Annotated in this window: 58 protein-coding genes, 1 tRNA gene and 1 riboswitch (2 of these 60 cut by a window edge); of the genes, 33 read left to right on the top strand and 26 right to left on the bottom strand. The window is 63.2% G+C overall.

All coding sequences use genetic code 11. The features are described from left to right. The 3 genes in view from IEW63_RS02635 to IEW63_RS02625 are tightly spaced (at most 10 nt apart) and all read left to right on the top strand, a layout consistent with a single transcriptional unit that may run on beyond the window. Positions 1-1,625, top strand: partial view of a proline--tRNA ligase gene (locus IEW63_RS02635; RefSeq protein ID WP_188635032.1) — the 3' portion only. It extends 109 nt beyond the left edge of the window; 1,625 of the gene's 1,734 nt are visible here — the last part of the coding sequence; its start codon lies off the left edge, out of view; its stop codon occupies positions 1,623-1,625. Positions 1,626-1,635: 10 nt separating this feature from the next. Next, complete coding sequence (locus tag IEW63_RS02630; protein WP_188635031.1) at positions 1,636-2,322, top strand: hypothetical protein; 687 nt, start codon at positions 1,636-1,638, stop codon at positions 2,320-2,322. Between the two features lies 1 nt (position 2,323). Beyond that, complete coding sequence (locus IEW63_RS02625) at positions 2,324-2,905, top strand: lytic transglycosylase domain-containing protein (protein ID WP_188635030.1); 582 nt, start codon at positions 2,324-2,326, stop codon at positions 2,903-2,905. Here the strand turns inward: IEW63_RS02625 and IEW63_RS02620 are convergent, their stop codons facing one another. Then, positions 2,906-3,346, bottom strand: a complete 441-nt coding sequence (locus tag IEW63_RS02620) for a TlpA family protein disulfide reductase (protein WP_229710294.1) — start codon at positions 3,344-3,346, stop codon at positions 2,906-2,908. Then, entirely contained in the window at positions 3,343-4,599 is a 1,257-nt protein-coding gene (locus tag IEW63_RS02615) for a YihY family inner membrane protein (RefSeq protein ID WP_188635029.1), read from the bottom strand. The genes IEW63_RS02620 and IEW63_RS02615 overlap by 4 nt, the downstream gene beginning before the upstream one ends. Before the next feature lie 111 nt (positions 4,600-4,710). On the opposite strand from IEW63_RS02615, the gene arsC reads away from it, so the two are divergent. From arsC to IEW63_RS02600, 3 genes are read left to right on the top strand one after another with little or no spacing between them, the layout of a single operon-like run. Next, on the top strand, positions 4,711-5,064 hold the full coding sequence (arsC, locus tag IEW63_RS02610) for an arsenate reductase (glutaredoxin) (RefSeq protein ID WP_188635028.1): 354 nt from the start codon (positions 4,711-4,713) through the stop codon (positions 5,062-5,064). Then, positions 5,061-5,678 (top strand): NAD(P)H:quinone oxidoreductase, encoded by a 618-nt coding sequence (wrbA, locus tag IEW63_RS02605; protein ID WP_188635027.1) that lies wholly within the window; start codon positions 5,061-5,063, stop codon positions 5,676-5,678. The genes arsC and wrbA overlap by 4 nt, the downstream gene beginning before the upstream one ends. After that, positions 5,665-6,075 carry a DUF2069 domain-containing protein gene (locus IEW63_RS02600; protein WP_188635026.1) on the top strand — a complete coding sequence of 137 codons (411 nt, stop codon included), beginning with the start codon at positions 5,665-5,667 and terminating at the stop codon, positions 6,073-6,075. The genes wrbA and IEW63_RS02600 overlap by 14 nt, the downstream gene beginning before the upstream one ends. Here the strand turns inward: IEW63_RS02600 and hda are convergent. Next, positions 6,062-6,757, bottom strand: a complete 696-nt coding sequence (hda, locus tag IEW63_RS02595; RefSeq protein ID WP_229710293.1) for a DnaA regulatory inactivator Hda — start codon at positions 6,755-6,757, stop codon at positions 6,062-6,064. The two genes, IEW63_RS02600 and hda, sit on opposite strands and share 14 nt — an antisense overlap. 62 nt (positions 6,758-6,819) lie before the next feature. Next, positions 6,820-8,034 (bottom strand): DUF2066 domain-containing protein, encoded by a 1,215-nt coding sequence (locus IEW63_RS02590; RefSeq protein WP_188635024.1) that lies wholly within the window; start codon positions 8,032-8,034, stop codon positions 6,820-6,822. A 177-nt stretch (positions 8,035-8,211) separates the two neighbouring features. Between IEW63_RS02590 and purM the strand changes: the two genes are divergently transcribed. From purM to IEW63_RS02575, 3 genes are read left to right on the top strand one after another with little or no spacing between them, the layout of a single operon-like run. Beyond that, positions 8,212-9,276 carry a phosphoribosylformylglycinamidine cyclo-ligase gene (gene purM, locus IEW63_RS02585; RefSeq protein ID WP_188635023.1) on the top strand — a complete coding sequence of 355 codons (1,065 nt, stop codon included), beginning with the start codon at positions 8,212-8,214 and terminating at the stop codon, positions 9,274-9,276. 3 nt (positions 9,277-9,279) lie between these two features. Continuing rightward, positions 9,280-9,951 (top strand): phosphoribosylglycinamide formyltransferase, encoded by a 672-nt coding sequence (gene purN, locus IEW63_RS02580; RefSeq protein WP_188635022.1) that lies wholly within the window; start codon positions 9,280-9,282, stop codon positions 9,949-9,951. Next, positions 9,944-10,687, top strand: coding sequence for a DUF3108 domain-containing protein (locus IEW63_RS02575; protein WP_373288199.1), 744 nt, complete (start codon positions 9,944-9,946; stop codon positions 10,685-10,687). The genes purN and IEW63_RS02575 overlap by 8 nt, the downstream gene beginning before the upstream one ends. Before the next feature lie 516 nt (positions 10,688-11,203). On the opposite strand, the gene IEW63_RS02570 is transcribed toward IEW63_RS02575, so the two are convergent. From IEW63_RS02570 to IEW63_RS02550, 5 genes are all read right to left on the bottom strand, one after another. Next, on the bottom strand, positions 11,204-11,929 hold the full coding sequence (locus IEW63_RS02570) for an adenosylcobinamide-GDP ribazoletransferase (protein ID WP_188635021.1): 726 nt from the start codon (positions 11,927-11,929) through the stop codon (positions 11,204-11,206). After that, the gene (locus IEW63_RS02565) at positions 11,917-12,492 is read right to left on the bottom strand and encodes a histidine phosphatase family protein (RefSeq protein ID WP_188635020.1); all 576 of its coding nucleotides are present in this window, start codon (positions 12,490-12,492) and stop codon (positions 11,917-11,919) included. The genes IEW63_RS02570 and IEW63_RS02565 overlap by 13 nt, the downstream gene beginning before the upstream one ends. Further along, the gene (cobT, locus tag IEW63_RS02560; protein WP_188635537.1) at positions 12,486-13,547 is read right to left on the bottom strand and encodes a nicotinate-nucleotide--dimethylbenzimidazole phosphoribosyltransferase; all 1,062 of its coding nucleotides are present in this window, start codon (positions 13,545-13,547) and stop codon (positions 12,486-12,488) included. The genes IEW63_RS02565 and cobT overlap by 7 nt, the downstream gene beginning before the upstream one ends. 12 nt (positions 13,548-13,559) lie before the next feature. After that, positions 13,560-14,075 (bottom strand): bifunctional adenosylcobinamide kinase/adenosylcobinamide-phosphate guanylyltransferase, encoded by a 516-nt coding sequence (cobU, locus tag IEW63_RS02555; RefSeq protein ID WP_188635019.1) that lies wholly within the window; start codon positions 14,073-14,075, stop codon positions 13,560-13,562. Positions 14,076-14,226: 151 nt separating this feature from the next. Next, complete coding sequence (locus tag IEW63_RS02550) at positions 14,227-15,447, bottom strand: 3-hydroxyacyl-CoA dehydrogenase (protein ID WP_188635018.1); 1,221 nt, start codon at positions 15,445-15,447, stop codon at positions 14,227-14,229. Between the two features lie 186 nt (positions 15,448-15,633). Here IEW63_RS02550 and IEW63_RS02545 point away from each other — a divergent pair, with 186 nt between their 5' ends. Further along, positions 15,634-16,578 (top strand): endonuclease, encoded by a 945-nt coding sequence (locus IEW63_RS02545; protein WP_188635017.1) that lies wholly within the window; start codon positions 15,634-15,636, stop codon positions 16,576-16,578. 6 nt (positions 16,579-16,584) lie between these two features. Here the strand turns inward: IEW63_RS02545 and IEW63_RS02540 are convergent, their stop codons facing one another. Next, on the bottom strand, positions 16,585-17,460 hold the full coding sequence (locus IEW63_RS02540) for a YihY/virulence factor BrkB family protein (protein ID WP_188635016.1): 876 nt from the start codon (positions 17,458-17,460) through the stop codon (positions 16,585-16,587). 154 nt (positions 17,461-17,614) lie between these two features. On the opposite strand from IEW63_RS02540, the gene IEW63_RS02535 reads away from it, so the two are divergent. Continuing rightward, a complete protein-coding gene (locus IEW63_RS02535) occupies positions 17,615-18,667 on the top strand; it encodes an NAD(P)-dependent alcohol dehydrogenase (protein ID WP_188635015.1) in 1,053 nt (350 codons plus the stop codon). A gap of 33 nt (positions 18,668-18,700) precedes the next feature. Here IEW63_RS02535 and IEW63_RS02530 read toward each other — a convergent pair whose 3' ends face one another. Together IEW63_RS02530 and IEW63_RS02525 are read right to left on the bottom strand one after the other, a co-directional pair. Continuing rightward, positions 18,701-19,138 carry a CBS domain-containing protein gene (locus tag IEW63_RS02530; RefSeq protein WP_188635014.1) on the bottom strand — a complete coding sequence of 146 codons (438 nt, stop codon included), beginning with the start codon at positions 19,136-19,138 and terminating at the stop codon, positions 18,701-18,703. Positions 19,139-19,242: 104 nt separating this feature from the next. Beyond that, the gene (locus IEW63_RS02525) at positions 19,243-19,920 is read right to left on the bottom strand and encodes a 2'-5' RNA ligase family protein (protein WP_188635013.1); all 678 of its coding nucleotides are present in this window, start codon (positions 19,918-19,920) and stop codon (positions 19,243-19,245) included. 115 nt (positions 19,921-20,035) lie between these two features. Then, positions 20,036-20,254: riboswitch (cobalamin riboswitch) on the top strand. 119 nt (positions 20,255-20,373) lie between these two features. On the opposite strand from IEW63_RS02525, the gene IEW63_RS02520 reads away from it, so the two are divergent. The 6 genes from IEW63_RS02520 to IEW63_RS02495 all read left to right on the top strand — a co-directional run bounded on the left by IEW63_RS02520 (position 20,374) and on the right by IEW63_RS02495 (position 26,136). Continuing rightward, positions 20,374-22,281: a TonB-dependent receptor domain-containing protein gene (locus IEW63_RS02520; RefSeq protein WP_188635012.1), complete on the top strand. Its 1,908-nt coding sequence runs from the start codon at positions 20,374-20,376 to the stop codon at positions 22,279-22,281. Positions 22,282-22,364: 83 nt separating this feature from the next. Beyond that, complete coding sequence (locus IEW63_RS02515) at positions 22,365-23,138, top strand: substrate-binding domain-containing protein (RefSeq protein ID WP_188635011.1); 774 nt, start codon at positions 22,365-22,367, stop codon at positions 23,136-23,138. Then, positions 23,126-24,112, top strand: coding sequence for a FecCD family ABC transporter permease (locus IEW63_RS02510; RefSeq protein ID WP_188635010.1), 987 nt, complete (start codon positions 23,126-23,128; stop codon positions 24,110-24,112). Before IEW63_RS02515 ends, IEW63_RS02510 begins: the two co-directional genes overlap by 13 nt. Then, positions 24,103-24,831, top strand: a complete 729-nt coding sequence (locus IEW63_RS02505; RefSeq protein ID WP_188635009.1) for an ABC transporter ATP-binding protein — start codon at positions 24,103-24,105, stop codon at positions 24,829-24,831. The genes IEW63_RS02510 and IEW63_RS02505 overlap by 10 nt, the downstream gene beginning before the upstream one ends. A 5-nt stretch (positions 24,832-24,836) precedes the next feature. Then, positions 24,837-25,376: an ATP:cob(I)alamin adenosyltransferase gene (locus IEW63_RS02500; RefSeq protein WP_188635008.1), complete on the top strand. Its 540-nt coding sequence runs from the start codon at positions 24,837-24,839 to the stop codon at positions 25,374-25,376. A gap of 112 nt (positions 25,377-25,488) precedes the next feature. Then, the gene (locus IEW63_RS02495) at positions 25,489-26,136 is read left to right on the top strand and encodes a lysoplasmalogenase (RefSeq protein ID WP_188635007.1); all 648 of its coding nucleotides are present in this window, start codon (positions 25,489-25,491) and stop codon (positions 26,134-26,136) included. A 171-nt stretch (positions 26,137-26,307) separates the two neighbouring features. Here IEW63_RS02495 and IEW63_RS02490 read toward each other — a convergent pair whose 3' ends face one another. The 5 genes from IEW63_RS02490 to IEW63_RS02470 form a co-directional block, all read right to left on the bottom strand. Next, positions 26,308-27,156 (bottom strand): restriction endonuclease, encoded by an 849-nt coding sequence (locus IEW63_RS02490; RefSeq protein WP_188635006.1) that lies wholly within the window; start codon positions 27,154-27,156, stop codon positions 26,308-26,310. A 101-nt stretch (positions 27,157-27,257) separates the two neighbouring features. After that, positions 27,258-27,590, bottom strand: a complete 333-nt coding sequence (locus IEW63_RS02485; RefSeq protein ID WP_188635005.1) for a hypothetical protein — start codon at positions 27,588-27,590, stop codon at positions 27,258-27,260. Between the two features lie 136 nt (positions 27,591-27,726). Then, positions 27,727-29,193 carry a spinster family MFS transporter gene (locus tag IEW63_RS02480; RefSeq protein WP_188635004.1) on the bottom strand — a complete coding sequence of 489 codons (1,467 nt, stop codon included), beginning with the start codon at positions 29,191-29,193 and terminating at the stop codon, positions 27,727-27,729. Between the two features lie 228 nt (positions 29,194-29,421). After that, complete coding sequence (locus IEW63_RS02475; RefSeq protein WP_188635003.1) at positions 29,422-30,459, bottom strand: CNNM domain-containing protein; 1,038 nt, start codon at positions 30,457-30,459, stop codon at positions 29,422-29,424. Continuing rightward, positions 30,456-31,838 (bottom strand): hemolysin family protein, encoded by a 1,383-nt coding sequence (locus IEW63_RS02470; protein ID WP_188635002.1) that lies wholly within the window; start codon positions 31,836-31,838, stop codon positions 30,456-30,458. The genes IEW63_RS02475 and IEW63_RS02470 overlap by 4 nt, the downstream gene beginning before the upstream one ends. Positions 31,839-32,030: 192 nt before the next feature. On the opposite strand from IEW63_RS02470, the gene IEW63_RS02465 reads away from it, so the two are divergent. From IEW63_RS02465 to IEW63_RS02445, 5 genes are all read left to right on the top strand, one after another. Then, positions 32,031-32,423 carry a septal ring lytic transglycosylase RlpA family protein gene (locus IEW63_RS02465; RefSeq protein ID WP_188635001.1) on the top strand — a complete coding sequence of 131 codons (393 nt, stop codon included), beginning with the start codon at positions 32,031-32,033 and terminating at the stop codon, positions 32,421-32,423. Between the two features lie 48 nt (positions 32,424-32,471). Then, positions 32,472-32,951, top strand: coding sequence for a nucleoside deaminase (locus IEW63_RS02460; protein WP_188635000.1), 480 nt, complete (start codon positions 32,472-32,474; stop codon positions 32,949-32,951). Positions 32,952-32,965: 14 nt separating this feature from the next. Then, positions 32,966-33,397, top strand: coding sequence for a DUF3010 family protein (locus tag IEW63_RS02455; RefSeq protein ID WP_188634999.1), 432 nt, complete (start codon positions 32,966-32,968; stop codon positions 33,395-33,397). Between the two features lie 199 nt (positions 33,398-33,596). After that, positions 33,597-34,589, top strand: coding sequence for a DUF1852 domain-containing protein (locus tag IEW63_RS02450; protein WP_188634998.1), 993 nt, complete (start codon positions 33,597-33,599; stop codon positions 34,587-34,589). Between the two features lie 13 nt (positions 34,590-34,602). Next, complete coding sequence (locus tag IEW63_RS02445; protein WP_188634997.1) at positions 34,603-35,631, top strand: methionine synthase; 1,029 nt, start codon at positions 34,603-34,605, stop codon at positions 35,629-35,631. Positions 35,632-35,876: 245 nt separating this feature from the next. Here IEW63_RS02445 and IEW63_RS02440 read toward each other — a convergent pair. Continuing rightward, positions 35,877-35,967, bottom strand: a tRNA-Ser gene (locus IEW63_RS02440). 165 nt (positions 35,968-36,132) lie between these two features. On the opposite strand from IEW63_RS02440, the gene IEW63_RS02435 reads away from it, so the two are divergent. Further along, positions 36,133-36,822, top strand: coding sequence for a crotonase/enoyl-CoA hydratase family protein (locus tag IEW63_RS02435; protein ID WP_188634996.1), 690 nt, complete (start codon positions 36,133-36,135; stop codon positions 36,820-36,822). Further along, positions 36,822-37,883, top strand: coding sequence for a metal-dependent hydrolase (locus IEW63_RS02430; RefSeq protein ID WP_188634995.1), 1,062 nt, complete (start codon positions 36,822-36,824; stop codon positions 37,881-37,883). The genes IEW63_RS02435 and IEW63_RS02430 overlap by 1 nt, the downstream gene beginning before the upstream one ends. Here IEW63_RS02430 and IEW63_RS02425 read toward each other — a convergent pair. Beyond that, complete coding sequence (locus IEW63_RS02425; protein WP_188634994.1) at positions 37,823-38,995, bottom strand: AI-2E family transporter; 1,173 nt, start codon at positions 38,993-38,995, stop codon at positions 37,823-37,825. The genes IEW63_RS02430 and IEW63_RS02425 overlap by 61 nt on opposite strands. Before the next feature lie 204 nt (positions 38,996-39,199). On the opposite strand from IEW63_RS02425, the gene IEW63_RS02420 reads away from it, so the two are divergent. Beyond that, complete coding sequence (locus tag IEW63_RS02420; protein ID WP_188634993.1) at positions 39,200-40,387, top strand: MFS transporter; 1,188 nt, start codon at positions 39,200-39,202, stop codon at positions 40,385-40,387. Here the strand turns inward: IEW63_RS02420 and IEW63_RS02415 are convergent. The 4 genes from IEW63_RS02415 to IEW63_RS02400 all read right to left on the bottom strand — a co-directional run bounded on the left by IEW63_RS02415 (position 40,378) and on the right by IEW63_RS02400 (position 45,694). Beyond that, the gene (locus IEW63_RS02415) at positions 40,378-40,704 is read right to left on the bottom strand and encodes an AzlD domain-containing protein (RefSeq protein WP_188634992.1); all 327 of its coding nucleotides are present in this window, start codon (positions 40,702-40,704) and stop codon (positions 40,378-40,380) included. The genes IEW63_RS02420 and IEW63_RS02415 overlap by 10 nt on opposite strands. Then, positions 40,701-41,423, bottom strand: coding sequence for an AzlC family ABC transporter permease (locus IEW63_RS02410; protein ID WP_188634991.1), 723 nt, complete (start codon positions 41,421-41,423; stop codon positions 40,701-40,703). Before IEW63_RS02410 ends, IEW63_RS02415 begins: the two co-directional genes overlap by 4 nt. Positions 41,424-41,448: 25 nt before the next feature. Then, a complete protein-coding gene (locus tag IEW63_RS02405) occupies positions 41,449-44,922 on the bottom strand; it encodes a hybrid sensor histidine kinase/response regulator (RefSeq protein ID WP_188634990.1) in 3,474 nt (1,157 codons plus the stop codon). A 115-nt stretch (positions 44,923-45,037) separates the two neighbouring features. Beyond that, positions 45,038-45,694 (bottom strand): response regulator, encoded by a 657-nt coding sequence (locus IEW63_RS02400; RefSeq protein ID WP_188634989.1) that lies wholly within the window; start codon positions 45,692-45,694, stop codon positions 45,038-45,040. A gap of 172 nt (positions 45,695-45,866) precedes the next feature. Between IEW63_RS02400 and IEW63_RS02395 the strand changes: the two genes are divergently transcribed. The 3 genes from IEW63_RS02395 (at position 45,867) to IEW63_RS02385 (ending at position 48,382) form a co-directional block, all read left to right on the top strand. Then, positions 45,867-46,787 carry a DMT family transporter gene (locus IEW63_RS02395; RefSeq protein ID WP_188634988.1) on the top strand — a complete coding sequence of 307 codons (921 nt, stop codon included), beginning with the start codon at positions 45,867-45,869 and terminating at the stop codon, positions 46,785-46,787. A gap of 98 nt (positions 46,788-46,885) precedes the next feature. Then, positions 46,886-47,284 (top strand): PA3611 family quorum-sensing-regulated virulence factor, encoded by a 399-nt coding sequence (locus tag IEW63_RS02390; protein WP_188634987.1) that lies wholly within the window; start codon positions 46,886-46,888, stop codon positions 47,282-47,284. A gap of 24 nt (positions 47,285-47,308) precedes the next feature. Further along, positions 47,309-48,382 (top strand): LOG family protein, encoded by a 1,074-nt coding sequence (locus IEW63_RS02385; RefSeq protein WP_188634986.1) that lies wholly within the window; start codon positions 47,309-47,311, stop codon positions 48,380-48,382. Between the two features lie 5 nt (positions 48,383-48,387). Here IEW63_RS02385 and IEW63_RS02380 read toward each other — a convergent pair whose 3' ends face one another. The 3 genes from IEW63_RS02380 to IEW63_RS02370 all read right to left on the bottom strand — a co-directional run bounded on the left by IEW63_RS02380 (position 48,388) and on the right by IEW63_RS02370 (position 50,443). Then, complete coding sequence (locus tag IEW63_RS02380; RefSeq protein ID WP_188634985.1) at positions 48,388-48,831, bottom strand: regulatory protein RecX; 444 nt, start codon at positions 48,829-48,831, stop codon at positions 48,388-48,390. Positions 48,832-48,847: 16 nt separating this feature from the next. Then, positions 48,848-49,795 (bottom strand): recombinase RecA, encoded by a 948-nt coding sequence (gene recA / locus IEW63_RS02375; protein ID WP_188634984.1) that lies wholly within the window; start codon positions 49,793-49,795, stop codon positions 48,848-48,850. Between the two features lie 129 nt (positions 49,796-49,924). Then, the gene (locus IEW63_RS02370; RefSeq protein WP_188634983.1) at positions 49,925-50,443 is read right to left on the bottom strand and encodes a CinA family protein; all 519 of its coding nucleotides are present in this window, start codon (positions 50,441-50,443) and stop codon (positions 49,925-49,927) included. A gap of 115 nt (positions 50,444-50,558) precedes the next feature. On the opposite strand from IEW63_RS02370, the gene mutS reads away from it, so the two are divergent. From mutS to actP, 5 genes are all read left to right on the top strand, one after another. Continuing rightward, on the top strand, positions 50,559-53,129 hold the full coding sequence (mutS, locus tag IEW63_RS02365; protein ID WP_229710292.1) for a DNA mismatch repair protein MutS: 2,571 nt from the start codon (positions 50,559-50,561) through the stop codon (positions 53,127-53,129). Between the two features lie 168 nt (positions 53,130-53,297). Further along, the gene (gene fdxA / locus IEW63_RS02360) at positions 53,298-53,621 is read left to right on the top strand and encodes a ferredoxin FdxA (protein ID WP_188634982.1); all 324 of its coding nucleotides are present in this window, start codon (positions 53,298-53,300) and stop codon (positions 53,619-53,621) included. Between the two features lie 835 nt (positions 53,622-54,456). Further along, complete coding sequence (locus IEW63_RS02355) at positions 54,457-54,798, top strand: hypothetical protein (RefSeq protein WP_188634981.1); 342 nt, start codon at positions 54,457-54,459, stop codon at positions 54,796-54,798. 39 nt (positions 54,799-54,837) lie between these two features. Beyond that, on the top strand, positions 54,838-55,146 hold the full coding sequence (locus IEW63_RS02350; RefSeq protein ID WP_188634980.1) for a DUF485 domain-containing protein: 309 nt from the start codon (positions 54,838-54,840) through the stop codon (positions 55,144-55,146). Beyond that, positions 55,143-55,469, top strand: partial view of a cation/acetate symporter ActP gene (actP, locus tag IEW63_RS02345; RefSeq protein WP_188634979.1) — the 5' portion only. 1,344 nt of this gene lie beyond the right edge of the window; the window shows 327 of its 1,671 coding nt (coding positions 1-327); the start codon lies at positions 55,143-55,145; its stop codon lies off the right edge, out of view. Before IEW63_RS02350 ends, actP begins: the two co-directional genes overlap by 4 nt.

Raw genomic sequence — 55,469 nt, 5'->3', positions numbered from 1 at the left:
CGGGACTCTATACCTGGCTGCCGATGGGGCTGCGCGTGCTGCGCAAGGCGGAAAGCATAGTCCGCGAGGAAATGAACAACGCCGGCGCACTCGAGGTGCTGATGCCGGCCATCCAGCCGGCCGAGCTGTGGCAGGAATCCGGCCGCTGGGAAGAGTACGGCCCCGAGCTGCTGCGTCTGAAGGATCGGCACGACCGGGAGTTCTGCGTCGGCCCGACCCATGAGGAGGTCATCACCGAACTGGCCCGCAACGAGATCACCAGTTACAAGCAGCTGCCGCTGAACATGTACCAGATCCAGACCAAGTTCCGCGACGAGATCCGCCCGCGCTTCGGGCTGATGCGCGCCCGTGAATTCCTGATGAAGGACGCCTACTCCTTTCACCTCAGCCAGGATTCCCTGCAGCAGACCTACGACGCCATGTATCAGGCCTACTGCAACATCTTCTCCCGGCTGGGGCTGGAATACCGCCCGGTCGTGGCGGATAACGGCTCCATCGGTGGAGAAGGGTCCCATGAATTCCACGTGCTGGCTGCGTCAGGCGAAGACGCCATCGTGTTTTCCGACTCGGGCAGCTATGCCGCCAACATCGAAAAGGCCACTGCGCTGCTGCCCCAGGGTGAGCGCCCCGCGCCGGCCGAGCAGATGACCCTGGTGGACACCCCGAACCAGACCACCATCGAGGCGGTGTGTGCCTTCCTCGACCTGCCCGCCACCCGCACCGTGAAGTCGCTGGTCGTGCTGGGCACCGCCGAAGAGGGTAAAGAGCAGCCGCTGGTGGCGCTGATCCTGCGCGGCGATCACGAGCTGAACGAGATCAAGGCCGAGAACCACCCCGCCATCCATGCCCCGCTGACCTTCGCCAGCGAAGCTCAGATCCAGCAGGCGCTGGGCTGCAAGCCCGGCTCGATCGGCCCTGTGGGCATGAACATCAAGGTGATCGCCGACCACAGCGCGGCCCATCTGGCGGACTTTGTCTGCGGCGCCAACGAAGACGGCAGGCACCTCACCGGTGTCAACTGGGAACGGGACGCGCGCTTCGATGAGGTCGCCGATCTGCGCAATGTGGTGGAAGGCGATGCCAGCCCCGACGGCAACGGCAGACTGGTGATCAAGCGCGGCATCGAGGTGGGCCACATCTTCCAGCTCGGCCGCAAATACAGCGAAGCCATGAACTGCACCGTGCTCAACGAACAGGGCAAGACCGCCACTCTCCTGATGGGCTGCTACGGCATCGGCGTCTCCCGCGTGGTGGCTGCCGCCATCGAGCAGAACTACGATGACCGCGGCATCCTCTGGCCGGATGCGCTGGCTCCGTTCCAGGTCGCGCTGGTGCCGATGAAGATGGAAAGCTCCGAAGCGGTACGCGAAGCTACCGAAGAGCTGTACACCGCACTGCAGCAGGCCGGTGTCGAGGTGCTGCTGGACGACCGCGACAAGAAGACCAGCCCCGGCGTCAAGTTCGCCGACATGGACCTGATCGGCATCCCCCACCGGGTGGTGATCAGCGACCGCGGCCTGGCTGACGGTCAGCTGGAATACAAATACCGTCGTGATCAGGACGCGCAAGGCGTGGCGGCAGCAGAAATGCTGGGCTTCCTGCTTGAGCGACTGGGCAAGAACTGAGAGCCACCGCATGCAACGTGTTCTGTCATCCTGGACCATATGGTTATGTGCCGGCCTGCTGCTGAGCGGCTGCAGCAGCCAGCCGTCGAACCCGGCGCCAAATCGGGAAGAGCTCCGCCTGATCAGCCACACCCTGAGCATCGACGCAGGCGAGCCCCGCGTGATGACGTCACCGCAGCGCACTATCCGGGTCACCGAGCAGAAGCGCTATCAGGTGACCGAGTTCGGCCCTGACGACAGACCGGTCCACACCCGCGAGAGCTATCAGCGCCTGCCCTGGGCCAACCAGACGCTGACGCTGATCGCCCAGGGCAGGCAATTCCCGCTGACCACCGATCCTCAGGGTGAGGTGCGCCTGCATCTGCTGCAGGAACAGTTTCTCGATCTGGATTTCGGCACCCTGCGCGTCATCGAGCTGGTAGCACGGGACGGCGGCAGCATGACCGCCGAGCTGAGCCTGCTCATCAGCCGGGAGTTGCGCGGCCTGATGCAGGAAGCAGTACCCCTGATCTACGGCAGCCTGGAGGAGGACGATGTCGATCAGTGGGTGCAGCGGGTCAGACGGCTTGATGAGATCGGTCTTCCGGAAGAGTCGGCGCAGCTGGAGAACATGCTTATCCTGCTGACCCTCGGCGATCCCGAACTGAGGTATGAGTTCCTCCGCGCCCTGGACCAGGAATCTGACGGAAATCCGTGACATGCCCCACTACACATGGATTGTGTTCTTGCTGGCGCTGTTGCTGTCGCCGAATGCCGCCGGCGTGAATCAGCACCCCCAGCAGGTGGATCCGCAACTGCGAGCCCTGTTGATGCAGGCGGTGTCCGAGGCGGACAGTTTCGCCGACGCCTTCGATGCTCAGGTCTGGCTGCTGGACATGTCCACCCGCATGCGCCGCTATATTCCCGACGAGGCGGAGCGGCTGCGGTTCCTGCGGCTGGTCCACCGCGAAGCCACCCGGGCCGGACTCAAGCCCGACCTGGTACTGGCAGTGATTCATGTGGAAAGCCTGTTCGACCGCTATGCGCTGTCCCGCGCCGGTGCCCAGGGCATCATGCAGGTGATGCCATTCTGGAAAGCCGAGCTGGGCCGACCGGATGACAACCTTATCGATCTGGCGACCAACCTGCGCTACGGCTGCACCATTCTCAAGTACTACCTGGACCTGGAAAAAGGCAATCTGCGCCGGGCCCTGGCCCGCTACAATGGCAGCCTCGGCAGCCACCGTTATCCGGACAAGGTACAGGACTACTGGTACCGTTTCTGGTACGTGAAGGACTGACTACTCCAGCACCGCCAGCAGGGTTTCCTCGGTCTGCGGGCCGGCCAGGCTGTGGCGCAGCGCGCCCTGCGGGTCGAACACGTAGGTGGTCGGCAGCACCTGCGGCCGCTCCAGCTTCATGCTCTGCTCGAAATCCTCACCCATTACCTGGAAACGGATGTCCATGCGCTCGGACAGCTCGCGCAGCTCCTCTCCCGCCACGCCGTCGAAATTGACCCCCAGCACCAGTACGTCGGGTCTGGTCTCGGCCAGCCGGTTGAACTCCGGCAGCTCATGCAGACAGGGCGCGCACCACTCCGCCCAGTAGTTCACCACTACCCAGCGGTCTTCAAGATCAGCCGGGGCCAGCGCTTCCCCGTGCTGATCCCGCCACTCCTCCGAGGTACAGCCACCCAGCATCAGGGCACCCGCCAGCAGCAACATCGAACCGAACTCTTTCATCCAACCTCCTCATTGACCGGCACTGCCCTGCCGTTACCTTTCAGCCAGCTGGCGAGACTGCCGGCCATCACATCACGCCGGCAATGCTCCAGGCGGGCCAGCGCCTCGCGCAGCGGCGGATACCACAGGTCGCTTTCACCCAGGGACACCGGCAGCGTGGACACCGGGGGCATGGCCTCGGGCAGCGCCTCCAGCACCTCAGCCAGCTCCATCTCCGCCGGGTCGCGGGTCAGCACGTAGCCGCCCTGCTGGGCACGGGCGATGATGCGCTGCGCCTCAAGCCACTCGGTCAGGTCCAGCCACAAATCCTCCGGCATGGCCCAGCCGGTGGCATTGACCATGGGCAGATCGACCACCCGCCCGTCCTTCTGCGCGTGCATGAATATCCGCAGCAGCGCCAGCAAACTGACCGGCCAGGGGTAGACGGAACGCTGCCAGGCCGCGCTGCTGCCCAGATTGCACACCAGCTCGGCACCGAACAGGATGATCATCCAGCTGACATAGATCCACAGCAGAAACAGCGGGAAGGTGGCGAAGGCGCCATAGATCAGCTGGAAACTCGGAAACAGCGCCACGTACAGCGCAAAGGACGCCTTGGCCCCCTCGAACAGCAGCGCCACCAGCACGCCGCCCGCCAGCCCGTGCTTCAGCCGCACCCGGGTATTGGGCACGGCAACATAGATCAGCGTGAACGCAGCGACGCTGAGCAGCAGCGGCAACCAGCGGAGCAGCTCGCGCCAGGCGGTGGCCAGCGCGGCGTCACCGGTAAGAAAGGACAGCGAAGCCAGATAGGTACTGACCACAAAGCCGGCGCCCAGCAACAGCGGCCCCAGGCTCAGCACGGCCCAGTACAGCAGAAAGCTCGACAGGCCGCGCCGCGGCTGGCGGATGCGCCAGATGGCGTTGAAGGATTTCTCGATATTCACCAGCATCAGGAAGGCGGTGACCATCAGCAACGCGACGCCGACACCGGTCAGCTGGCGCGCCTGCTCGGAAAACTCGCTGAGATAGTTGCGCAGCGCCGCACCGGTGGAGGGCACGAAGTTGTCGAAGATGAACGCCTCGATCTGGCCACCCACCTGGTTGAAGGCGGGAATGGCCGCCAGCATGGCGTAGGTCACCGTCATCACCGGCACCACGGCGAACAGGGTGGTGTAGGTCAGAGCCGCAGCGTTCTTCGGGCAATTGTCCTCACCGAAGCGGCGGAGCAGGTAACGGCAGAAATGAACCAGCCGTTGAAGTCGAGGTGGCATTCGGATCTGTTCCCGGTTCCCTGACAGCAGATGCTTTAGGGCTTAGAATAGCGGGCATACCCCGCATAAGCCACCGGCTTGGCGGCCCCGAGGATCTGATTGGAGATTGCCGTGTCCAGGGTCTGCATCTATCACAACCCCCGTTGTTCCAAATCCCGCCAGGCGCTGGCCCTGCTCGAACAGCAGGGTGATGAGCTTGAAGTGGTCGAATACATAGACAACCCGCCCGACAGCGCCACCCTCAGCGCCCTGCTCCAGCAACTGGGCATGTCCGCCCGGGATCTGATGCGCAAGGGTGAGGAGACCTACCGGGAGCTGAAGCTGGACAATCCGGACCTCAGTGAGGCCGAACTGGTACAGGCGATGGTCGACTATCCGCGCCTGATCGAACGCCCGATCGTCATCCGCGATGGCAAGGCCATCGTCGCCCGTCCGCCGGAGAAGGTCCTGGAGTTATACGCATGAGCGAACCCTACGCACTGGTGCTCTATTACAGCCACAACGGCGCCACCGCAAAAATGGCACGACTGATTGCCGAGGGCGTGGAGCAGGCCGGACTCGAGGCGCGGGTGCGCACCGTGCCCAAGGTCTCGACCGAAACCCGCGCCACCGCACCGGAAATCCCCGCCAGCGGTGCGGTGTACTGCACGGAAGACGACCTGAAGAACTGCTCGGCGCTGATCCTGGGCAGCCCGACCCGCTTCGGCAACATGGCGGCGCCATTGAAGTACTTCATTGATGGCACCAGCAGCCTGTGGCTGTCCGGCAGCCTGGCCGGCAAGCCGGCCGCCGTTTTCACCACCACCGCGAGCATGCATGGCGGTCAGGAGAGTACCCTGCTGTCGATGCAGCTGCCGCTGCTGCATCACGGCATGCTGCTGGTCGGCCTGCCCTACAGCGAAAGCGCACTGACCGAGACCCGGGGCGGCGGCACGCCCTACGGTGCCAGCCACCTGGCCGGCAGCGATGGCGCGCGCCCGCTGGATCAACATGAAAGCCTGCTGTGCCGTGCACTGGGCAAGCGGGTGGGCCTGATCACCCGTCAGCTGATGGCCGGAGCTGCGCATGTCCAGAGCTGACAAACCACTGCCGCCGCTGGACTTCCTGCTGCCGCGCATCCGCGTCAGCCGGGCGCTGGCCGCACTGGGTTATTTCGTGCTGCTGACCTGTCTGTTCATCTACAACGCCTTCATCGCCGACCTGCACGGGGCCAACCCGGTGGTGATCGTCAGCGTGCTGCTGATACCGCTGCTGATCTTCCTGCCCGGCATCCTCACCGGGCACGTGCGCACCCATGCCTGGCTGTGCTTTGCCATCAACCTGTACTTCATCTATGGGGTGCAAACCACCTTCGTGCCCGGCAAGCTGCTCTACGGCAGCGTTCTGGTAGGCAGCACGGTGCTGTATTTCATTGCGGCACTGGTGTACGTGCGCTGGAGCTATCAGGCGCAGCGGGTACGGGCTACCAGCCCATGACCCGCTTGACGAAGGGAATGGTCAGCCGGTGCTGGGCCTGCAGCGATGCCTGGTCCAGCTGCTCCAGCGCGGCGAACAGCTCGCCCATGCCCCGTGCACCCCGGCTGAGAATGTAGCGTGCCACCTCGTCGGGCAGCTGCAGACCGCGCTGCTCGGCACGCATCTTGAGCATCTGCTGCTTGCCCTCATCGTCCAGCGCCTGCAGCTGGAACACCAGCCCCCACCCCAACCGAGACACCAGATCCGGCAGCTGGAAACCCGCCACCCGGGGCGTCGCGGTGGCCGCCATCAGCAGGCGCCCCTCCCGCTGCTGGATGCGGTTGTAGACGTGGAACAGCGCCTCCTCCCACTCGGCATGGCCGGCGAGCACCTCAAGATCATCCAGACACAGCAGGTCGACCTCTTCCATGCCGTCCAGCAACTGCGCGCCGTGATCCATCAGTTCCGACAGCGGCAGGTACATCGCCAGGGCGCCGGCTTCGGCCATTCGGTGGCAGGCGGCCTGCAACAGGTGCGAACGGCCGCTGCCCGCAGCGCCCCAGAGGTAGACGCAGCGCTCCTCGGGGGTACGGGCCGGATCGGCAAGCTCCTGCAGCGCCGCCACCAGCGCGCCGTTTGGGCCGCCATAGTAATTGTCGAAGGTGGCTTCGTCCCTGAGCTTGATGCCCAGGGGCAGTTGCATGGGTTGGCCGCCGGACATCAGCTGCGTCCCGCCGGGACTGCCGCATTGCGCATCAGGCGTCCTTATCCGCGCCAGCGGAAATAGAGGGTGGGCATGGGCGGCTCTTCCGGCGCGGCGGGCTGTGCCTGTTCGGGCTCTTCCTGCAGCGTGGGCTCGGGACCGGCCTGCAACGGCACCTCGGCCGGCGCATCGACCGGCTCGTCGGAGGCGCTGAGTACCGGCGTTTCCGGCTCGGTTGCTGCCGACACCGGCTGTGCATCGACGTCCATCTGCGGTAGCGGTTCCGGCTCGACCACCGGCTCGGGAATGCGCTGCAATCGCATGTCCAGCGCCAGCATGCGCTCAAGCTGCTCTTCGGTACCGGGGAAGCTCACCTGCAGAAGCACGCGATCGCCATCGATCTCCAGCATCTGTGGCTGCTGCTGGGTGCCGAGCCTGCGCAGCATGCCGAGCAGGCCGGAGTAGGCAGCAACGCCATCCACGCCTTCCACATGCAACCGCCATTCGGTGTGCTCGCCGCCTGAAGCGGCAGGGATCGCGTACTGGTTGAAAATCCGCCCGGCCAATTCCTTCATCAGTTCATCCGCCGCCTGGGCAGCACTGCCACTGACCTTTCCGGAGCTGTGATCATCATTCAGCCACAGGTTCCACTGCAGTTCGGTGCTGTCATCGGAGCCGCTGGCAATCAGCGCCAGGGTGCCTTCGGCGGGGTAACGTTCGCTGGCTTCGAGCAGTTCCTCGGCGCTGGCCTGACGGATCACCTGTTCGTTGACCAGAGCCATGTCCTGCAGATCGCCCAGCGGGAAGCTCAGCGCCACGCCGCGATGCTGCGCGGCCTGTTTCAGCAGTAACGACTGGGGAGCGACAGGGCTGAGGGCTCTATCGCCCAGCTCGCCCGCCTCGATACCCCAGAGCACGATGCCGGGGCGGTTGGGGCCCAGCAGAGGTTGTCCGGACTGCTTGAGCACACGGGTAAGCGCATCCGGGTCGAACTGGATCCGCAGCTGGCCAGCTTCGGAGCTGCCGATGCGGCTCATGAAATCCTGCGGGGTCTGGAGTGCCCGGGCGACCGGCTCGCGCTTCAGGTCCACCTCGCTGCCGGCCAGGCGCTGCAGCATGACGACCATGGCGTCGCGCATTGCGTCGTCACGGCTCTGGCCCTCCTGCGGGGTCACCTGTACCTGATAGAGGTTATCCAGCACGGCAGCTGGGGCATGGGACGATGCCAGTATGGCGGTGCCCAACATAAGCGCGCGAAAGCCTTGCTTGAAGCCCATCAGAATTCCATTTGGTACGGTCATGAAGCGCATACATTAAACAAGCACCGCAGTGCCGGCAACCGCAGCCGCTCGAAGTGGTGGTCTGGGTGATGAGTTTGCTACACTAGCGCGCATTATCGCGATGCCGATTCTGCGTCCCATCGCCTCCTCTTCCTGATCATTCGAGACCCACGCATGAGTAGCCAAACGCCCTCCAAGCCCTCCATCAGTTACAAGGACGCCGGTGTCGATATCGATGCGGGCAACGCGCTTGTAGATCGTATCAAGCACGTCGCCAAGCGCACTGCGCGCCCTGAAGTCATGGGCGGTCTGGGCGGCTTCGGCGCCCTGTGCGAGATTCCGGCGGGTTACCGTCAGCCGGTGCTGGTGTCCGGAACCGACGGCGTCGGCACCAAGCTGCGACTGGCGATGGATCTGAACAAGCACGACCAGATCGGCATCGACCTCGTGGCCATGTGCGTCAACGACCTGGTGGTCTGCGGCGCCGAGCCGCTGTTTTTCCTTGATTACTACGCCACGGGCAAGCTGAATGTCGACGTCGCCGCCCAGGTGGTCACCGGCATCGGCGCAGGCTGCGAGCTGGCCGGCTGTGCGCTGGTCGGTGGTGAAACCGCCGAGATGCCCGGCATGTATGAAGGCGACGACTATGACCTGGCCGGCTTCTGCGTCGGCGTAGTGGAGAAATCCGAGATCATCGATGGCAGCAAGGTACAGCCCGGCGACGTGCTGCTGGCCCTGCCCTCCTCCGGCCCCCACTCCAACGGTTATTCGCTGATCCGCAAGATCATCGAGGTGGCCGGGGCCGACATCCAGAACGTCCAGCTCGACGGCCAGCCGCTGACCGACCTGCTGATGGCACCGACCCGCATCTACGTCAAGGCGCTGCTGCAGCTGATCCGCGAGACCGGTGCCGTCAAGGCCATGGCCCACATCACCGGCGGTGGCCTGCTGGAAAACATTCCGCGCGTGCTGCCCGAAGGCGCCAGCGCCAGCATCGACCTGGCCAGCTGGCAGCGTCCGGCTGTATTCGACTGGCTGCAGGAACAGGGCAACGTTGACGAAACCGAGATGCACCGGGTACTCAACTGCGGTGTAGGCATGGTCATCTGCGTCGGTGCCGACCAGGCCGAGCGCGCCATGAACGTGCTGCAACAGGCGGGCGAACAGCCCTGGGTCATCGGCAGCATCGAGCAGGGCGCAGCCAACGGCGAGGCCGTCGTACTGCGCAACGGCCGCTGATAGGTGGGCTGCCGCACCGTCATCCTGATCTCCGGATCAGGCAGTAACCTGCAGTCGTTCATTGATCGGCTGCATCCGGACCAGGCGAATATCGTTGCGGTGATCTCCAACCGCGCCGACGCGTTCGGGCTGCAGCGCGCAGCCCGGGCCGACATTGCCACTGCCATCCTCAGCCACCGGGACTTTCCGGACCGCGTCAGTTATGACCAGGCTCTGGCCGAGCTGATAGACAGCTATCAGCCGGAGCTGGTCATTCTCGCCGGCTTCATGCGCATCCTCACACCCGGGTTTGTCGCCCGTTACGAGGGGCGGCTGCTGAACATCCATCCGTCGCTGCTGCCCAAATACACCGGCCTGCACACCCATCAGCGGGCGCTGGAAGCCGGGGACAGTGAACATGGCGCCACGGTGCACTTCGTTACCGAAGAGCTCGATGGTGGCCCCGCCATCATGCAATCCCATGTTCCGGTATTGCCCGATGACAGCGTCGAGGCCCTCGCCGAACGGGTGCGTCAGACGGAACATTCCCTTTACCCGTTGGCGGCAAGCCTGTATATCAAAGGTCGACTGCGTCTGATTGATGGACGGGCATGCCTGGATGGCGCCCCGCTAGCGCCCAGCGGCTTACGGCTGGACCAATTCGAAACAGACATGCGAGGACACCGCAATGACTGACAAGCTCAACCCCCTTCGCTGGCTCATGGCCGCGGCCCTGGCCGTGGGCAGCAGCCTTGCCCTGGCGCAGCCGCTCACCCCCTTCACTGCCAGCTACGCGGCAGACATGAAGAGCGTTCCGGTCAATGGCGAAGCGGTCCACAGCCTGGAGCAGAACAGCGACGGGACCTGGGAACTGAAATTCCGCGCCAGCATGTTCGTGGCCCGGCTTACCGAAGAAAGCACCCTGACACTGGAAAGCGATCAGGTGGTACCGCTGAGATACCGTTACGAACGCAAGGGCCTGGGGCGCGGCCGCGAAACCGTACAGAACTTCGACTGGGCCGCCGGCGAGGTTCGTGGCGTACACAAGAAGGAAGAATTCACCCTGCCGACCCAGCCGGGTCTGCTGGACAAGACCACCTATCAGCTGGCCCTGCAGCGTGACCTCATGGCCGGCAAGACCGAGATGAGCTATCTGGTGGTCGATGGGGATGAGGTGGAGCAGTACCAGTTCCGCGTTACCGGCAACGAGCGGGTGACCACCCGCAACGGCCAGTTCGATGCGGTGGAGGTGGAACGGATACGCGAGCCCGATGCCAAGCGCGAAACCACCCTGTGGTTCGCCAGGGACTGGAACTACCTGCTGGTGCGCCTGAGCCAGATCGAAACCGACGGCCAGCATTACCAGATAGTCCTCAAGGAAGCGACGATGGATGGCGAACCGGTAGTAGGCACGCCGGTCGGCACCAACTAGGACCCCGGGCGCGCTTTGCGCGCCAATCGCGGCGAGGTCGCCGCTCCTACGGATGCGAGTTCTATGCACGGACGAGGCGCTCCTACGAATGCGTGGTCTATGCACGGACGAGGCGCTTGCGGATACGGGGTCTATGCACGGACGAGGCGCTCCTGCGGATACGGGGTCTATGCACGGACGAGGCGCTCCTGCGGATGCGTGGTCTATGCACAGATGGAGGCGCCTGCGGATGCGTGGTCTATGCACGGATGGAGGCGCCTGCGGAAAATGGGCTGTGCGTGCCCTTCGGAAGACGGCGCTGCTGTCTGATCTATGGGCGTTCCGTCCTCGGGGCGGTGGTCGGGGCTTCGGGCTGGCTGCGCACGCCATCGCGCCAGGGCCCTGCGGATGCGAGATCCTGGGGCCGTTGGGGCGGCGCTTCTGTGAAGCCGTTTGGCCGGGCCTGGTTTTTTTGTAGGAGCCCCGACCTCGGGGCGATAACGCGGCCAGGTCCGGGCACCATTCTCCCGGTACAGCTCATAGCAACGCCCAGCCCAGCAGCACCCCCACCTCCACCAGCTCGACCAGCGCACCGGCGGTATCACCGGTGGTACCACCCAGCCGCTCGCGCAGACAGTGCCGCACCACCCCCCATATCATCAGCGCCACCAGCAGCCCGATCAGTCCGGCCCAGCCGCACAGCAGCATCGCCAGCGCATGTGCCGCCAGCAGCGCCGGCAGACTGCGCCTGGGCATATATTCGCTCAGCACCTGCCCCATACCACCTGGCCGCACATAGGGCGTGGTAAGCAACAATAACGGCAATACCCAGCGGCCAAGCCAGGGGGCCAGCAACAGCACAAGCCATTGCTCCGCCTCCAGCAATGCCACGAGCGCGGCCCATTTCAGCAGCAACAGCAACACCAGGCTGATCACGCCGATCGGCCCGCAGGCCGGGTCCTTCATGATCGCCAGGGTGCGCTCACGGTCACCATAGCCCCCAACCCAGGCATCGGCGGTATCCGCCAGGCCATCCAGGTGCAGGCCGCCGCTGAGCCAGACCCAGAGCGCCAGCAACAGGGCCGCCTGCAGCGACACGGCGACGTCGCTGGTCACCGCATACCCGAGCAGCAGCAGACCGCCGATCAATAATCCGACAAGAGGGTACCAGAGCAGCGAGCGGCCGTTCTCATCCGCGGTTGGTACGCCCGGCAGGCGAACCGGCAGGCGTGTCAGAAACTGCAAGGCAATCAGCAGGGGCATTCGTGCAGCGCTCCCTTGGCATCCCGCTGCAGACGCAGCCGCTGGCCGTGCCCGACCTCAACCTGCAACAACTGCTCCCGGGGCAGCCCCCGGGCCCGGGCTGCGAGCAACCGCATCACTCCGCCGTGGGTTACCAGCAGCAGGTGCTGTCCGGCGTGGCGCTGATACAGCCCATCGATGGCAGCCATTACCCGCTGCTCGAACAGCTCCATCCGTTCTCCTCCAGGCGGAGTGAAGCCGTAGGGCGTTGCCCAGAAGCGACCCAGATCCTCAGCACATTCTTCCATCAGCTGCGCGGCATGGCGGCCTTCCCATTCACCGAAATGCAGCTCGCGCAGGTCCTCCTCCAGCACAAGCGGCAGGTGACAGTCCCTGGCCAGCTCGAAGGCGAAATCAGCGCAACGGCGCAACGGAGAACTGATGATTGCATCCCACTGACCGCCCTCACCGGCCGCCTGTCGCATCTGCTGCCAGCCAGCCGGTGTGAGCGGGTCATCCAGACTGCCGCGGAAGCCGCCGCCCAGTTCCGTCTCGCCATGGCGCAGGAGATCCAGCGTCAACATGCGGTGGGGTCGGCCGCCACTGCCGCCTCGGCAAAGGTAGCCATGCCGTTATGCAGAGCACAGGCCATGCGCAGCAGCGGCACCGCCGCCGCGGCACCGGTGCCCTCGCCCAGCCGCATGCCGACATCCAGCAGCGGCGCGCCAGCCAGACCGGCCAGCACCGCAGCATGGCCCGGTTCGGCACTGCGGTGGCCGAACAGCATCCAGTCCTGGCAGGACGGATTCAGCCTCACGGCGCAGAGCGCTGCGGTCGAGCAGATGAAGCCATCCACCAGCATCGGCAGGCCCTGCTGCGCTGCGGCCAGATAGGCGCCGGTGATGGCGGCAATTTCCAGCCCGCCGAGCCGGCGGAGAATATCCAGCGGGCCGGCGCAATGGGGTCGGTGCAGCCCCAGCGCCGCTTCGATCACCGCTGTCTTGTGCCGCAGGCCGTCAGCATTGAGGCCGGTACCGGGGCCGACCAGCTCGACCACCGGCCGCTCAAGCAGCAGGCTGGCCATGGCGCAGGCCGGGGTAGTATTGCCGATGCCCATTTCCCCGGCGATGAACAGCTGGGCGCCCTGCCCGACCGCATCCAGCACCGCCTGACGTCCGGCCAGCAGCGCCTGCTCGCACAGCTGCGGCGTCAGGGCCGGCTCGTGCAGCAGATTGGCGCTGCCCGGTGCGAGGTTCAGGTGGTGTACACCCGGCAGCGGCTCGATCGGCACTGCCAGCCCCAGATCACGCAGATCCAGTGTCGCGCCCAGCTCCCGAGCCATCACGCTGATTGCCGCCCCGCCGTTGGCAAAGTTGCGCAGCATCTGCCCGGTGACGGCCTGGGGCACGGTGGAGACGCCCTCCACCGCCACCCCATGATCCGCTGCAAACACGCTGATCCATACCCGCTGCAGCTGCGGTGCCGGGTCGCCCTGCAGGCCAGCCAGTTGAATTGCCACCCGCTCCAGCTGCCCCAGCGCGCCCTGCGGCTTGGTCAGCCGTGTCTGTCGCAGCCGGGCCTGCTGCTGCACCGCCGCATTGATCGGCGCTGCCACTTCCTGCCACCACTGTTCGCTCATCATCAATTCTCGTCAGTTACCCTTGAGTACCATCGGCAGGCCCGCCACACAGAACTGCACGCGATCGGCACGCCGGGCCAGCTCCTGATGCAGCCAGCCGGCCTCATCCACATAGCGCCGGCTCAGCTCACCGAGTGGCACCACGCCGAGGCCGGTTTCATTACTCACCATGATCAGCCGCCCGGGCAGGTTATCGAGTGTCTCAAGCAGTTGCTGACGCTCATCGTCCAGCCGCTGCGGGTTGTCATCAAGCAGCAGATTGGTCACCCAGAGGGTCAGGCAGTCGACCAGCAGGCAGCGCCCCGGCGCGGCCTGCTCGCGCAGCACCCTCGCCAGCTCAAGCGGCTCCTCTATCAGCCGCCAGTGGGCGGGCCGCTGTTCCTGGTGATGGCAAATGCGCTCGCGCATCTCATCGTCCAGCGGCTGGCTGGTGGCGACGTAGGTCACCTCCAGCCCCGAAGCTGATGCGAGCCGTTCGGCCAGCCGGCTCTTGCCGGAGCGCGCGCCGCCCAGTATGAGGTCGATCAAGAGGTTACCCCGCAAACAGGATGAAGCCCGCACCGACGCACGGCAGGGCAAAAGCAGTCGCGAGACTAGAATTTTTGAGAGGGTAAGTAAAGGCGGGGGGCAGCCAGAGGGGACATCGCGACGCCCGTGGGGCGCCGCAACGCAGTACGGATCAGCCGCGGAATGTCTCGCCGGCCTCGGCACGGCGGACCAGGCCAGCAGCCGGCTTCCAGAATTCGCCGCGCTCGGCTTCAAGCTGGCGGATCTGCTTCAGTACCTCATCCAGCCCCAGGCTGTCGGCATAGGCCATCGGCCCACCACGCTCGGCCGGGAAGCCGTAACCGAAGCGGTAAACACGGTCGATATCCTCGGCGCTCTCGGCAAAGCCTTCATCGAGAATGCGTGCACCCTCGTTGACCAGCGCCAGAATGCAGCGCTGCACGATTTCCTCATCACTCACGTCACGCTGGGTGTAGCCGGCTTCCTCGGCCACTTCGCGAGCCATCATGTCGGTTTCGGGGTCATGGATCGCCTGACGGCTGCCCGGCTCGTAGCGGTAGAAGCCATGGCCGCTCTTCTGACCGAAACGACCCATCTCGCACAGGCGGTTGTCCAGCCACACAATCGGCTCGCCGCGGCCCACACCCGCCAGCTGACGGGAGCGCCAGCCCAGGTCCACACCGACAACGTCATACATGCGGTACGGGCCCATGGCCATGCCGAAACCCTGCAGCGCCTGGTCGACCTGCCACGGCGTGGCCCCTTCGAGCACCACCTCACGGGACTGACGGGAATACATGGACAGCATGCGGTTGCCGATGAAGCCATGGCAGTTGCCAGCCAGCACCGCTTCCTTGCCGATCTTCTTGCCAACCGCCAGACAGGCGTCAAGCACGTCCTGGGCAGTGGCCTTGCCACGAACCACTTCAAGCAGCTTCATGATATGCGCCGGGCTGAAGAAGTGCAGGCCCAGCACCTGGGACGGACGCTGGGTAGCGGAGGCGATCTCATCGATATCCAGATAGGAGGTATTGGTGGCGAGGATGGCTGACGGCTTAACCGCCTTGTCCAGCTCGGCGAAGATGGTCTTCTTCAGATCCATGTTCTCGTAGACGGCTTCGACTACCAGATCGACGTCCGCCAGGTCCGCATAATCCTGGGTGGTGCTGATGCGGGCGATGCGCGCCTGCGCCTCGGCATCATCAAACCGCTCCTGGGCAACCGAACGCTTGTAGACGCTGGCGATTTCGGCCATGCCCTTTTCCAGCATCTCGGCATTCACGTCCAGCCAGACAACCGGATAACCGGCATTGGCGAAGTTCATGACAATGCCGCGGCCCATGGTACCGGCACCAATCACGCCTACCTTCCTGATGTCCTCGAATGAAGCCATGACAGTCGTTCTCCGTTTGAATTTGAGTGGGCCAATACATTACGCAAAAGGGCTGGGCGTGAGAATGGAAAAGCAGGGCATCGGGGGCATTCACGCTGTGAATGGTGTGGCTCTCCCCACAAACCCGTACAATCCCCCTCGCCGTAGTGTCGGATTTCCCGGTTCTCCATTGCTAAAAGTCGTTCAATGTTCAGATCCCGATGTCGTACCGTACTGGCAATCCTTGCCTGTGCCCTGTATCTGCCTTTCGTATCCGCCGCGCCCTCCAGTTTCGAGGCGGCCAAGACCCTCGCCCGCCAGCAGGTCTACCATGACCGCACGCACCAGGGCACTTTCTACTGCGGGTGCCAGTGGGACTGGGCCGGCCGCTCCGGTGGGGTGGTGAATCATCAGAGCTGCGGTTATCAGACCCGCGCCCAGGCCAACCGCGCTGCCCGTATTGAATGGGAGCACATCGTCCCTGCCTCGCTGTTCGGCCAGCAGCGCCAGTGCTGGCAACAGGGCGGGCGCGCCAACTGCAAGCGCACCGACCCCGTGTTCAACGCCATGGAAGCCAACCTGCACAACCTGACCCCGGCAGTTGGGGAGATCAATGCTGACCGCAGCAACTACCGCTTCGGCATGCTGCCGGGCAGCCCCTACCGCCATGGTCAGTGTGATTTCAGGGTGGAATTCAGTGAGCGCGTGGCGGAACCCCGCGATGAGGTGAAGGGACAGATCGCCCGCGTCTGGTTCTACATGCATGACCACTACGATCTGCGCATGTCGACCCAGCAGCAGCGCCTGCTGATGGCCTGGGACAAGCAGTTCGCACCGGGCAGCTGGGAGCGCGAGAGGGACCGGCGGATCAGCCGGCTCATGGGGCACGCCAACCCCTTCGTCACCGGTGACAGTCAGTGGACACTCAACCACCGCAACAGCCGCGCGGGCCTGGTCAGCAGCGTGGCGGCAGCCGCTTCGCCCGCGGCAGCTGAAACAGGCCGAATCAAAGGCAACCGGAACAGCAAGGTCTACCATCTGCCCGAGGGCTGCCCCGGTTACCGCCAGATAAGTGACAGGAACGTTCGCTGGTTCGACAGCGAGGCAGAAGCCCTGCGGCACGGTTACCGCAAGGCCGGCAACTGCCGCTGAGCGCGCTCAGTCCGACAGTTGCTTCTCGCCTTCGTCCTTGCCTTCGACAGAGAGGTGCTCGATGACGGCGTTCAGCTGGGCGCCCAGCAAAAGCACCGCGGCGGAAATGTAGAAATACAGCAGCAGCACGATGATGGCGCCGATGCTGCCATAGGTGGCGTTGTAGTCGGCAAAGTTCTGCACATAGATACCGAAGCCGAGCGACGCCGCCAGCCAGACCACCACCGCCACCGCCGAGCCCGGCGTGATGAAGCGGAAATCCTGCTCCACATCCGGCGTGGCGTAGTAGATCAGCGCGACGGCCAGCATCAGCAGCAGAATTGCCAGCGGCCAGCGGATCCAGGCCCAGACGGCGACCAGTATCTGCTCCATCCCGACCTGGTCGGCAATCCAGCCCATGACCTGCGGGCCCATGGTCATGAAGCCCGCGGCCAGCAGCATCATGAACGCCAGCCCTACCGTGTAGGCTACGGACAGCAACACCAGCTTCCAGCTCGGCCTGCTCTCCTCTACGGAGTAAACCTTGTTCATGGCGTTCATCAATGCGCGCACACCGATCGACGCCGTCCACAGCGCCAGCAGGATACCGAAGGACATCAGCCCGCCCTGGCTTCTCTGCAACTGGTCGATCACCGGGTCCACCTGCTGCATGGCCACCGGCGGCAGCGCCAGTGCCGCCTGCTCCCGTAACCAGTCGAAGAATGCTGGCAGATGCAGGAAACCCAGCAAGGCCATAAGAAACAGGATGAACGGAAAAACCGAAAACAGCGCTCGGTAGGCCAGCGCCGCCGCGTAGGTGGACAGGTCATTGTCACTGAAGTTGCGGGCGGTGCTCTTGAGCACCGTCCAGATACCGGCATCGCGCATTTGCAGAAACGACATGATCTTCCTCATATCCGTGCATTCAATTTTTCAGACGGCGCCGCCGGGCGAAAGTTTGCCTTTCGTTTTGCCGTCCTGCCGCTGCGGCTTACTTCCACCGGCGGTTGGCCTATGCTGTGGGCTGCCAAAAACGATCAACTACAGGAGCAAGCCGATGATCAAATCCCGCGGCTACGCTGCGCACAGCGGCGACCAACCCTTGCAACCCTTCGAGTTCGAACGGCGCTCGCCGGGCGAAGGTGATGTGCAGATCGACATCCTCTACTGCGGAGTCTGCCATTCCGACCTGCATACCGCACGCAACGAGTGGGGCAACACCCTGTTCCCTTCGGTACCGGGGCACGAGATCGTCGGGCGGGTCAGCGCAGTCGGCAGTGGGGTCGACAGGTTCAAGGTGGGGGACCTGGTTGGCGTGGGCTGCATGATCGACAGCTGCCAGCACTGCTCGCCCTGCGCAGAAGGGCTGGAGCAGTACTGCGACAACGGCTTTACCGGTACCTATAACGGTCACGCCTTCGGCGGCCGGGAAAACACCTATGGCGGTTATGCCGACAACATCGTCGTGCGTCAGGAGTTCGTGCTGCGCATCAGCCATACCGAGAATCTGGCCGCCGTTGCGCCTCTGCTCTGTGCCGGCATCACCACCTATTCGCCGCTGCGCCACTGGAGCGTCGGCCCCGGGCAGAACGTGGGCGTGGTCGGTCTGGGCGGTCTGGGTCACATGGGCATCAAGATCGCCCGCGCCATGGGCGCGAAGGTCGTGCTGATCACCACCTCACCCGGCAAACGCGAAGATGCCCTGCGCCTGGGTGCCCACGAGGTTATCATCTCCTCGGATCCGCAACAGATGGCGGCAGCGGCAAACAGCCTGGACTTCATCCTCAACACCGTGGCCGCTCCCCATGACCTCAACGCCCTGCTCTCGCTGCTCCGGCGTGACGGCACCATGACCCTGGTCGGCGCTCCGGCGGAGCCGCATCCCTCCCCGGACGTGTTCCACCTGCTGTTCAAGCGCCGCAAGCTGGCCGGCTCGCTGATCGGCGGCATTGCCGAAACCCAGGAAATGCTCGACTTCTGCGCTGAGCACAACATCGTCTCGGACATCGAGATGATTCCGATCCAGCAGATCAACGAGGCTTATGAGCGGATGCTCAAGGGAGACGTGCGGTACCGCTTTGTGATCGACATGGGCAGCCTGAACGGCTGAACCACTGCGCGCGGAATGGCCCGCGCGCATTTCTCATACTTCGCCGCGGATGTACTGCTCAAGCTGGCGGATGAGCTGTTCCTGCTCCGCGATGGTTTCCTTGACCAGGTCACCGATGGATACCAGACCGATCAGCTCGCCGCCGTCCAGTACCGGCAGGTGACGCAGGTGACGATCGGTGATCAGCGACAGGCACTCGGACACGCCCTGTTTCGAGTTCACGGTGATCACCGGGCTGCTCATGATCTCGCGCACCGTGGTGCCTACCGAGGCGCGGCCCTTGAGAACGCACTTGCGCGCATAGTCACGCTCACTGATCACGCCCACCACCTTGCCGTTCTCGGTTACCGGCAGGGCACCGATGTTGTTGTCAGCCATCTTCTGCAATGCGCTGAGTACCGTATCGTCCGCATCGATGGTGAACACCTCTTTGATTTTCTTGCTTTGTATTATCTGTGCCACCGTTTTCATTCCACACTCCTTTATGCAAACCCAGCGATGAATAGATGCAAGAATTGACCAGATAGCTGCACAACGCAATATCGTAACCCGATCGGGTCGATAGAGACCGCCTCTCAGGACCGACCCGGACAATCCGTCGCAGGCCGCGTTTCGCTGCGGCGATCCAGCTTGATGACCTGCCGGCACCGCAACCGTCCGAACATGTCCCGGCTGTCGTAGTCTGCATACTCCAGCCGGCTCACCGGCAGTTCCACCTGCCGCGTGCCGGTTACCGCGTCCAACCTCCGGCGCAGCTCGGCGGCACCGAGCTGCCGGCGGTACAGCCCCAGCGTCACATGCGGCACATAAGGCCCGAAGCGGACCTCCCGGCCACCCTCGCCCAGTGCCTCTCGCCAGCTGCTGAGCTGACCATCCGGGTCGCCGACCCGCAGGTAGGCCGCACTGGCGAAACTGTCCGGCACGCCGATCTGCAGACTGCATGCCGGAGGCTGCAGGCGCTGTAACGCAGCCATCTGCCGCGCCAGCTGGTCGGCGGTGAAGTCATCATCATGCACCCGCTCCGGCTGCTCGAAGCCGCAGACAAACACCGTCAGGTGCGGTTGTCGCCGGGTCGGGTGCAGCAGGTCGCTCAACTGCTCGGTAACCTGCTCCACATACCCCAGCACCCGCGGGCAGTCGATCGGCACCATCCAGATACCGTAGCGGCTGCGCCCCTTGTGCCATTCGGGATAATCATGCGGCTGCGCCACCAGCGTAGCGGAAAAGGGGAAGCCTGAAGCAGTCGTCAGCATGCCGTTGCGCCTGAAATCACGGCCCGCCAGTATGCCAAGCACGGCAGCCGGAACCAAACCCGCACTGGCACTTTGCCGGCCGTCCTTGATATTCAGCGCCCTTAGGCATACCATCGCCCCGCTATTTCATGCTGGTGCGCCTGTTGAATTCAGGCGTGAAACGGAAAGTCGGTGCGCTCGCCCTGCTGGCGAACAATCCCGACACTGCCCCCGCAACGGTAATTGACCCCGATCCCGGATCGGCGTCCGCTCGATGACCACTGTGCCGCAGGCATGGGAAGGTGAGCGGATGGGTGTCAAGAGTCCGGAGGCCGGCCCGCATGCAATGTCGACTGGTGTTGCGGAGGGCGGCACCGTCAAGTGCCGCCGGCTGTTTTACATTATCCGTTTTCACCCGCCTGCACTTGCTTACCTGCCCTCCTCGAAAGTCTTACCGACCTTTTGAGGATACTCATGAAACTGTCCCGTATTGCCCTGTCTGTAGCGCTGGCCCCCGGCCTGGCGCTGGCCCAGCCCGCCTCCCATGAAGAGGCCCTGAAACTCTCCGATACCCTGATCACCGCCAACCGTGACGTTGAGCAGCGTGCTGACAGCAGCGCTGCCAGCACCGTATTCACCCGGGCGGACATCGAGCGGTTGCGCCCGGCCAGCGTGCCGCACCTGCTGACCCAGGTACCCGGCGTGCAGGTCGCCAACTATGGTGGCCGCGGCGCCGCCATCGGCCTGTATATCCGCGGCACCAGCACCTCCCAGACGCTGGTACTGATCGATGGCGTGCGGGCCGGCTCGGCCACCGCCGGCGGCGCGGCCCTGCAGTTTCTCAGCGTGGACCAGATTGAGCGGATCGAAGTGCTGCGCGGCTCGCGCTCGGCCATCCACGGTGCCGACGCCATGGGCGGGGTGATCCAGATCTTCACCCGGCGCGGCGAAAGCGAAGGCCTGCACCCTTATGCCCGCCTGGCTGCCGGCAGCGACAGCACCTTCGAACGCACGCTGGGCATTTCCGGCGGCAACGGCCGTACCCGTTTCAATCTTTCGGCCGGGCTGGATGAAACTGCCGGCATCGACCGCACTCGCACCTCCTACGCCAGCGATGCGGACCACGATGCCTACCGCAACCGCTCACTGGCCCTGAGCCTGAGCCATGAATTCACTGACACGCTGGAAGCGGGCTTCACCCTGATCGACCAGCGCGGCACCAACGAGATCGACAACCCCTTCGGCCGCTGGGACCCGAACACCTTTACCTCCCACCCCGCCGCGCCCTATGACGAGTACAGCCTCAGCACCACCACACTCTGGCTGGACGGGCGCATCAACGACATCTGGCGCAGCCGGATCGAGGCCGGCCACAGCGAGGACAAGCAGGAGAACTTCGACAAGCTGTTCCCCGGCAGCACCGTAAACAACACCTACCGCGACTCGGTCAACTGGCTCAACACCCTGACCCTGGGCGGCGGCCACAGCCTGCGCCTGGGGCTGGATTACCTGGACGACAAGGTGCGCAGTAACAACGCCTATGCTATCGGCAGCCGGGACAACAAGGCGGCATTCATCCAGCATACCTATCAGGGTGCGCGCTTCGGCACCGAGCTGGGCATGCGCCATGACGACAACGAGCAGTTCGGCACCGAGAACACGTTCAACGGCGCGGTAAGCTACCACCTGAACGCGGACAACCAGTTGATCCTGTCCTACTCCGAGGGCTTTCGCGTACCCACCTTCGCCGACCTCTACTGGCCCTGGGACGCCGGCTACCAGGGCAACCCGAACCTGACCCCGGAAAAATCCCGCAGCTACGAGCTGCAGTGGCGCAGCCAGCTGGGCCCCACCACCGAACTGGAGGCCTCGCTCTACCGCACCGACTTCCGCGACCTGATCGTCTACGTCTCTGACCCGGTCACCTGGGAGGCGACCATGGAGAACGTCAACCGGGCCCGGGTCAATGGCTTTGAAGCCACCCTCAAGCAGGAGCTGTTCGGCTGGCAGGGTGAACTGGGCATCAGCCTCATCGACCCGCGGGACCGCGAGACCGGTCACACCAGTCCCAACCGCGCCCGCCGCACGGCGGTGCTCAATCTGGACCGCGCCTTCGGCGATGTTTCCGTGGGCGCCACCTTCACCGCGGTCAGCAGCAGCTACGCCAATGCCGCCAATACCTCGGAGCTGCCGGGTTACGGTATCCTCGACCTGCGCGCCGCCTGGCAGGCAAGTGAGGAAGTGGCCTTCGACCTGAAGCTGGCCAACGTGCTGGACAAGGATTACAGCCGACTGGTGTACAGCCACAACGGGCAGGAATACGGCTACCAGGAAATGCCCTTTACCGCCATGCTGGGCGTCACCTGGACCCCCAACCTCTGACCACCATGACCAGACAGCACTCTCCTCAGCCTCCGGCTGGACGCCACCCCACCCCGCCCCCGCGCACTGGGGTAACGGGAGGGTTGCGTCGGGCGCTGTCTGGTCTGGTCGCCCTGTGTCTGCTCAACATTTTCCCGGCTGTTGCCGAACCGCCGAAGCGCATCGTCTCCCTCGACCTGTGCATGGACTGGATCCTGGCCCACCATGCCGATCCGGCGCAGGTGGCAGCGTTGTCACCCATGCACAAGCGTTATCCGATCCAATGGATCGAGGCAGGCTGGCCGAGCCACGACGGTACTCTGGAACAGGTGGTTGAGCTGCAGCCTGATCTGGTCCTGGCCGGGCAATTCAGCGCACTGCTGTTGCGAGAACGCCTGCGCAGCCTGGGTTACCGGGTCGAGGTGCTGGCCTTGCCGACGACCTTTACCGAGGTGGAAGCCTACGAGCGCCAGCTGTTGACCCTGATCGGTGGTGATCCAGAGCAGGCAGCACCCGCGCCCGCCCCCTCATCGCCGGCACTCGACGCCAAACGCCTGCTGCTGCTGGACGCCAACGCCATCGGCACCGGGCCCGGCACCTTTGAACACCAGATCCTCGAGCAGGCCGGCTGGCGGAACTACCTGCATCACGAGGGGCTGGTCAGGCTGGATCTGGAACAGATCGTCAGCGACCCGCCGGATGCCATACTCTTTGCCGCACCGGAACATCAGGCGCTGGCCAATCGCTTCGCCGAACATCCGGTACTGCGCCGCAGCGTGCCCGCCGACGGCTGGCTGAGTACCGAATACTGGCGCTGGCAATGTCCCGGTCCCTGGACCTGGGATCTGATAAGGCAACTCAATCAATGGCTCGACTGATTACCCCGGCGCTGCTGGGCCTGTTACTGGCGACCTTCCTGCTGTCGCTTGGCGTCGGCTCCACATCCGTGGCCGTGCTGCCCGGCCTGTACGGCTTTCTGACCGGCCAGGTCGGGCTGGACGCCATCGTCATCGGCGAGATCCGCCTGCCGCGCACCCTGATCGCGCTGTGCGTCGGTGCCGCGCTGGGACTGAGCGGCGCTGCCCTGCAGGGCCTGCTGCGCAACCCCCTGGCCGAACCCAGCCTCACCGGCGCCAGCCAGGGCGCCGCACTGGGCGCTGCCAGCGTGTTCTACTTCGGTCTGTTCCCGCAACTGGGCGCCGCCGCACCGGGCGTCGCCGGGCTGATCGGCGCTGCCGTGGCGCTGACCCTGATGCTGATGCTGGCCGGCTCGGCCCGCTCGCACATGGTCATCATGGCCGGTCTGGCCATTTCCACCCTGAGCGGCGCGGCCCTGGCGACCGTGCTCAACTTCGCCCCCAATCCCTATGCCATGCAGGAGCTGGTGTTCTGGCTTCTGGGGTCGGTGTCCGAACGGGGGCTGGAACACCTGTGGCTGCTGTGCCCCGCCCTTCTGGCGGGCAGCGCACTGATCCTCAGCCAGCGCCGTCTGCTCAGCGGCCTGAGCCTGGGCGACGAAGTGGCCCGCAGCCTGGGCCTGAACGTGCGCTTTGGCAGCATCATGCTGGTGCTGGGCGCGGCCATGCTGGTCGGCTCCTCGGTGGCAGTGGCGGGGAGTATCGGCTTCGTCGGCCTCCTGGTGCCGCATATCCTGCGGCCGCTGGTACAGCATCGGCCGGAGCGGCTGCTGATTCCCGCAGCGCTGGCCGGCGCCATTCTGGTGTGCCTGGCAGATATCGGCGTACGCCTGCTGCCCCCCGGCCGCGAACTGAAACTGGGCGTACTGACCTCGCTGCTGGGCGCACCGCTGTTCATCTGGCTGGTATGGAAGGAGCGCAAGCGGTGGATCTGATCAGCATCCAGCACCTGGGCGTCGGCCAGCGGCTGATGGACGTCAACCTGAACCTGAAAGCCGGAGAAATGCTCGGCATCATCGGCGCCAACGGCGCGGGCAAATCCACCCTGCTGCATTGCCTGGCGGGTATTCAGGCCCACCAGGGCGACATACACCTGGCCGGCACCGCGATAAAGACCCTGCCCCAGCGCCAGCGCGCGCAGCAGCTGGGCTTTCTACCGCAGAGCAGTACCAGCGCCTGGGCGCTTACCGTGCGGGATGTCATCAGCCTCGGACGCCTGCCCTGGGGCGACGACAACGCCGATGCCATTGCCCAGGCCGCAGCGGTAGCCGGGGTGGATAGCTGGCTGGATCGTCAGGTAGATCAGCTCTCCGGCGGCCAGCAGGCCAGGGTCTGGCTGGCGCGGGTACTGGCCGGCCAACCCAGGGTGATACTGGCCGACGAGCCGGTCGCCAGCCTCGACCTGTTCCAGCAGCAGAACGTGTTGCGCCTGCTGCGCCGCTACGCCCGGAGCGGGCGGGCGGTCATGCTGTCGATCCACGATCTGTCCCTTGCCGCCCGTTACTGCGACCGGCTGTGCCTGCTGCACGAAGGCAGGCTGCTGGCACTGGGCACACCCGCCGAGGTGCTGACCAGACACCACCTGCAACAGGCCTTTCAGATCGACGCGCATATCGACCTGGAAAGCGATCCGCCTGTGATTATTCCGAGGTAAAGTCCATGGCGTTCAAGTTCGGCAAGAACATTGACGAGATGTGTTATCCCTTCATGTACGAGAGCTCGTCGCTGTGCGACTTCGAGATCATCACCGATGAACTGTGCGGCCACATCGGCGCGATCATTTCCCATCTGCCTGAAGACATGCCGGACATTGCCGCAGATCTTGAGCAGATACAGCCGCTGGCCTTCCACATCAACGGCTCCATCCGCGGCCGCCTCGCCGTCAGCGAAGAAGACCAGGCCTGGTTGCAAACGCGCCTGAACCACTACAAAGAAGAAGTAGCCGACCGCCTTCACGGCTTCGTCCTCCCCCGCGGTACCCCACCCGTCCCACAACTGCACCTGGCCCGCTCCGCCTGCAAGAAAGCCATCCGCGCCATGGTCAGGGTCGACCAGGAAGGCAAGGAAGTGCCCATGCTGCTGCCGCGGATGTGCAATATGTTGTGTAACTTCTTCTTTGTGCTGACGCTGGTGATCAACAAGCGTCGCGGAGTTGTGGAGCCGGGGTTCGTTAGTCGGAGTTATGGGCGGGATTCCTGACCTCGCGCCAAGCCAACGCCTAGCGCTGAAGAAACCTACCCATCCTGACTTGACGCCCTACGTCCGAAACGCGAGCATGATGGCAAAACAATAACAACGTCAGGAGTATCGCATGACCGCGCTCGAGCGCCGCAGTTTTGCAGTCGCCGTTGCATTGGGGCTGATCTACCTCGCATTGATCCCCCTCAAGCCCTACCCGCTGAGCTGGCTGCTCAAGCCTATCCCCATGCTCACATTTGCGCTGCTTGCCTGGCGAGCCTGGCGCGGGATTATCGGCATACTGCTGGCCGTGGCATTTATCGGAGCCGCCGGCGGCGACTTCTTCCTCGACTACGGCGACCGCGACGGCCTGTTTATCCAGGCACTCTGCTCCTTTCTGGTCAATCAACTCGCCCTCGTCGCCGCCTTCGCCCTCATGGCCAAAGGCAAGCCATGGCTGCGCTGGCGCATGCTCCCGGTCACCCTCTATAGCCTCCTGCTGGCTCTCTGGCTGGTACCCGCCGCCGGCGCCTATCAACTACCAGTCGCTATCTACCTATTCTGCCTCTACGCCATGGCCATCATGGCCTGCCGGGTAGAAGACAAACCCGGCATGCTGTGGCTGGGCGCAATGCTGTTCGTGATAGCGGACTCGCTGATCGGGGTGAATAAGTTTGCGATGCCGTTTGAGTATGCGGTGCAGGTGATTGTGGCGGTTTATTTTACGGGGCAGGTCTTGATTGCGGCGGGGGTGGTGAGACTGAAGTGGGGAGGCCCCTAATGTCCGCTTTCAGCTGAGAACGGAAGCTAAAAAGGCAATATCACCTTCGAATCAAGGCAACCAGCCGGGTGTTTGGTGTAGCGCGGTGTCCCGCCGCCGTCGGTTGTTCAGCCTATGTAGCCGGTACTGGGTTCGTCCTTCGCGTTGCGCTGATTCATCTGCTTGTCCCTGTCAGATATTCACTACTGACTTACACCTGGGATAATCCGAGCAGCCCCAGAAACTATCACCGGCATTCGCGCCCCGCTTGGCGGTGCGCTTGATCATCGTGGCATTGCAGTTGGGGCAGCTCGGCGGGAGTGGTTGCGTGATAGCGGCCGGCTCTGCAACAGGTCCGGTCTGCTGAGCTTTGTGTTGGGTTACCCACTGTTTGAGGGCTATTCCGTCAACCAGCTGAATATTGCGACCCGATGCAAAACCCTGCGCTTCTTTAGTAAATCGCCCCGAGGTAACTACAAACCCACCCGCAGCACCCTCCACTGCCATGGCCCCGAAGAACTCGCGGATCACGGCGACGCCCACCTTGAGCGAGCGCCAGTGTTTGCATTGCACCAGATACTTTTCACTATCCTTGCGCAAAACCAAGTCCACCCCGCCGTCGGGGCCGTTGCCGCCGGTTTCGGTGATGCTGTACCCCTGGCGGCGGAAGGCTTCGCCGACCAGTTGCTCAAACTGGCGCCAGTTCAGGCCGTCGATCGCCTTGCCGGGCTGGGTGGCGGCCTGTACGTCGGCAAGGAGTTTCTTGCGACGTACACGGGACACAACAGAGCTGATGGCGGCGAGTACGCAGGCGAAGGGGAGGAGGTACTGGCCTCCGTAGGCGAAAGTGCGCAGCAGTTGCCCCATAACTATTCCGCCTACCTGGTCCAGCGTGGCGCCGGATACGTCCATAGGTCTGCTGGCAATGGAGCTGAGTATCAGCCATGAGAGCAGAGCAATACCCAGACAGGCCCACCAGGGCAGCCGAGCCATAATATTGATGAGATCTTCGAAACCTGACGTGCGCTTGCGACGAGCCATCCATGGTCTCCTGTATCAGGGCGCCTTTGCTAAGATCGACGTTACCCCGTTTGGTACAAGTAGGCAAAGGTCCAGGCGAGGCACTCAAGCTCAGCCAGCGCTTACCAGGTCTTTTGACGCGTTCCTTCCATACATTCCTTAACGTCGTCATCGATCACGCTATCGGGCTTGATGCAATCTTTCATATTTCGCCTCGGTCCTCTATTGGCTATAGCTTCCTGCCTTGCACGGCTTTCCAGTGCGGTACGGGCCCCCTGTCCCAAAGGCCCCTCGGACGCGGCCATGTATTCAAGAACGGTGTTATTCACTGATCTGGATATGGCTTGGGCGGCTGGTTGTATCGCCTCGCCGACTTGCGTGGCGATCGGCTTTTGTCGTTCCTCGGCTGCAAGTGGCGCACCTATCAGCAAAAGGAGAACAGCCAGTTTTCTCATCTCAACGCTCCATGTCCAAGGGAAACCCACATTACCCTTTTCCTCAGCCTGGGCAAACCGTCGCTGCGGTCCACTGCCCCAACTGCTCCAGTATTTCAGGCAAAAAAGAGGGCGCAACGCGCCCTCTCGGTAGCCATTATGCCGTAGCCGGCGTTTTCACCTCTCTGTCCACCATATCCTTGCCCAACCGGGTCCAGGTCAACAGGAAGCAGATTGCGCTGGCTCCGTACAGGCAGGCCATGATGACCATGGAGGTCTGCAGGCTCTGCGCGTAGACCTGTCCGCAGACTTCCCGCAGCTCCGGGCTCAGTTGACCGATCACGGAGGGGTGGCACTGGTTGCGGGCCAGTTCGCCAGCCGCTACGCCGTATTCGGCGGCACCGGAGTTGAAGAAGATGTCGGAGATCAGGCCAATGAACAGCGGGCCGAAGCCGTAACCGATCAGGTTGACCAGAAGCAGCATCACTGCGGTGGCCATTGCACGTACGCGCATGCTTACCACGCCCTGGCCGATCGTGTACTGAGCGGCCAGATAGCCGTATTTCACGAAGCCGCCGATAATCAGCCCGAGCGCAGCGTAGAGCAGATTGTTTGTGGTGAAGGCGAAGACATAGAAGGGAATCGACAGTGCCAGGCCTGCCGCCGGTACCCAGGCGATGGCGCCGGGGTGCTTCTTGTAGATCCTGGTCGCCAGCCAACCGGTGGCGAAGGTGCCGACCGCAGCGGACAGGGCGACCGGCGTGTTGATCCAGATGGCAGCCTGACCGGCGGTGATTTCGTAGGTGCGCACCAGGAAGAGTGACTGGAACGAGGAGATACCGTAACCGCAGAACGCGGCAATGGTGGCGCCGGCGGTCATCAGCCAGAAGGCAGGCTTGCGCATCAGCTCGTGGATAGCCTCGCTCAGGCTGGCTCGCTCCTTTTTCGTGGCTTCCGGCGGATCGGTGTAGCCCCGCGGCGGCTCCTTGACCGTGAGCTTGAAAACAAGCGCGACGAGCAGGCCCGGCAAGCCAACAACGAAGAAAGCGGTGCGCCAGTCGAACACGTCGGTCACCCAGCCGCCGATGATGTTGGCGAACATGGTGCCTAGCGTGACGCCCATGGCGTAGAAGCCCAGCGCCTGGGACCGTTCACGCGGGATGAAATAGTCGGCGATCAGGGAGTTGGCTGGCGGCGTGCAGCCGGCCTCGCCGATACCCACACCGACCCGACACATCAGCAGAATCCAGAACGCGCCGATGGTGACCGAGCCGATGGTGACTTCCGTGGCCAGGCCGCAAAGCGCGGTCATCAGCGACCACAGGGCCACGCAGACGGTCATGATCCAGACACGGTTGGCGACATCGGCATAGCGCGCCAGCGGGACGCCCACGGCCGTGTAGAGCAAGGCGAAACCGAAGCCGGTGAGAAGCCCGAACTGGGTGTCGGTGAGCCCGAGGTCGGGCACCAGATCGGGGCCGACGACCGCCAGCAGGGCGCGGTCGACGAAATTCAGGATGTAAATGAATGTCAGCGCGAAGAGCACATAATTGCGGTACGCCTTGGAGCCGTAGCCGGTCAAGTGGCCTTGGTCTCCCCCTTCTCTGGCAGTGATGGATCTCATGGACAATGCGCCTTCCAGGTTGTTGTTATAGGTTTGATGCGGGCTGTAATCGCACGCTGATGTTACCCACTCATGACGGCGTCTGCCTGGCCCGGAGAACAGTTGAAAGCTCTTCCGACCAGACGACCCAGATCCACTATATCCGCTTATTGGGTAGGGTGGCGCTCAGTATTGTTGAGTTTTATTACAGGTAATATTCAGCGGCGAGTGACGCCCCGGCGCAGGTGGTTACATGCCGGGTTCAGGGCGCTGATGGCGCATGGTCATCGGCAGCAATCGTTGCAGAATGTCCGCCAGGGTAATGACGCCACGCATCTGCCCATCGCTCATCACTGCAGCAAGCTGCACGCTGGACTGGCGCATCCGGGCCATGGCTTCGTAGATCGGCGTCTGCGCATCCAGCAGATGAACCGGGCGGGCAATCTCGCGTGCCGGCCTGGAGTCCGGTTCCAGCAATGTGTCACGAAGGTGCACTACCAGTGGATCAGCGGCGCTGTCGCCCAGCATCAGAATGCGCAGGTGGCCGGACGCCAGAGCGGCAGCTCGGACGTCCGCCACGGTTGCTCCATCCGGCACATGCGTCGGCGATGCTCCTTCCACCAGCAGCGCGTCGATCGTCTCCGAACCGAGGTCGATGAGACTGGAGATCTGTTGCTGCAGCTGGGGCTTCAGGGTCCCCACCCGGGCCGAATGCTCCACCAGCTGCCGAATGGTGGCGATGTCCTGGCCGCCCACGGCGGCGCTTTCCACCGGCTCGACGCCGGATGCCTTCACCAGTCGGTTGGCAATGCGGTTGACCCATTTCATCAGGGGGCGCAGCGGCCAGATATAGGCTCGCCCCGCCAATCCGACCGCCAGCGCCGATCGTTCCGGATGCGCTATCGCCCAGGATTTGGGTGCCATTTCGCCGACCACCAGATGCAGGAAGGTCACGAAGAAGAAAGCCATGGCAAAAGACGCGCCATTGGCAGCCCATGCGGGCAGGCCCAGCAGGAGCAGCACCGGGCCAAGCCAGTTGTCCACGGCGGGCTTGGTTACCGCGCCCAGGGCGAAGGTGCAGAAGGTAATGCCCAACTGCGCGCCTGCCAGCATCAGCGTCAGGTCGTTCATGCCCCGCAGCGCCGCTCGGGCGGAGCGGCTGGTCACCGCCAGTTCCTCAAGGCGGTGGCGGCGTGCGCCAAGCAGGGCGAATTCGATGATGACAAAGAAGGCGCTCAGCGCGATGAGAGCCAGGGTCACCAGAGTGACGACCAGAGGATTGCTCACTGCTCATCTCCTGTGACGGTTGTCTCAATCAGCCGTACGCGCACCTGCGTCGGAACGTAGCGATCGACTTCCAGTACATCTATGACCAACTGACGCAGAACGGGCACATCAGCCACCAGTTCGGATGGGTCAACCGGCAGATCGACCGACACCACGTCCCCTTCCGCAGGCAGTGCACCCAGTTCGGCGATCAGCAGCCCGGCCACTGTCTCGACATCCTCACGGGGCAGGTCATGACCTATGGCCCGCTCGACCTCGTCGAGGTGAACGTCACCGTCCATCACCCAGCTGCCGTCGTCGCCCGCCACTACTGTCTCGCTGACCTCGAGATCGTGCTCGTCGGTAATCTCGCCGACGATTTCCTCGGCCAGATCCTCCAGCGTCAGGACGCCGGCAAACCCACCGTATTCATCGATGACGCAGGCGAGCTGATTATTGGTCTGGATCAATTGAGCGAGCGCATCCGGCAATGACATCAGCGTGGGGATGACCGTTGCCGGGCGCATTATCGAATCGACGGTATCAGCGGTATCAGCGGCGCCACCGGCACCCAGGCGCTCAAGCACATCCGCCAGGTGCACCACGCCGACCGGCGTGTCTTCGTCGACCACCGGGTACCGGGTGTGCCCGGTCGCCATGAGCTCATGCAGCTCGCCGAGGGTCGTATCCGGATCCAGCCAGTCGACCTGGGATCGCGGGATCATTGCATGCTCGGCATCGCGCTGCGGGAAGTCGAGGATACGGTCCAGCATCAGCGACAGCTCATGCGGCAGGTCACCGCTGTCCCGGGAGTCGGAAATGATGTGTGGCAGCTCGTCGGCGGACACGCTCACATCCAGATCGTGCACCGGCTCGATGCGCAGCAGGCGCAGAAACAGGTTGGCTGCCTTGTCGAAGAAGCCGATAAGCCAGCCGAACACCGTGAGGTAGATGAGCGTTGAGCGTGCCAGGGCGCGGGCCATCGGCTCGGCGCTGGCAATGGCGAGGTTCTTCGGGTAGAGCTCGCCGAATATCATCTGAACAAGGGTGGCCACCACCAGCGCACCGACGGTGCCAACCGAGACGCCGACTTCCCGGGAGATACCCACGCCACCAAGCAGCTCACCCAGCGAACGCCCGACAAAGGGCTCCGTAACGAAGCCGATCATCAGGCCGGTTATGGTGATGCCCAGCTGTGCACCGGAAAGCATGAAACTCGTGCGCCGGGTGACCTGAAGCGCACGCCGGGAGGCGGCGTCGCCGTCCGCCGCACGGGCAGCCAGCCGCGTCCGGTCCACGGCCATGTAAGCGAACTCCTGTGCAACGAAATAGCCGTTGGCCGCGATCAACGCCAGGATAATGAGAATGCCGATCAGCAGGGTGAGCGTGGACTCGATCACCGCTTCACCTCGCGATAGGTCATGGGAAGAACGTCGGGGCGTGGGAAGTTACTCGTGTTCACAATGGACCCAGGGCAAAAATGGTGGATGTCAGTATAGTAAACGCCGCTGAACCGGCGTCTCGGAGTGTGTGCGTCAGCGAGCGCGATAACTCCGGCGACAGCCACAATCGATGGATGGTGAAAGGAACCGATGCAAGCAACTGTCAGACCCGTTCTTCTACTGCTGCTGTTTGCGGTAATTTCCGCCTGCAGCACTGCTCCCAAACCCGGCTCCGCCGGCAAGTGGGTCGGCCACAAGGAAGCCGGACAGGCCTCTTACTATGCGGACCGATTCCAGAACAGAAAGACTGCCAGCGGCGAGCTCTACAAGGCGGGCAGAAAGACCGCAGCCCACCGCACCCTGCCCTTTGGCTCCCAGGTGAAGGTGACGAACGTGCGCAACGGCAAGAGCGTGGTGGTGCGCATCAATGACCGGGGACCATTCGTTCGCGGGCGGGTTATCGACCTGTCGCGCTCTGCCTTCGCGAGTATCGGTGATGTTTCTGCCGGTTTGCTGAATGTGCGGATTGAGGTCATAAGGTAAACGTTAAGAAGACTGATCAGAAGCTGAACACAGAGCTGGAGGGCAACAATGATTGATGAACAGGACCGCGTGCATCTCAGACGATGCATTGAGCTCGCAGCCGAAGCGCTGGAGGCCGGCGATGAGCCTTTCGGTTCGGTACTGGTCTCGGCCGAGGGAGACGTGCTGTTCGAGGATCGCAACCGGGTGGCGGCGGGCGATCATACTCAACATCCGGAATTCGCCATTGCCCGCTGGGCGGCGCAGAATATGCGCCTCGAGGATCGGGCCCGGGCTACGGTGTACACCTCTGGCGAGCACTGTCCGATGTGCGCGGCGGCCCACGGCTGGGTGGGATTGGGTCGTATCGTCTATGCGAGCTCATCAGCGCAGCTTGGCAGCTGGCTGGCGGAGCTGGGAGTGTCGCGCGGGCGGGTGCGCTCCTTGCCCATCGGCGAGGTGATTGCCGATACCGAGGTGGAAGGCCCGGACGACGAACTGGCAGCTCAGGTGCGTGAGCTGCATATCAAGCGGCACACAGAACATTAAGGCGGAGTATCAGTATGCGTATTTGTGGTATCGAATTGACCGGCAATGATGCCGTGGTGTGCCTGCTTCACGAAGACCAGGGCCTGTTCAATCTGCCGGATGCGCGCATCCGCAAGCTGACCCTGAAGAAGGACCATACCCGGGCCGACCTGCAGCGGTTTCAGGCGGATATGGTGCAGTTTCTGAAGGACTACAAGGTCGAGAAGGTCGTCATCAAGGAGCGGCTCCAGAAGGGCAAGTTTGCCGGTGGTGCCATCAGCTTCAAGCTGGAAGCGGCCATTCAGCTGATTCCGATACCGGAGATCGACGTTGCGCTGGTGTCGGCGGCGCAGATCAAGTCGGTAGTGGCCGAGCATCCGCTGCCGGTGGCCTTTGCCGAAACCGGGCTGAAGCAATTTCAGGAGGGGGCTTTCATGGCGGCGTATGTGGGGCATTTTCTGGGGTAACCAATCGCCGCGGGGTCGCGGCTCCTACGGTCGGGGGCAATACCGCTCACAGATCATCTTCGATTTAACTAAAGATGATCTGAAATAAAATCACTTCTGCTCATGATAAGCGCAACCTAAGATGTCCTCCATTCAACGGCCGGCCTCCCCAAGCCAAGGGGGCCGGCTACGCCTTGTCGGAAGAACAGGACATCGATTCATGACCACCGAACTGAATTTCACCATCGAGCGCACCCGCTTCGATGAAGACTACCGGCCGGCCGAAAATACCCGGATCACCACCAACTTCGCCAACCTGGCGCGTGGAGAGAACCGCGAGGAGAACCTGCGCAACACCCTGACGATGATCAACAACCGGTTCAACAGTCTGGCGCACTGGGATAACCCGAACGGCGATCGTTATGCGGTCGAGCTTGATATTGTGTCGGTCGAGCTGGATGCCCGTGCCGAGCTCGGCGGCCCTGGCCTCCCGTTGATCGAGGTGTTGCAGACGAAGATTCTGGACCGGCAAACCGGCAAGCGGATTGACGGCATCGTCGGGAACAACTTTTCATCCTATGTGCGTGATTACGACTTCAGTGTGCTGCTGCGGGAGCACAACAGAGGCCGGACGAAATTCAGCGTGCCGGATAATTTCGGCGACCTGCATGGCAAGCTCTTCAGATCCTTCGTCAATTCAGAAGCCTACAAGAGCAGTTTTGCCAAGCCGCCGGTCATCTGCCTGAGCGTTTCCAACAGCCGGGTCTATCACCGCACCGAGAACCAGCATCCCGTGCTGGGCCATGAGTACCGGCAGGAGGAGCAATCCCTGACGGACAGGTATTTCAGCAGGATGGGTCTGCAGGTGCGCTACTTCATGCCGCCCAACAGCGTAGCGCCGCTGGCGTTCTACTTCTCCGGTGACCTGTTGGTCGATTACACCGATCTCGAGCTTATCGGCACGATCAGCGTGATGGATACCTTCCAGAAGATCTACCGGCCGGAGATCTACAACGCCAATTCAGTCGCCGGCAAATGCTACCAGCCAAGCCTGGAACACAAGGATTACTCCGTCACCCGCATCGTTTACGACAGGGAAGAGCGCAACCGCCTGGCTCGCGAACAGGGGAAGCTGGCGGAAGAAAGCTTCCTCAGACCGTACCGGGATTTCCTTGAGCGGTGGTCCGCCAGTTACACCTTTCAACTGATTTAAACAGGTCCAGATGATGAAGAAGATATTGCCCACCTCCACTGCGGGCAGCTTGCCCAAGCCCTCCTGGCTGGCACAGCCGGAAACGCTCTGGTCAGAATGGAAACTGCAGGGGGAAGAACTGGCCGAGGGCAAGCGGGACGCCCTCAGCCTGGCGCTGCACGAGCAGCAGCTGGCCGGCATCGATATCGTCAGTGACGGTGAGCAGTCGCGCCAGCACTTTGTCACCACCTTCATCGAGCATCTGGATGGTGTGGATTTCGAGAAACGGGAGACGGTGCGCATCCGAAATCGCTATGACGCCAGCGTGCCTACCGTCTCCAGCGCGGTCAGCCGTCAGAAGCCGGTGTTTGTCGAAGACGCGCGGTACCTGCGTGCGCAGACCGACCGGCCGATCAAATGGGCTCTGCCCGGCCCGATGACCATGATCGACACCCTCTACGATGCCCACTACAAGAGCCGGGAGAAGCTGGCCTGGGAGTTCGCCGGCATACTCAATCAGGAAGCACGGGAGCTGGAAGCAGCGGGCGTGGACATCATCCAGTTCGATGAGCCGGCCTTCAACGTGTTCTTCGACGAGGTGAACGACTGGGGCATTGCCACGCTGGAGCGTGCCATCGAGGGGCTCAAGTGTGAAACAGCGGTGCATATCTGCTACGGCTACGGCATCAAGGCCAACACCGACTGGAAGAAGACCCTGGGCTCGGAGTGGCGGCAGTACGAGGAAATCTTCCCCAGGCTGCAGGCGTCCAGTATCGACACCATCTCTCTGGAGTGCCAGAACTCCCGGGTGCCCATGGAGCTGCTGGAGCTGGTGCGTGGCAAGAAAGTGATGGTCGGCGCCATTGATGTGGCCAGCCACGACATCGAAACGCCCGAACAGGTGGCGGATACCCTGCGCAAGGCACTCAAGTATGTGGATGCGGACAAGCTCTGCCCGTGCACCAACTGCGGCATGGCTCCCCTGCCCCGCCATGTGGCCAGAGGCAAACTGCACGCGCTGACGGCGGGCGCCGAGATCGTACGCAGGGAGCTGGCGGGCTGATGCTGTAGAAATGAAAAAGCCCCGCTGAGGCAACTCCGAGCGTAGCCGCTCCTGCGGGAGGGATTATTCGGCGCTTTGCGCCTCCCCCCCCTTCGGGACGGTTCGTCGCCACGACCGCCGTCGCTGCGCTCCGGGCGTTCCTCAGCCCGCTTCGCGGGCTTCGGTCGAACTGTTAGGGTTCTCACCGACCCTGCACCTGATAAACGAAAAAGGCCCAGCTTTTCAGCTGGGCCTTTTCGTTTATTTGGCGGAGAGGGAGGGATTCGAACCCTCGATACGCTATTAACGTATACACACTTTCCAGGCGTGCTCCTTCAGCCACTCGGACACCTCTCCGCAATCCCGGTGCTGGACGTTGCCAGTTCCGAGGCGCGCTAATGTACCCAAACCAGAGCGGTTTGGCAAACCCTATTTACGGAACTCGACAGTCATTGGCTTCCTAGTAAACTGCCATGCAGGCCGGCTCTGGACCGGCAGCTTCCACAAACCGAGGGATCTTTGATGAGCGAGCTGGTTTCCTACAGTTTTTCCGATGGTATTGCCCGTATCGGCCTGGACAACGGCAAGGTCAATGCCCTGTCGCCCGAGCTGTTTGCCGAGCTGAATGCGGCACTGGACCGTGCTGAGCAGGACCGCGCGGTGGTGGTGATCAGCGGCAAGCCCGGTATTTTCTCCGGCGGCTACGACCTGAAGGTGATGACCTCCAGCGCGGACGCAGCCAAGGGCCTGGTAAGCATCGGCTCGACACTGTCCCGCCGGCTGCTGTCGCACCCCTTCCCGGTGATGGCGGTGTGCACCGGCCACGCGATCGCCAAGGGCGCCTTCCTGCTGCTGTCGGCGGACTACCGCATCGGCGTTGAGGGGCCGTTCAAGATCGGCCTGAATGAGGTGGCGATCGGCATGACCATGCACCACGCCGGTATCGAGCTGGCCCGCGCCCGGCTGAGCAACAGTGCCTTCAACCGCACGGTCATCAACGCCGAAATGTTCTCCCCCCAGGACGCTGTTGAAGCCGGCTTCCTTGATCGCGTGGTGCCCGCCGAGGAGCTGGAAGCGGAGGCGTTGGCCATGGCCGCGCAGCTGACCAGGCTGAACATGACCGCCCACCGCAACACCAAACTGAAAACCCGCAAGGCGCTGCTGGAGCGGCTTGACTGGGCGGTGGAAGAGGACAAGCAGCACACGCTCTGATGGACTCGATAACCCAGGCGGTACTTGGCGCGTCGCTCCAGGGCGCGCTGCTCGGGCGTTGGCAAGGGCGCAAGGCCCTGCTTTACGGTGCGATGCTGGGCACCCTGCCGGATATGGATGTGGTCATCGACTACGGCGATGCTGTCGCCAACATGACCTACCACCGGGGTTTCAGCCACTCGCTGCTGGTGGTCGCGATCGTCAGCGTGTTGCTGGCCTGGCTGGTCCGGCGCTTCCGGCCCCACCCCGATTACAGCGGGCTGCGTCTGTGGCTGTGCATATGGCTGGTGCTGACCACCCACGTGCTGCTGGATGCCTTTACCACCTACGGCACCCAGCTGTTCTGGCCGTTCACCACCCCGCCTGTGGCGATTTCCAGCATCTTCATCATCGACCCGCTGTATACCGTGCCCTTGCTGGCGGCGGTGATCATTGCCCTGGCGGTGGGGCTCAGGCGACGCCTGGGGGTGCGGGCGCAATACGCGGCCCTGGGCCTGAGCACGCTGTATCTGCTCAGCACCCTGGCGGGCAAGCAGATGGCCGAGCAGCGGCTGGACCAGGCGCTGACCCGGGCCGGCATCGAGCCGGAGGCGGTGTTCGTCTCGCCGACGCCCTTCAATACGGTGTTATGGCGCCTGGTGGCAGTGGACGGCGATGATTACTACGAGGGACTGACCAGCTGGCTGGATCGCAATCCGCCCCGGCTGGAACGCCTGCCGCGCCGGGTCAGCGAGGCCCGGGCGGCGCTGGCGGATTCACCCCAGCATCAGCGCCTGCGCTGGTTCACCAATGACCTGCTGCGCTACGACCTGATTGATGGCTACTGGGTGGTAACTGACGTGCGCCTGGGCATGACCGGCTATCACCCCTTCCGCTTTGCGCTGAGCAGGCAGACGGAGGATGGCACCCAGGAGCTGATCGATTCTGTCGAGATGTGGCCGGCACCCGAGCGGGACCTGTCCGGCCTCAGGCCGCTGTGGCACCGCGCCCTGAACGAGCACTACCCGCTCTCGCTCGGCGCCCTGGCCAGCGGGCTGTCGCTGTCTCCCGGGCTGCGCTGAACCGGCCCGCCTGCTGAGGGCGGCCGGGTCGGCTCGATCAACAGCAGCGGGTCGCCGTCATGCACCCATTCCCGCCAGATGGCCAGCAGCAGCGACATCAGTACCGGGCCGACGAACAGCCCCACCAGCCCCATGGTGGTCACCCCGCCGATCAGACCGAAGAAAGTCAGCAGGAACGGCAGTTTGATCGGTCCGCCGACCAGTGACGGGCGGATGGTCTTGTCGACGATGAACAGCTCGACCGAACCCCAGATGAACAGCGCCACCCCGGCAAACAGGTCGCCGCTGCCGACCAGGTAGAGCGACACCAGAGTGAAGGCCAGCGGTGCGCCGCCGGGTATCAGCGCCATCACACCGGTGATCACACCCAGCGCCACCGGGGAAGGAACACCGGCTATCCAGTAGGCGATACCCAGCACGATGCCCTCGCCTATGGCGATCAGTCCCATGCCGATAACGGTAGCGGTAACGGTGGCCGGTACCATGCGCGAGAACCGCTGCCAGCGCGCCGGCAGCACGCCCTCCCCCACCCGGTCCAGCTGGGCCACGAGGGTGCGCCCGTCACGGTACAGGAAGAACAGGGTGATCAGCATGAACAGCAGTGCCAGCGCGAGAGAGAACGCCTTGCCGCTCATGGTCATGATGACCCGCGAGACGTTGCCCAGATGCTGCCCGCTGGCCATCTGGATGATCTCGCTTATGGCGTGGGGGTGGTTGAGATATTCGTTCCACTGCTCCGCCAGCCAGATGCCGACAAAGGGCAGCGCCGCAATCCAGCCCGGCACCTCGGCACCGACCCGGTTGGCCTCCACCAGCCAGGCCATCCAGCTCTGCGCCTCTTCCAGCGCAAAGCTCAGCGCCATGGTCAGCGGCACCACTATCACCACCAGGATCAGCACGATGGCAATAGCCGAGGCAAGGTTGCGGCGTCCGCCGCACAGGCGCAGCAGGTGCTGGTACAGCGGCCAGCTGGCGAACGCGACAATCAGCGCGGCCAGTACCGGAACAATGAAACCATGAAAGAAATAGATTCCGGCGACAACCACCAGCAGCAACAGCCAGCGTGCAACCGAGTGGGACGAGACGATGGTGGGTGATGGGGGTGTACTCATTGGCTCCCTTCAGTGTTCGACGGGCTCAGACCGAACCGCTCTCTGCGGCCATCATAGCAGCCCCGCCGGCGGGCCTATAATCAGAATACTTTTACAGTCTGTTTACATGACGGGACATAAGTCACCCTGATATCACCCCTGCTGCCCATACTATCGCCCGTTCTGCAATAATGTCGAACCCTTCGCCCTGTCGACCCGGATAACATGAAGCACCTCAGATCCCCGGCAATGGCCGCCTGCCTGCTGGCCATCTTCACCACCATCTTTGCCAGCCATACGCCGACGCCGCTGTATGCCATGTGGCAGCAAGCCTGGGGCTTCTCTTCCACCGCACTGACCGCCGTGTTCTCGATCTACGTGCTGGGCGTGGTGGTCACGCTGCTGACCATGGGCTCGCTCTCCGATCAGGTCGGTCGACGGCAGATGCTGCTGCCGGGCCTGGTGTTCATCCTCTGCGGGTCGGCAATCTTCATGCTGGCCTCGGACATCCATCAGCTCGGGCTCGCCCGCCTGCTCACCGGTATCGGCACCGGTCTGGTCACGGGGGCGGCCACTGCCGCCGTGGTCGAGATGGAGCCGAACGGCAACTGGGCCCGCGGCGCGACCTTCGCCGCCCTGGCCTTCACTCTGGGGGCGAGCATGGGGCCAACCGTGAGTTCACTGGCCCTGCTCTGGAGCAACCACGCACATATATGGGCCTTCACTGTCACCATCGTGCTCTGTCTGGCGTGCATCTTCATGCTGTTGAGGGCGCCCTGGCCGAGCGACCTGGGCCAGCGGCAACCGGGGTTCAGCATGCGCGCCTGGCGGCCCACGCCGATACGGGTGCCGCGCCATCTGCTGGGCACCTTCCTGTTTGCCGCCTCCGCCATGTGTCTGGCCTGGTCCACCGGCAGCCTCTATTCGTCCCTGGGACCATCGATGGCGCGGGATCTGATCGGCGTTACCGAGCTGGCCCTGGCCGGTCTGTTCGCTGCGGGTTGGCAACTGGTGGCGGGTGTGACGCAGTTTGCCAGCCAGCGCCAGCCCCTCAGCCGCCTGCTGATCCTCGGGCCGGCGTTGCTGATCGCAGGTCTCGGCGCGCTGGCCGGCGCGGTGCTGATGGAGTCGGTATGGCTGTTCAGTCTTGCGACCGTTGCCACCGGCATGGGCGCCGGCACTACGGGGGTGATCGCGACGATCACCATCGCCCGCTCGGCGCCACCGGCCGAACGTGGCGGCATGACCTCGGCGTTCTATCTGGCCGCCTATCTGACCATGGCCACCGTGGTGCTGGGGCTGGGTTTTGCCAGCGACCGGCTGGGTATGGTCAACAGCATGCTCGGGTTCACCGTGCTGATTTCAATCGCGGCGGTGGCGCTGACATTCATGCGCAAGCAGGTTCAGCCGTAGAGAAAGCGCCACAGGAAGAAGCACAGGATGCCGCCGGCGATGGTTGCCAGCAGGTTGCGCCAGCGCGCGGCGATGATGATGGCGGCAACACCGCCGACCAGATAATCGTTATCCAGCGACAGCTGCAGCCCTTCGCCATCGGGCATCAGCATGACCGGCACGGCGATGGCCGACAGCACCGCCACCGGCACATAGGTCAGCGCCTGGGTCACCAGCGGGCTGAAGCGGACCTTGTGGCCCACCGCGAACAATGTGTAGCGGATGGCGAAGGTGATGACCGCCATGCCCAGAATCAGGGCAATCTCGAAAGTGTTCATGGCGCCTCCACCGCGGCAGGCCGATCGCGGAGCGCCCAGCGCTCGGCCACCACCCCGGCCGTCACCCCAAGCAGCGCTGCCAGCATCAGGCCCAGCTTCCAGGGCAGACCATGGGCAGCCACGGCCACCGTGCTGGCTACCAGCGCCGCCACGATCATCGGCTGATTGCGCAGCAGCGGCACCACGATGCCGATGAAGGTGGCGATCATGGCAAAGTCCAGCCCCCAGTCGCCCAGCGAAGGCAGCGCCTGGCCCAGCAACACGCCAACCAGCGAGCAGGCGAACCACAGGCTGTACATGGCCAGGCACGATCCCAGGAAGTACCAGTGCTTGCGCTCCAGCGGCGAGTCATTCAACAGATAATGGCGGTGCACGACCGCGAAACTCTCATCGGTCAGCCAGAACGCCAGCGCCACCCGCCAGCGCTGGGGCAGATGCCGCACGAAGGGCAGCAGGCTGGCGCTGTAGAGCATGTGTCGCAGATTGACGATGAGGGTGGTCAGCAGGATCACCGTCAGGCTGGTGCCGGAGGCAACCAGGCTGGCAGCGACAAACTGCGCCGAGCCGGCGAACACCAGCAGCGACATGGCCAGGGTGGCACCCACCGACAATCCCGACGAGACCGCCAGGGTGCCGTAGACAATGCCGAAGGGCACGGCGCCCACGAGCATGGGTATGGTATCGCGCATGCCCAGCAGGAATTCCCGCGATGCAGACATTCTAATCCCAGGTAGCAAAACGTATTCAGAGACTGACGTAGCGGCTGATCAGCGCGCGCAGTGCCGCCGGCTTTACCGGTTTGGGCAGATAGTCGAGCCCGTGCAGACGGATCCGCGTGACCAGTTCGTTACGACCGTCGGCACTGATGACCACGCCGGGCAGATCGGGATTGATCTTCTCCCGCAGCCAGTTCATGAGTTCAAGTCCGGTGTCGCCATTATCCAGATGGTAGTCGGCCAGCACCAGCTCGGGCATGAACCCGCTGTCCAGCACCGCCTGAACCTCCTTGCGGTCCCGCGCCACCGCGACGTTGCACTGCCAGCGGCTGAGCAGGCTCTGCATGCCGGTGAGAATGGTCGCCTCGTTATCGATGCACAGCACCTGGGCACCGCTCAGCGGCGGCACCTGCACCGACCGCGCAACGCGTGGTGACCGGTCATAGCGGGCCAGCGGCACCGTCACGCTGAACACGCTGCCACGCCCCGGCCAGGAGCGCACCGACAGTTCATGGCCCAGCACCCGGCACAGGCCGTCGGCTATCGCCAGGCCAAGCCCCAGCCCCTTCTCGGCCTGAGTACGGTGGTTATCCAGCCGCTGGAACTCCTCGAAGATCGTCTGCAGCTTGTCCCGCGGGATGCCAGGCCCCTGGTCCCAGACTTCGAGGCGCACCGCATCGGGCAGCCGGCGCATGCCCAGCACCACGCGGGAATTGCCGGCATAGCGGAAGGCGTTGGTCAGGAAATTCTGCAGGATACGGCGCAGCAGGCGGATGTCACTGCGCACCCGCAGCCGGCTGTTGTGTACCCGCAGATCCACGCCCTGCTCCAGCGCAAGAGCGCCGAACTCCACGCGCAGCGGCTCGATCAGCTCGGTCAGCACGAAGTCGCTCCACTCGGGAGTGATGCGCCCCGACTCAAGGCGGGACAGATCGAGCAGGTCGGAAATCAGATCCTCCGCCGAGCGCAGGGAGGTATCCAGATGCCGTACCAGCTCCTGTGCTTCCAGCGGCAGATTGGGCTGATGGGCCAGCGAGGCGGAGAACAGCCGCGCGGCGTTCATCGGCTGCATCAGGTCATGACTGACCGCCATCAGGAAGCGCCCCTTCGACTGACTGGCCTGCTCGGTCTGGGCCTTGGCCTGGATCAGCGCCTTGTTCAGCTCGGACAATTCGCGGGTGCGTTCGATTACCCGCTGTTCGAGGCTCTCGTTGGCTTCCTTGAGCGCGTTCTCGGCCTCGCGGAAGGCGGTGATGTCGGTGAAGCTCATGACAAAGCCGCCGCCCGGCATGGGATTACCGATGATCTCGATCACCCGACCGGTGGGGAACAGCCGCTCGGAGCGGTGGGCCGTGCCGCGGCGCATCCAGTTGACGCGCTTTTCCATGTGCATGTAAGGGTCACCGGGGCCGCACAGGCCGCGCTTGGCATTGCACAGAATCAGATCGGCAATCGGCCGGCCGATGGTGATCAGGCCGTCGGGATACTGGAACATTTCCAGATAGCGCTGGTTCCAGGCTACCAGCCGCAGCTCCTTGTCGACCACGCTGATGCCCTGGGTAATGTTCTCGATCGCGCCCTGCAGCAGGCCGCGGTTGAACTGCAGTACCTCGGAGGCCTCGTCGACAATGCGCACCACATCCTCGAAGTGCATGTCCCGGCCTTCGATCGCTGCCTTCACCACCACCCGTGCCGACGAGGCGCCCAGCACCCCTGCCAGCAGCCGCTCGGTCTGGGTGATCCAGTTGCTGTCAGCCACCTGCGCCGGGTTGAACACCACGCCCTGGGCCTCGGCAAAGCGCTCGAAGCCGGTCTGCGCCCGCTCGTCACCGACGAACCGCGCAGCGAGCATCAGCAGATCCGCCACGGTAACCCGCAGCATCGCCCGGCTTGGGCCACTGTCCAGCTCGTCATCAAGACTGACGAAGCGGCTGGCCTGCCAGTGCTCGGTTACCCGGGTACGGCTGAAGAGCGACACCACCACGAACACCACGAAATTGCAGCCCAGCGCAACCAGACTGCCCAGGGTGATCGGGTCCAGCGGCAGTCCGAAGGCATCCGGATACATCCCCTGCAGCAGCGGCATGTCCGCCACGTTGACCGCCTGGAGCAGCGGCATGACCAGCAGATAGAACCAGAGACTGACGCCCACCAGCAGGCCGGCAAGTACCCCGGTGCGATTGGCCTGTTTCCAGAACAGCGCACCGAACATGGCCGGCGCCAGCTGGGCGATCGAGCCGAACGCGATCTGCCCGGTGTTGGCCAGGCTGCCTGAGTTGGCAATCATGCGGTACACCACGTAGGCCAGCAGCAGGATGATCAGGATCGCGCTGCGCCGCAGGTTGAGCATCCACCCGCGGAATTCCTCGTAGGAGCGCTCCTGCTGCTTGCGCTTGCGCAGCAGCAGCGGCATGACCACGTCGTTGGAGACCATGGTGCTCAGTGCAATGGCCGCAACAATGACCATGCCGGTGGCGGCCGATGCGCCGCCGAGAAAGGCCAGCAATGCGAGAACCGGGCGTCCTTCCATCAGCGGCACGTTGATTACGTAGGAATCCGGCGACAGCTCGGTGCCGAACTGCAACTGCCCGGCCAGGCTGATCGGCAATACGAAGATGCCGGCCAGCAGAAGATAAGCCGGGAACACCCAGCGCGCGGCCCGCAGGTCGCCGGACTGGATGTTCTCCACCACCGCCACCTGAAACTGCCGCGGCAGACACAGGAACGCCAGGATAGCGATCAACGTCTGGAACGCCAGGTTCATGTGCATGGTTTCCCGCTGCCAGTATTCCTCCAGCGCCGGGCTGCTGGTGGCCCGCTCGATCAGTTCGCCCACCCCGCCGAACAGGATGAAGGTGACGAACACGCCGACCGCGATGAACGCCAGGAGCTTGACCAGGGACTCGAAGGCAATGGCCAGCATCATGCCGCGGTGGTGCTCGGTGGCGTCCAGACTGCGGGTACCGAACAGGATGGTGAACAGCGCCAGGACCAGCGTTACCACCAGCGCGGTTTCATCGGAGCTGCTGACTTCTCCTCCGGTCAGGGACACACCGGTGCCGGTCAGCAGATTGAAGCCCAGCACGATACTCTTGAGCTGCAGGGCAATATAAGGCAGCACGCTGACCAGACACAGCGCGGTCACCACCACCCCCAGGCTCTGGGATTTGCCGTAGCGGGAGGCGATAAAGTCGGCGATGGAGGTGATGTTCTCCTGTTTGCTGATGGCCAGCATGCGCGCGATCATGCGCCACCCGACCATGCACAGGATGATCGGCCCGATATAGATGGGCAGGAAGTCCCACATCTGGCCTGCGGCCATGCCCACCGCGCCGAAGAAGGTCCAGCTGGTACACCAGACGGCAATGGACAGGCTGTAGACCCAGATGCGCAGGCGCGGGCCGAACTCGCCGGTCTGCCGGTCGCCCCAGAAGGCGATCGCGAACAGCAGGGCGATATAGATCAGGAATGTGGACGCAACCAGCCCACCTGAGAGCATCATTGGTGGAATTCACCTCGTGTAAAGGCGGCATAGTCTGGCAGGCGCAACCGCCTTTGCCCAGCGGCGGCACCTCATACCTAAGTCGAAGCAGACGCCCCGCCCGGACGTGTCTGCCTCAGGGGTTGCGGGCCAGCTCCATGTGCTGGAGAGCGAGCGCCGCCTGAGTGCGGGTACGTACGCCGAGCTTGCGGAAGATGGCCGTGACGTGGGCCTTCACGGTGGCCTCGGACACATTCAGCTCATAGGCGATCTGCTTGTTCAGCAGGCCGTCGCACACCATGCTCAGCACCCTGAACTGCTGTGGCGTCAGACTGGCCAGCTGGGCGCTGATGGCCTCCTGCTCCGAACTCAATGGCGACACAGCCTCATTGATCTGGTCTGGCCAGCAGGTGTCACCGTCCAGTACATCCTGCACAGAGCGCTGGATGTCTTCAAGGCTGGAGGATTTGGGAATGAAGCCGCTCGCGCCGAAGTCCCTGGCCCGACGAACCACCGCCGCGCCTTCCTGGGCGGAGATGACCACCACCGGTACCTGCGGATACTGGCTGCGCAGCAATACCAGCCCGGAAAAACCGTGGGCCCCCGGCATGTTGAGATCAAGCAGCACCAGATCCCAGTTGCTGCGCTGCTCAAGCAGCGTCTGGAGATCGGCAATGGAACCGGCCTCGGTGAGGCGGATATCGCCGGGTAATCCTGCATCGAGAGCCTGGAACAACGCACTACGGAAAAGGGGGTGATCATCGGCGATCAGTATTTCGTAGGTTGTCTCCATCTCGCTTCCTGCTGTCTGATGTATCGCAATGAGTCATGATGCCGCGGATACAAGCCTGACATCGGCAGGGCCATCAGTCAATTCGTTCCCCTTATCGTGCCTTTGCGGTCAACTGTCTTTATCCTGCCGCTGCGCGCATAATCGCGCTTTTCCAACTGGAACAATGAGTTAGATGAAACGCCGGACCCTGCGGGCAGATGCCCTGATGTTGATCACCGCCCTTATCTGGGGGACCACCTTCGTGGCCCAGAGCCTGGGCATGGAGCATATCGGCCCCTTTCTCTACACCGGGCTGCGCTTTACCCTGGGCTGCCTGGTGATTCTGCCGCTGGTGTTGCTGACCCGGCCCGGCCGCACCCCGGCGCAGCAGCGCCGCTTCAGCAGGCCAATGCTGCTCGGCAGCCTTGTGCTGGGAGTGGTGCTGACCATTGGTATCAATCTGCAACAGGTTGGTCTGCTGTTCACCACGGTGACCAATTCCGGCTTCATTACCGGGATGTACGTGATCCTGGTGCCGATTTTCGGGCTGTTCATCGGTATGCGCAGCGGCGCAGGCACCTGGGCCGGGGCGGTGCTGGCGGTAGCCGGAATGCTGCTGCTCAGCGTCACCGCAGACTATCGCATCGCCTCCGGCGATCTGCTGCAGCTGGCGAGTGCCGCCTGCTGGGCCATTCATGTGCTGCTGGTCGGAATGCTGGCATCGCGCTATGATCCTGTACGTGTCTCCTTCGTCCAGTTTGCCGTATGCGCCGTTATCAGCCTGTTGCTGGCAGTGGCGCTCGAGGAAATCAGCCTGCAGGCCATTGAACTGGCTGCGCCGGCCATTGCCTTCGGCGGCATTCTCGCAGTGGGGGTCGGCTTTACCCTGCAGGTGGTGGCGCAAAAGGACGCAGTGTCTTCCCACGCGGCCATCATTCTCAGCCTGGAAGCGGTATTTGCGGCAGTCGCCGGCTGGCTGTTTCTCAATGAAAGCCTGAGTTTACGGGGCTTCATCGGCTGCAGCCTGATGCTCGGCGGCATGCTCGTCGCCCAGCTGGTACCTATTTACCAGCGGCGCCGGGTGGTCGAAAATACCGCGCAGACCAGCGCCTGAGACACAAGGAAAAAAAGCCGTACCTGTCCAGAACCGAAACAGGCGCAGATGGTCTGAGTGTTAATCCTGTAACATGCCTACCGTTTGGTGGAGAATTTATGCGTTATCTCATCGTACTGCTTGCCTTGTTCATCGCATTGCCTGCCCAGGCGGTATCCCTGCGTGATACCCGCCTGGAAGACATGCTGCGAACAGTGGCGCAGCACAGCAGCCAGGACACCCCCCGCAAGCTCAATGAATACATCATGGATGAAGGTTTCAGCGCGCGGGGCACTGAGCTGATAAACCATCTGAGTGTGGAAACCGACTATGCCGCCCGGATGCAGAGCGAACCGCTGATGGTTCGCAGCCAGTTGCAGACCAGCGTCTGTTCCGACCAGCGCTTCCGCCGCCTGCTGGATATGGGCGCCACGCTCACCTACCACTTCGTGCTGGCCGACACCGACCAGCCGATACTCACCCAGAGCTTCGTTGCCGATCACTGCCAGGCGATGTAACCCCGCCTGGTAAAAGGAGCAGACATGGCCGAGGATCCCGGGGCCGCTGATTATCTGGCGCGTCACTGGCAGACCGGCAGTACCGGATTGCAGGACAAGGTGGACGAGCTGCTTACCCTCGCCCACGGCGGCAGCGAGAATCTCGAACTCTACCGCGACATGCTGCTGAGCATCGTGCGCATGGCGCAGGCTGACCGCAACCGCTGGGACGCCAAGATCATGCGCCATACCATCCGCGAGCTGGAGACGGCCTTCGCCCGTCTGGAACAGTTCAAGCGTCGGCGCAAGGTAACCGTCTTCGGCTCCGCCCGCACCCTGCTGGACAGCAACATGTTCGCCCTTGCCCGGGAGCTGGGCGAGCTGCTTGCCGAAGACGATTACATGGCGATTACCGGCGGCGGTGGCGGCATCATGGAAGCGGTGCATGTCGGGGCCGGGTTGGACAACAGTCTGAGCTTCAATATCACCCTGCCCTTCGAGCAGAAGCCCAACCGGATCGTTTCCGGCACCCAGCATGACCTCCCGTTTCGCTTCTTCTTCCTCAGAAAGCTGTTTCTGGTTCGGGAAGCCGATGCGCTGATCCTGTGTCCCGGCGGCTTCGGCACCCTGGACGAGACGCTGGAAGTGCTCACGCTGGTGCAGACCGGCAAGAGCCCGATGGTGCCGATCATCCTGCTGGACGAGCCCGGTGGCCAGTACTGGAAGGACCTGCTGGATTTCTTCCGGCGCAATCTGCTGCCGGATGGGTACATTCTGGAGAGCGACCTGAACCTGCTGCAGCTGGCCGATTCGCCCCATCAGGCGCTGAAACTGATCCGCCAGTTCTACCGCAACTTCCATTCGGCGCGCTGGCTGCAGGATCAGTATCTGATGCGGCTCAATCAACCACTGACGGCGCGGGCGCTGGAAAGGATCAAGGTGGAATTTGCCGATATCTGCACAGGTGGCGGGTTCACTCAGCAGACGCCGTCTGGCGCAGGAGATGAGGATGCCGAACTGCGGCACCTGACGTCCCTGAGCTTTGCCTTGAATGCACGGGCTCAGGGCCGGCTCCGGGCATTGATAGATGAGCTGAACGATCCGCAGAACATCGGCTGAGTCGCCTAGTCCCACTGCCCTCCGGAAAACCCCCGGTACTGCATGAACCGCTGCTGTCGGGCCCGCTCACGGACATCTGCGGCTGGGCCTTCGGGGAACCGCTTTGCGAATGCGGCCCGGGCCAGGGCTGACCAGTCCCGCTCGGTGCTCTGCAATTCCCGCTCGATCAGGCTTTCGGGCACGCCACGCTGGCGCAGCTCCTCGCGCAGGCGCAGCGGGCCGTAACCGCGCTGGCTGCGGGCATGCACGTACGCCTCGCAGAAGCGCTCATCGCTGAGCAGACCTTCTTCCTGCAGACGATCGAGCTCGATCTCCGCCATGTCACGGGTGGCCCCGCGAAGCTGCAACTTGCGCAACAGCTCGGCGTAACTGTGTTCGCGTCGGGCCAGCAGATCCATCGCCGACCGGCGGATCGCCGCCGGCGTGTCCAGTTGGCTGCGCCTGAACATCTGATCTACCGCTCAGTCAGCTGTCGGCGTCAGCACTCTCTTCAACCGCAGCCTTGTTGCCGGGCTTGGGCAGCAGCTCGTCGCGGATGGCCTGCTCGATTTCCTCGGCGATTTGCGGATTCTCTTCGAGGAAGCGTGCTGCGTTGGCCTTGCCCTGACCGATCTTGTTGCCCTTGTAGCTGTACCAGGCACCAGACTTCTCGATCTGGCCGATCTGCACGCCCAGGTCGATGATCTCGGCGTTGTGGTAGATGCCGGTGCCATACAGGATCTGGAACTCGGCCTGGCGGAACGGCGGCGCCACCTTGTTCTTCACGACCTTGACCCGGGTCTCGCTGCCGATCACCTCGTCACCTTCCTTGACTGCGCCGGTCCGGCGGATGTCCAGACGAACGGACGAGACCAGACAGTTGGCGTTCTTGATGTTACCGGTGATCTTGCGCAGGGCCTGGGACATCAGACGTGCCTGCACGCCCACGTGGTGGTCACCCATCTCGCCTTCGATCTCGGCCTTGGGCACCAGAGCGGCCACGGAGTCGACGATGATCACATCGACGGCATTGGATCGCACCAGCATGTCGGTGATTTCCAGCGCCTGCTCCCCTGTATCGGGCTGGGAAACCAGCAGGTCGTCGACGTTGACGCCCAGCTTGGCGGCGTACTCGGGATCGAGGGCATGCTCGGCGTCGACGAAGGCGCAGGTGGCACCCTTCTTCTGTGCCTGGGCGATGACCGACAGGGTGAGAGTTGTCTTACCGGACGACTCGGGGCCGTAGATCTCGACGATACGGCCCTTGGGCAGACCGCCGAGGCCGAGCGCGATATCCAGTCCGAGCGAGCCGGTGGAAATCGAGGGGATGGCCTGACGCTCATGATCGCCCATGCGCATCACGGCTCCCTTGCCAAATTGACGTTCAATCTGACTCAAGGCAGCCGAAAGCGCCTTCTTCTTGTTGTCGTCCATTGTGCATCCTCTTGGTAATCGGGCCCGCTGGTGTCCCGGTGTTCGATAAGGGTAACAGTGCCAAGCACTGTATATATGGTCAGTATTATTCCACAGTTGCCTGCAATCGCCTACCCCTTGCGGGCGCGATTATGCCGAACGGTTCACAGCCAGCTTCTCGGCCTCGGCGATCAGTCCGAGCAGGCTGTGCAGTACCGTCTGCGCTCGCACATCGCGTCGGTTGCCCTGAATCCGACGGCACTGGGTGACCACTCCCCGGTCGCGCACAGCCCAGGCAAACCACACTGTCCCGACAGGCTTTTCCGCAGTGCCCCCCTCGGGGCCGGCTATGCCGCTGACCGCGACCGCCAGGTCTGCGTCAGCAGCGGTCAACGCGCCTTCGGCCATGCTGCGCACCACCGGCTCGCTGACCGCGCCGAACTGCTGCAGGTCCTCGTCGCTCACCCCGACCCAGCGGCTCTTGCTGTGATTGGCATAGGTGACGAAGCCGGTATCGAACCAGCCGGAACTGCCACTGATGCGGGTGATGGCTTCCGCTATGCCGCCTCCCGTACAGGATTCTGCGGTGGTTACGCGCAGCCCGAGCTGGCGCAGGGCATTGCCCAGCCGCGCCGCTGCCGAGTCAATGAGCGGATCGTATTGAGACATGGTCATCTCCTTCTATGGAACCGGGCTGGCGTATTTCAACGAGGCACCGTTGTAGCCTAGACTATGCCGCTTCGACAGTATCCTGCCCACCCAGCAATACAATTCAGGGAGTTTCATGAGCCGCGTTGAGAAGTCCGTCACCCACACCCCGATGATGCAACAGTATTTCGGCATCAAGCAGCAGCACCCCAACGAGTTGCTGTTCTACCGGATGGGTGATTTCTACGAGCTTTTCTACGAGGACGCCAAGAAGGCCGCCCGCCTGCTCGATATCACCCTGACCAGCCGGGGCAACTCCGGCGGCCAGCCGATTCCCATGGCCGGCATCCCCTTCCACGCTGCCGAAGGTTATCTGGCCCGCCTGGTGAAACTGGGCGAGTCGGTGGTCATCTGCGAGCAGGTGGGCGACCCCGCCACCAGCAAGGGACCGGTCGAACGCCAGGTGGTACGCATCATAACGCCCGGCACCGTCAGCGATGAAGCCCTGCTCGACGAGCGCCGGGACAACCTGCTGGCAGCGCTGGTCGGCAGCGAACGGGCCTTCGGTCTGGCCACGCTGGACATCAACAGCGGGCGCTTCACTGCCACCGAGCTGCGCGGCTGGGAGACGCTGCTCGGCGAACTGGAGCGTCTCGCCCCCGCCGAGCTGCTGATTCCCGATGACTGGGAAAGCGACACCCCCATCGAGCGTCGACGCACGGTCCGCCGGCGTGCGCCCTGGGAGTTTGATCAGGACAGCGCGCACAAGGCGCTGACCCAGCAGTTCGGCACCAAGGACCTGGTCGGCTTCGGCTGCGCGGAGCTGACCCTCGGCCTGGGTGCCGCAGGTGCCCTGCTCTGTTACGCCAAGGAAACCCAGCGCACCGCCCTGCCCCATCTGCGCAGCATCGTGCAGGAACGTTTCGAGGACAGCGTGGTGATCGACAGCGCCAGCCGGCGCAACCTGGAGATCGACTGCAACCTGGCAGGCGGCCGCGACAACACCCTGCTGGATGTCCTCGATCACACCTCCACCGCGATGGGCAGCCGCCTGCTTGCGCGCTGGCTGAACCGCCCACTGCGCCGGATGGAGACCCTCAAGGCGCGGCAGGACAGTATTGCCGGGCTGATGGATGACTACCACTTCGAAACCATCCAGCCGGTACTCAAGGGCATCGGTGACATCGAGCGCATACTGGCCCGCGTCGCCCTGCGCTCGGCCCGCCCGCGCGACCTGGCGCGCCTGCGCGATGCACTGGCCACCCTGCCGGAGTTGCAGGCGACCGTCGAGCCCGTTGCCGTTGCGCATATCCGCCAGCTGGCAGAGAAGGCTGCCACCTTTCCGGAGCTGGCCGACCTGCTGCAGCGGGCAATCATCGATAACCCGCCGGCGGTGATCCGTGATGGTGGCGTAATAAAGGAAGGCTTCGACACCGAACTGGATGAACTGCAGAACATCAGTGAAAACGCCGGCCAGTATCTGATCGACCTGGAGAATCGTGAGCGCGAGCGCACCGGCCTGTCGACCCTGAAGGTGGGTTACAACCGGGTGCACGGCTACTTCATCGAGCTGTCCCGCGGACAGTCCGCACAGGCACCGGCCGATTACATCCGCCGCCAGACCCTGAAAGGTGCCGAGCGCTTCATCACGCCTGAGCTCAAGGAGTTCGAGGACAAGGCGCTGTCGGCCCGCAGTCGCGCCCTGGCCCGGGAAAAACAGCTGTACGACGAGCTGCTGGACCGGCTCAACGAGGACCTGGCGCCACTGCAGGACAGCGCCGCTGCCCTGGCCGAGCTGGACGTGCTGGCGTGCCTGGCCGAGCGGGCGGTGAGCCTGGATTACTGCGCCCCCGAGTTCGTTGAAGGCAGCGGCCAGCTGTGCATCGACCAGGGCCGTCACCCTGTGGTCGAGAAGGTGCTCGATACGCCCTTTGTCGCCAACGATCTGAATCTCACGCCTGACACCCGCATGCTGGTGATCACCGGCCCCAACATGGGCGGTAAGTCGACCTACATGCGCCAGACCGCCCTGATCGTGCTGCTCGCCCATATCGGCTCACACGTACCCGCGGCCCGCCTGGTGCTGTCGCCGGTCGACCGGATCTTCACCCGTATCGGCTCCAGCGACGACCTGGCCGGCGGCCGCTCGACCTTCATGGTGGAGATGAGCGAAACCGCGAACATTCTGCACAACGCCACGGACTCCAGTCTGGTGCTGATGAACGAGGTCGGCCGCGGCACCAGCACCTTCGACGGTTTGTCACTGGCCTGGGCAGCGGCTGAATACCTGGCCCGCATGCGTGCCTTCACCTTGTTCGCCACACACTATTTCGAGCTGACCGCCCTGGCCGACACCGACCCCGGGGTGGCCAACGTGCATCTGAACGCCACCGAGCACAACGAACGTATCGTTTTCCTGCATACCGTTCTGCCCGGGCCGGCAAGCCAGAGCTACGGGCTGCAGGTGGCGCAGCTGGCCGGCGTACCCCGCCCCGTGATCGAACGGGCGCGCCAGCATCTGGCAACCCTCGAGCAGCAGAGCCTTGACCAGAGCAAGCAGACTCCCCAGACCCAACCCATGCAGAGCGACCTGTTCGCCTCGGCGCCCCACCCGGCCGCCCTGGCGCTTCAGAGCATCAAGCCCGATGACCTGACGCCACGCCAGGCGCTCGAATTGCTGTATCAGTGGAAAGACCAATGGGGATGAAAAGATTGTGCTAATGAGATTCATTATCAAGGAGCGGCCGGGATAATGCGGTAAAAGCGGTCCAAAATGCCGCATCTGCTGCACCCGTCGTTTTTTTGCTGGTAGAATACGCGCCAACTTTGGGACTCGTCCTCACCCTGTGACACGCCTTTTCTGGAGAAACCTGCCATGACCTTTGTTGTGACCGACAACTGCATCAAATGCAAGTACACCGATTGCGTTGAAGTATGCCCGGTCGATTGTTTCTACGAAGGTCCGAATTTCCTGGTGATCCACCCGGACGAGTGCATCGACTGTGCCCTGTGCGAGCCCGAATGCCCGGCCAATGCGATTTTTGCCGAAGATGAAGTACCGGCTGATCAGCAGCACTTCACCGAGCTGAACGCCGAGCTGGCGGATATCTGGCCGAACATTACCGAGAAGAAGGATCCGTTGCCCGACGCCGAGGAGTGGGATGGCGTGCCGGACAAGCTGCAGCATCTGGAGCGCTGAGTTTCAGCCCTCGGACATAATGGAAAAAGGCCGGTCGGATGATCGGCCTTTTTTGTTTTCATTGAGCTGTGGTGCGGGATGGTGGGTTGGGTCTTCCCCCTCTCCCCCGACCCCTCTCCCGCGAGGGGAGAGGGGAGCTGCGTGTGCAAACCGGCAACATAGGTAACAGATCAGACCGGCAACATGGGTTACACAAGTTACGGTATGGGCAGGAGGACCAGCCCATGCCCTGGCAAGAGACTTGTGTAATGGAAGGCGCTCCGCAGGGAAGCGGCCGATACCTGCCGACATTGATGGGTTGATTCTGTTAAGGCGGCTGGAAAGCTGAATCGTCCGAGCAGACGATACGCGAGGATCGCGGGAAATATATGATCGGTGCGCCTTTGCACGCCCGTCAGACGGACACAAAAAAGGCGGGGTTGCCCCCGCCTGCATTTTGCGCTATCCCTACATGCCGTCCTTAAGCCAGTACTCCGTTACTGTCACCATCCTGATGATCCCTGGCTCAACTCCCTGTCGAGCAGCGCAGTCCGTTGCGCATGGACACATCATATCCAAAAAAAATCCCGACTCAACATATAAATCTGTCTCACCCATCGGGGTGACGACACATTTATCCTTTATATATCAACAAGTTACCGAGCCGCTGCGAACAATAATCCGCTACTGCTCACAGCACTTCCCAGACATATCTCACGCAGCGAATAGCCAATGTCTTACACGCAGAGGTTCTGGAAAAAGTTTCTCAGGTTCCTACGACTAAGGTCGGCTTCCTTCATTCAGGCACTGTTTTACAGTTCTCCCAACAGCCCGAATCGGCGAGAAAAAAAATAATATGCAGACCAATCAAGATGCCCTGGGCCGCCATGCCTTGCCGGCCGATGCTGACTCTACCCCGCGCAGCCCGTTGCGCGCCCTGTTCTTTCTCATTCTGGGAATCGTCTATCCGGCGTTCCTGGCATTGATATTTCTCCGTCCTGATCTGCCTGAAATCCTGTTTCAGGAATTCAGCGTTTTCGTTATCTGTGGCCTGGCGCTGAGCCTGCCGGTCCTCTGCCTCGTTCTGGCCAGCGCGCATTTCCGCGCCGCTGACCGCCAATACCGCGACTCAGCCATCCATTCCATAACGACCCAGAAATCCAGCGGAGGTAACACATCAATCGACCATGAGCCATAGCGTTGCGAGCGCAACAGCAAACTACCCAGGAGAATAAAAATGCAAAAAGATGTAGTGGAGCAAGTGCTCAAACACCCCAAATACGAGGCACTGGTGAAGGGACGAACCCGAGCCAGCATGATCTTCTTCGGCCTCACACTGGCCATCTACGCCGGTTTCATCCTCACCATGGCCTACCTGCCTGACGTCTTCGCCCGCCCCCTCGGGCCGAACTGGACGATGAGCGTCGGGCTGTTCGTCGGCCTCATGGTGGTCTGCAGCGCCGTCATCCTGATCGCGCTGTATGTGTATTTTTCCAACAAGTGGTTCGATCCACTGCTCGATGAAATCGTGAGGGATGTGGAATGAACAAGATCAACAAGTGGCTCACCGCCCTGCTCCCGTTGCTTGCCGCACCGGCGGCCTTTGCCGAAACCGGTGAAGGGGCCAACACCGAAGCCATCATCATGTTCCTGCTGTTCATCGCTGGCACCATGGCCATCACCTGGTGGGCCGCGCGCAAGACCCAGACCACATCCGACTTCTACACCGCCGGCGGCGGTATCACCGGTTTCCAGAATGGCCTGGCGATCGCCGGTGACTACATCTCCGCGGCATCCTTCCTGGGGATTGCCGGTATGGTGTACGTCTCCGGTTACTACGGGGTGATCTACGCGATCGGCTTCCTGTTT

Source organism: Halopseudomonas pertucinogena (genome assembly GCF_014646575.1).
GTDB lineage: Bacteria > Pseudomonadota > Gammaproteobacteria > Pseudomonadales > Pseudomonadaceae > Halopseudomonas > Halopseudomonas pertucinogena.
The sequence above is the reverse complement of the archived record's forward strand: the minus strand, read 5'-3'. Positions and strand labels throughout refer to the sequence as shown.

Coding starts and splice junctions, on each gene's coding strand:
- IEW63_RS02630 (WP_188635031.1), top strand. CDS start 1,636: ATGCAACGTGTTCTGTCATCCTGGACCATATGGTTATGTGCCGGCCTG.
- IEW63_RS02625 (WP_188635030.1), top strand. CDS start 2,324: ATGCCCCACTACACATGGATTGTGTTCTTGCTGGCGCTGTTGCTGTCG.
- IEW63_RS02620 (WP_229710294.1), bottom strand. CDS start 3,346: ATGAAAGAGTTCGGTTCGATGTTGCTGCTGGCGGGTGCCCTGATGCTG.
- IEW63_RS02615 (WP_188635029.1), bottom strand. CDS start 4,599: ATGCCACCTCGACTTCAACGGCTGGTTCATTTCTGCCGTTACCTGCTC.
- wrbA (WP_188635027.1), top strand. CDS start 5,061: ATGAGCGAACCCTACGCACTGGTGCTCTATTACAGCCACAACGGCGCC.
- IEW63_RS02600 (WP_188635026.1), top strand. CDS start 5,665: ATGTCCAGAGCTGACAAACCACTGCCGCCGCTGGACTTCCTGCTGCCG.
- hda (WP_229710293.1), bottom strand. CDS start 6,757: ATGCAACTGCCCCTGGGCATCAAGCTCAGGGACGAAGCCACCTTCGAC.
- IEW63_RS02590 (WP_188635024.1), bottom strand. CDS start 8,034: ATGGGCTTCAAGCAAGGCTTTCGCGCGCTTATGTTGGGCACCGCCATA.
- purM (WP_188635023.1), top strand. CDS start 8,212: ATGAGTAGCCAAACGCCCTCCAAGCCCTCCATCAGTTACAAGGACGCC.
- IEW63_RS02575 (WP_373288199.1), top strand. CDS start 9,944: ATGACTGACAAGCTCAACCCCCTTCGCTGGCTCATGGCCGCGGCCCTG.
- IEW63_RS02570 (WP_188635021.1), bottom strand. CDS start 11,929: ATGCCCCTGCTGATTGCCTTGCAGTTTCTGACACGCCTGCCGGTTCGC.
- IEW63_RS02565 (WP_188635020.1), bottom strand. CDS start 12,492: ATGTTGACGCTGGATCTCCTGCGCCATGGCGAGACGGAACTGGGCGGC.
- cobT (WP_188635537.1), bottom strand. CDS start 13,547: ATGAGCGAACAGTGGTGGCAGGAAGTGGCAGCGCCGATCAATGCGGCG.
- IEW63_RS02550 (WP_188635018.1), bottom strand. CDS start 15,447: ATGGCTTCATTCGAGGACATCAGGAAGGTAGGCGTGATTGGTGCCGGT.
- IEW63_RS02545 (WP_188635017.1), top strand. CDS start 15,634: ATGTTCAGATCCCGATGTCGTACCGTACTGGCAATCCTTGCCTGTGCC.
- IEW63_RS02540 (WP_188635016.1), bottom strand. CDS start 17,460: ATGTCGTTTCTGCAAATGCGCGATGCCGGTATCTGGACGGTGCTCAAG.
- IEW63_RS02535 (WP_188635015.1), top strand. CDS start 17,615: ATGATCAAATCCCGCGGCTACGCTGCGCACAGCGGCGACCAACCCTTG.
- IEW63_RS02530 (WP_188635014.1), bottom strand. CDS start 19,138: ATGAAAACGGTGGCACAGATAATACAAAGCAAGAAAATCAAAGAGGTG.
- IEW63_RS02525 (WP_188635013.1), bottom strand. CDS start 19,920: ATGCTGACGACTGCTTCAGGCTTCCCCTTTTCCGCTACGCTGGTGGCG.
- IEW63_RS02520 (WP_188635012.1), top strand. CDS start 20,374: ATGAAACTGTCCCGTATTGCCCTGTCTGTAGCGCTGGCCCCCGGCCTG.
- IEW63_RS02510 (WP_188635010.1), top strand. CDS start 23,126: ATGGCTCGACTGATTACCCCGGCGCTGCTGGGCCTGTTACTGGCGACC.
- IEW63_RS02500 (WP_188635008.1), top strand. CDS start 24,837: ATGGCGTTCAAGTTCGGCAAGAACATTGACGAGATGTGTTATCCCTTC.
- IEW63_RS02495 (WP_188635007.1), top strand. CDS start 25,489: ATGACCGCGCTCGAGCGCCGCAGTTTTGCAGTCGCCGTTGCATTGGGG.
- IEW63_RS02490 (WP_188635006.1), bottom strand. CDS start 27,156: ATGGCTCGTCGCAAGCGCACGTCAGGTTTCGAAGATCTCATCAATATT.
- IEW63_RS02485 (WP_188635005.1), bottom strand. CDS start 27,590: ATGAGAAAACTGGCTGTTCTCCTTTTGCTGATAGGTGCGCCACTTGCA.
- IEW63_RS02480 (WP_188635004.1), bottom strand. CDS start 29,193: ATGAGATCCATCACTGCCAGAGAAGGGGGAGACCAAGGCCACTTGACC.
- IEW63_RS02465 (WP_188635001.1), top strand. CDS start 32,031: ATGCAAGCAACTGTCAGACCCGTTCTTCTACTGCTGCTGTTTGCGGTA.
- IEW63_RS02460 (WP_188635000.1), top strand. CDS start 32,472: ATGATTGATGAACAGGACCGCGTGCATCTCAGACGATGCATTGAGCTC.
- IEW63_RS02455 (WP_188634999.1), top strand. CDS start 32,966: ATGCGTATTTGTGGTATCGAATTGACCGGCAATGATGCCGTGGTGTGC.
- IEW63_RS02450 (WP_188634998.1), top strand. CDS start 33,597: ATGACCACCGAACTGAATTTCACCATCGAGCGCACCCGCTTCGATGAA.
- IEW63_RS02445 (WP_188634997.1), top strand. CDS start 34,603: ATGAAGAAGATATTGCCCACCTCCACTGCGGGCAGCTTGCCCAAGCCC.
- IEW63_RS02435 (WP_188634996.1), top strand. CDS start 36,133: ATGAGCGAGCTGGTTTCCTACAGTTTTTCCGATGGTATTGCCCGTATC.
- IEW63_RS02430 (WP_188634995.1), top strand. CDS start 36,822: ATGGACTCGATAACCCAGGCGGTACTTGGCGCGTCGCTCCAGGGCGCG.
- IEW63_RS02425 (WP_188634994.1), bottom strand. CDS start 38,995: ATGAGTACACCCCCATCACCCACCATCGTCTCGTCCCACTCGGTTGCA.
- IEW63_RS02420 (WP_188634993.1), top strand. CDS start 39,200: ATGAAGCACCTCAGATCCCCGGCAATGGCCGCCTGCCTGCTGGCCATC.
- IEW63_RS02415 (WP_188634992.1), bottom strand. CDS start 40,704: ATGAACACTTTCGAGATTGCCCTGATTCTGGGCATGGCGGTCATCACC.
- IEW63_RS02410 (WP_188634991.1), bottom strand. CDS start 41,423: ATGTCTGCATCGCGGGAATTCCTGCTGGGCATGCGCGATACCATACCC.
- IEW63_RS02405 (WP_188634990.1), bottom strand. CDS start 44,922: ATGATGCTCTCAGGTGGGCTGGTTGCGTCCACATTCCTGATCTATATC.
- IEW63_RS02400 (WP_188634989.1), bottom strand. CDS start 45,694: ATGGAGACAACCTACGAAATACTGATCGCCGATGATCACCCCCTTTTC.
- IEW63_RS02395 (WP_188634988.1), top strand. CDS start 45,867: ATGAAACGCCGGACCCTGCGGGCAGATGCCCTGATGTTGATCACCGCC.
- IEW63_RS02390 (WP_188634987.1), top strand. CDS start 46,886: ATGCGTTATCTCATCGTACTGCTTGCCTTGTTCATCGCATTGCCTGCC.
- IEW63_RS02385 (WP_188634986.1), top strand. CDS start 47,309: ATGGCCGAGGATCCCGGGGCCGCTGATTATCTGGCGCGTCACTGGCAG.
- IEW63_RS02380 (WP_188634985.1), bottom strand. CDS start 48,831: ATGTTCAGGCGCAGCCAACTGGACACGCCGGCGGCGATCCGCCGGTCG.
- recA (WP_188634984.1), bottom strand. CDS start 49,795: ATGGACGACAACAAGAAGAAGGCGCTTTCGGCTGCCTTGAGTCAGATT.
- IEW63_RS02370 (WP_188634983.1), bottom strand. CDS start 50,443: ATGTCTCAATACGATCCGCTCATTGACTCGGCAGCGGCGCGGCTGGGC.
- mutS (WP_229710292.1), top strand. CDS start 50,559: ATGAGCCGCGTTGAGAAGTCCGTCACCCACACCCCGATGATGCAACAG.
- fdxA (WP_188634982.1), top strand. CDS start 53,298: ATGACCTTTGTTGTGACCGACAACTGCATCAAATGCAAGTACACCGAT.
- IEW63_RS02355 (WP_188634981.1), top strand. CDS start 54,457: ATGCAGACCAATCAAGATGCCCTGGGCCGCCATGCCTTGCCGGCCGAT.
- IEW63_RS02350 (WP_188634980.1), top strand. CDS start 54,838: ATGCAAAAAGATGTAGTGGAGCAAGTGCTCAAACACCCCAAATACGAG.